Below are 56761 nucleotides of genomic sequence, written 5' to 3' on the forward strand. Positions count from 1 at the left end.
CAGATGAGAGGGGGTGGTTGTCATGGGGGACCCGCCATCCGGCGGCACTCCGGACGATCAGCCCGGTCACGATAAGCAAAACCTCGCCGACCAGGTCCTTAAGTGGATTGCTGTGGCGAGCGGGGTCACAACGCTCGTGACCGACATCCCCGGGTGGTTCAGGTAGAAGCCTGAGCCGGAGAGGCCAGACTAGTTGTGTTCGGGCAACCCTGGTGGTGTTACCAGCACTACCGGGGTTGTTTTATGTCGAGCGACGGGCGGATCACTCCGGGAGCCACTGAACAGGGACAATCGCAGCAACCGGACAGGACAGGCGCGAGGGGTCACCGCCCACTGATGGTCGGGAAAGGCCGGATGACGCCTCGTGGCCCTGTTAACCTCGGATTCACGATTCTGACTCACAAAAGGAGAACCGACTATGATCGAGCTGTACAACGCCTTCATCGATGTCGTCGTCCCGGCCCGGCTGAACCTCGTCAATGTCGAGCTCGACATCTTCGATGTCGCAGGCTCCGGTGGTGCCACCACCATGTTCCAGGACTACGTGAACAACACCGGCGGAAACACCTCGTTCTTCCACGAACGCCGCGCCGACATCGGCGTGGCGCTTGAGCAGTTCCACCTCTGAGTCACCTGACTGACCTCAGGGGAACGCTGGACTCCGGACGTACCCCTCATGCCCCACGGGAGTGCAGGGCGGCAAGGTCGGCGTCATCCAGGGCCAGGCGGTAGCCACGCTTGTAGACCGTTTGGATCAGGTCCGGGGTCTCCAGCGCACTGCGCACCCGGGCGACCGCGACCTCCACGGCGCGTTCCGTGGTCTGCCCGTCGGCCCAACCCTCCGGCCGGCCACCGACCACACCAGAGGACAGTTCCTCGGCGATCTCTGACCGGGACAGCACCCGTCCCGGCCGGGCGGCCAGGATCCGCAGGACGTCCGACCCGGTGCGTCCCAACGCATGGAAGGTGCCGTCGAGAAGCGCACCACCGGTGCGGATGTGCAGCGGGCCGAAGGACGTGGCCGTCGCCGTGTCCGGGCCGGCCAGCTGGTTCACCGTCTCACGGACCAGTGCACCCAGCCGGTAGCGCTCCGGGACAACCACGTCGAAGCCGCGGGTCCGCAGGGGAGCGGCGGCGATCGGACCCACCGCGCCGAACATGGTCCGCTCACCGGCGAGCTGACGGATCGCCGGCAGCGTCCCGATCCGCTCCGCGGTCTTCAGCCAGGCGCGGGCCCCCGGTGCAGAGGTGAACAGCACGGCGTCCACTGCGCCACCGGCGACCATGCCGGTCGTTCGTGCGACGAGATCGGGGTCCGGCGGTGGACCCCAGCGGTAGATCACCAGGCCACGGACCTCGGCACCGGCGTCCTGCAGGATCTGCTCCATCAACGGATCACCCTCGCCGTGGTGCTGGATGACGACCTTGGCGTCCCGCACGCCCTCGGCCAGCAGGAACTCCGTGATCTCGGCGGAGGTCTCGGTCTCCGCGACCCAGTCGATGTCCAGGCCGACACCCTGGACCGCGCCGCGGGCCTTCGGGCCACGCACCAGGATCTGGGCGGCTTCAAGCGCGGCGAGGAGCTCCTCCTGGGAGCCGTCCTGCTCGGTGGCGTCCATCCAGCCGCGGAACCCCACACCCGTGGTGACGATGACGATGTCCGGCGGGTCGGCGATGATCCGGTGGGTGGCGTCCAGCAGCTCGGCGTCGTCGAAATGCGAGGTGATGGTCAGCGACGGGGCGACGGTGGTCTCCGCGCCGTGACGCTCCAGGGCGGTGGAGAACTCGCCCGAGCGGCGGTCCACCGGGAGCAGGATATTGCAGCCGTCGAGGGCGTGGGAAAGCTGACGCGCGCCGGTCATACCGCCACCTCTTCGACAGTGGCGACAGTGGTGACGGTGGCGAACTGCTCGACGAGTGCGGCATCCAGCAGCCCCTCGCGAGCGTTCTCGCCGATGACGATCACCGCCGGATTCCGTACCCGCTCAGCCTCGGCGACCTCACCGATGGTGCCGAGGGTTCCGCGGACACAGCGCTGGTCAGCACGGTGGGCGCGCTCCACCACAGCCACCGGACGCTCCGGGGTGACCCCGGCGTCCAGAGCTGCAGCGGCGAAGGACGGCAGCATCGAGGTGCCCATGAGGACGACCACGGTGGTGGCGTCGTCATGGAGTGCCTCGAGCGTCGCGGGGCCGGGAAGTCGGTGACCATTCACAATATGCACAGTATCCGCTGTACCGCGGTGTGTCAGGGGTACCCCTGCCGATTGTGGCGCAGCGATCACAGAGGACACCCCGGGCACCACCTCCACCGGCACACCGGCGGCCCGGCAGGCCAGGACCTCCTCACCACCACGCCCGAAGACGAAACAGTCACCGCCCTTGAGACGGGCGACCGTCAGACCCCGCTGCGCCCGGTCGACGAGGATCCGGTTGATCTCCTCCTGCGGCACCGGATGACGCCCCGGCGCCTTGCCGACATCGATGATCTCAACCCGGTCACTGACCCAGCCCGGGAAACCCGTCGGACCGAGCCGGTCGTGCACGATCACATCAGCAGACTGCAGGACGCGCCGGGCACGCACCGTCATGAGGTCACGGGGTCCCGGGCCACCGCCGAGCAGGACCACGCGTCCTGCCGGAGGACGCACCGGGGCGGTCGGCAGTGCACTGGTGTCCAGCATCTCCTGGAGCCGGTCACGGACCTTCACCACACGACGAGGGTCCGGGGTGCCGGTGGAGACCACACCTAGCGTGACCCCGTCAACTGAATCCTCGGTGGCCTGGGCGGCCAGCCGGGCGGAACCGTCGGGGGCGTGGCCGGCGTCCACACACCAGATGCGCAGTCGGTCAGCCGCGGCGGCGACCTCGGCGTCGACCACATCGACACCGGTGGCGGTGTGGATCAGCCAGGCACCGTCGAGGTCGGACTCGCGGTAGCGACGCGGGATCCAGGTCACCGCTGGGACGCGGCCGGAACTGTCGGTCTCCTCGGCGAGGCTGTCGAGCAGTCCGACCATGGTGTCCGAGAGTCGCGGGGCCACGATGCGCAGTACCGCGCCGGCGTCCCGCAGTCTCGCCGCGCGGCGGGCGGTGACATCACCGCCGCCGACGAGAACGACAAGGCGGTCGCGGACATCGAGTCCGGTCATCAGAGCAGTCATGGTGTTCCTCCGGGGTCATCGGGTGGATCGTCATCTATGAAGGTAGAAACACCGGATTTCCGGTCACTGTCCCCTCGGCTACAGCGCGGGGTCATTTTCCACACACCCGAAACGCGGGGCGTGTGAGATTCTCGAACAGGGGCTGCGGGATTCAGCAGCGCACGAGGATCCGGCCCCCGGACGTCTCCACCGGGTAGACCGCGAGGCGGTGGTCGGCGTCCTCCAGGGAATGCCCGTCGGACAGACTGAAACGCTGCTTGAGCAGCGGGGACGCCACGGTCGGCTCGCCGTCGACCTCGCCGACGATGCCGCGGGAGATGACCGCGGCACCGGAATACGGGTCGATGTTGGAGACCGCGAAGACGGTCGAGTCGGGCATGCGTCCGGCGCGGTCCGGCTCGCCGGTGGGGACGCGGAACAGGGCGATCTGGGTGCCGTCGGGCAGCAGGACGCCGGCGCCGAGGTTCTCCTCGAGTTCCTCGGCACGACAGACGGTGAAGGTACGGGTGGCGGTGGTGACGGTCATGGGGTGCCTCCTCAGGCAGCGGTGGTCGGGGTGGGGGATGCGGTACGGATGCCGGGCAGCGGCAGCGGGACCTTACGGCCGTCCTGCTGCCCGAACCGGATGGTCGGGTCGGGGGAATCGGGGGCGTTGACGAAGGAGACGAAGCGACGCAGCTTCTCCGGGTCCTCGAGGACGGCGGCCCATTCGTCGGTGTAGTCCTCGACGTGGCGGGCCATGAACTCCTCCAGGTCCGCGGCGATGCCGAGGGAATCCTCGCAGACCACCTCGCGGATGTGGTCGAGCCCGCCCTCGGTCGCCTCCACCCACGCCGCGGTGCGCTGCAGGCGGTCGGCGGTGCGGACGTAGAAGCCGAGGAAGCGGTCGATGTAGCTGATCAGCGTCTCCTCGTCGAGGTCCGCGGCGAGCAGTTCGGCATGACGCGGCGTCGCGCCACCGTTACCGGCGACATAGAGGTTCCAGCCGTGTTCCGTGGCGATGACGCCGATGTCCTTGCCGCGGGCCTCCGCGCACTCGCGGGCGCAGCCGGAGACACCCATCTTGAGCTTGTGCGGACTGCGCAGGCCGCGGTAGCGCAGCTCCAGGTCCACGGCCAGACGGACCGAATCCTGCTGGCCGTAGCGGCACCAGTCGGTACCCACGCAGCTCTTCACCGCGCGCAGTGACTTGCCGTAGGCCTGGCCGGACTCCATGCCGGCGTCCACCAGCCTGCGCCAGATGTCCGGGAGCTGGTCGACGCGGGCGCCGAACATGTCGATGCGCTGGGCGCCGGTGACCTTGACGTAGAGGTCGAAGTCGCGGGCGATCTCACCGACGACGATGAGCTGCTCCGGGGTGACCTGGCCACCGGGCATCCGCGGGACGACCGAGTAGGAGCCGTTGCGCTGGATATTGGCGAGGAAGCGGTCGTTCGAGTCCTGCAGGGCGGCGTGGCCGTCGTCGAGGACGTGGTGGGAGGTGTCGAGGGTGGCGAAGATGGACGCCATCGTCGGCTTGCAGATCTCGCAGCCGTGGCCGGTGCCGAAGCGGCGGATGAACCGGGGGAAGTCGCGGATCCGGGTGGCGGCCGCGCACTGGAAGAGCTCCTCGCGGGACTGCCGGAAGTGGGCGCACAGAGACTTGTCCTGTTCCACGCCCTCGGCGTCCAGCAACTGACCGAGCAGACCGACACAGGACCCGCAGCTCGTGCCCGCCTTGGTGCAGGTCTTCAGGTCGGCGACCGAGCACGCGCCGTCGGTGATCGCCTCGCGGATGTCCCCCTTGGTCACGGCGTTGCAGGAGCAGATCTGGGCGGCGTCCGGCAGGGCACTGACGCCGACTGCCGGGGCGTCCCCGCCGGCAGGGGTGAGGAAGGACATCGGGTTCGGCAGCTCCTCACCGACCATCGGGCGCAGCATCGCGTACGCCTGGGCGTCACCGACGAGGACGCCACCGAGAAGTGTCGAGCCGGTCCGGTCCATCACGAGCTTGCCGTAGGTGCCGTTGACCGGGTCATTGACGGTCAGCGGACGCGCGCCCTCGGTGGTGGCGTGGGCGTCACCGAAGCTGGCGACATCGACTCCGAGCAGCTTGAGCTTCGTGGACATGTCCGGGTTCTCGAAGGCGGTGGCGGTGCGCCCCGTGATCCGGTCGGCGACGATTTCCGCGGTGGTGTAGCCGGGGGCGACGAGGCCGTAGCAGACCCCGTCGACCGCGGCGCACTCGCCGACGGCGCTGATGTGCGGGTCTGTCGTCTGGCACAGACGGTCGGTGAGGATGCCGCCGCGTGGTGCCTTGGGCAGCGGTTCCGGGGTGGCGTTGTCCGCGAGAGCGTCGATCGGGCGGACGCCGGTGGCGAAGACGACGACATCGACGGTCAGCTCGGCGATGGTCGGGTCGGTCGGGGCGGGCTGGCCGGGAGCGGGGACGGGGGAGGAGAGGGTGAGCGTGAGGTTGTCCCGCTCCGCTGATTCGGCGATGTGCTCGGTGCCGGTGTCGACGTGGATCTCCACTCCGAGTTCGTTGATCTTCTCCGCCAGCAGGACGCCACCGTCAGCGTCCACCTGGATGGGCATCAGACGAGGGGAACGTTCGATGATGTGGGGCTTCGCGCCGAGCAGCTTGAGCGCGTTGGCGGCTTCCAGGCCGAGCAGGCCACCGCCGATGACGGCACCGACAGGTTCGCGGCCGGTGGACCGGGCGTCCTCGATGATGCGTCGGATGTCGTCGAGGTCGTCGAGGGTGCGGTAGACCGTGCAGCCGGGCAGGTCGTGGCCGGGGATCGGCGGGACCCACGCGTAGGAGCCGGTGGCGAGGACGAGGTGGTCGTAGGAGACGATGTCACCGTTGTCGCATCCGACGGTGCGGGCGTCCCGGTCGATGCCGGTGGCCTGTGCGTGCACGATGTCAACGTGCTCCGGCAGATCCGACATCTCGAGCAGGGAACGGTCCCAGGAGGAGACGTAACTGGAGAGGGCGACGCGGTCGTAGGCGTGGCACTTTTCGCCGGAGATCACGGTGATGCGGGCATTCGGGTCGCGGTCGAGGAGCTCGGTGGCGGTACGGTGGCCGACCATGCCGAAGCCGACGATGACGGTGTGGGGTGCTGCAGTCGTTGTGGTCATGACATGAACGTTAAGTCTCTCTTGGCGACATCGACACTGGTGAGCGCACTGTTTTACGGTCGGTTCACGGTGGGGTCGTGGGTGGGGGAACTCGGACACCTCGCTGAAACACGGCGTCCCTGGAGGAAATATGGCGTGCTGCGGTGCACTCTGGCCTTGTCTCCGGGCCTCCGTTCCCTGCTCTGTCGTTCGCTGGGCCTCCAGTCCCGTGCAGCATGTCTGCGTCAGGCACGAATCCGGGATTCCGTGCCACGAAAGTCATGAATTGTGCCTGCCGCAGACATGAAGCCCACTGGGTGGGTGAATGATCCGGTATCACTGTGTCCCGCGTGAAGCTGCCAGTACGCAGGTGCGGCCCGTGAAGCTGCCAGTACGCAGGTGCGGAATTCAGGTACCTGATTTCCGTCTCTGCGTACTGGTAGCGACAGTGAAGCCACGTCGGTTCTGGTAGCTGCGGCAGTAGGGCGGTGGGCCCTTGCAACCCGGAGCAGCACGCGTCAGTACACGTCACGCACGTAGCGCTTCTCCGCCGAGAGCTGCGCGATGAATTCACCGGCCGCCGTCTCGTCCATGGCGCCCTGTTCGGCGACGATCTGCCGCAGCGTCCGGTCGACATCGGTGGCCATCCGGGCGGCGTCCCCGCAGACGTAGAGGTGTGCGCCGCGCCCGATCCACTCCCACAGCTCCCCGGCATGACGCCGCATCCGGTCCTGCACGTACACCCGCTCGGAGGTGTCGCGGGAGAAGGCTGTCGATAGGCGGGTCAGCGTCCCGTCGTTGCGCAGGCCGTTGAGTTCCTCGCGGTAGAGGAAGTCGGTGGCCTCGTGCCGCTCGCCGTAGAACAGCCAGTTCTCGCCGGTCGCGCCCGCGTGGCGTCGGTCCTGGAGGAATCCGCGGAACGGGGCGATGCCGGTGCCCGGGCCGATCATGATCATCGGGGCGTCGGCCTGCTCGGGCGGTCCGAAGCTCCGGTTCGGGGAGATGAACAGCCTCACCTCGTCACCGGACGCCAGATCGGCGAGCCACCCGGAGCTCACACCGCGGCGCCGGTGGCCTTCGGTGCTCGTGAAGTCGACGGTCGAGACGGTGATCTCCACCCGCCCCGGATCACTCAGCGGCGACGACGAGATCGAGTACAGCCGCGGACGCAGCGGTGACAGTACCTCCAACCATGACTCGGCCGGCACCGTCACCGGGTAGGACGCCAGGACGTCGCACAACTGCCGGCCGTGGGCGTACTCCCGCAGGGCCGCGGGATCGTCGGTGAGGGACCCGAGACCCGACCCGGGGTGCTGGGCATGGATGAGCCGCAGCACCGCCGGGGTGATCGCGGTGATGTCGAGCTCCCCTGTGAGGGTGTTGATGAGGTCGTCGGTGGCGGAGGAGTTGAGGCCGGTACGGGCGAGGAACTCCTCGACGACGGCAGACCGGTTGCGGGGCCAGATGCCCAGGGCATCGCCGGCGGAGTAGGTGAGGGTGTCGGCTGGCAGCTCGAAGGCGTAGCGGCGGACCTCCCGGCCGGTGGAGACCGGGTCGCCGCTGGTCAGACGGGTGGATTCGAGCAGGCGGGTGGGCAGCGGGTTCTTGCGGGACCAGGTGGGGGACGCGGGAGTCGGGGTGGCGGGTGCAACGTCCCCGTCAGCCAGTTCCTCAGCGACCGCGGCGAGCCAGGCGGACGCGGCGTCTTCGAAATCGGGTTCGCAGGAGCCCCGCGGGGCGAGCAGCTGTGCACCGAGGCCGGTGAGTCGCTCCTCGAGTCGCCGGGCAAAGCCGCAGAAGTCGGCGTAGGAGGAGTCGCCGAAACCGAGCACCGCGCAGCGCAGATCGTCCAGCTCAGACTGCTGCGAGAGGGAGTCCCACAGGGCAGTGGCGTTGTCCGGTGCCTCGCCGTCGCCGGTGGACGCCACGACGAAGAGCACCGTGCCGGTGAGCTCGGCCGGGGTGACGCTGTCCGCGCAGCGCTCCTGCGCCGGAATGCCGGACGCCGTGAGCGCGGCCACCAGGTCGGGGACGTACTCCTCGACGGTGCCGGTCTGGGAGGCCCAGACCACGGTCACGGGCGATTGGCCGGGGTGCTGCTCAGGGGCAGAAGCAGGCGACACCGCCAGCGGCACCCGGGCGAAGAGTCCGGAGAAGACGCCGTCGACCCATGCCCGGTGCGGCTCGGTCAGCGGCGCATGGGCAGGGACCGTGGGCACAGCATCCGTCGGCGGGGCGAGGGTGAGGGCGTGGACCATGCCGTCGAGCCAGGCGCGTTCGGCCACCGTCCAGTCAGCGGTCGGGGCGGCGGCGAGAACGGTGGGCAGGTCGGGCATGTCGGGCAGGTCCTGCCGGTCGGGCACAGCATTCTCCTCGGGGACGGCGGCGGGCACGGGCACGGCAGTCAGCGCCACCGCACAGGCCTTGAACTCGGGCTGCAGGGACTCAGGGTCCACGGCGTCACTGGTCACCTCGTTGACCGGGGTGTCCGCGAAATGCATGGGGATGAAGCAGGTGCCGGGCACGATGTCTTCACTGACCAGCGCCGGAGCGGTCACGGCACCACGCCGCGACCGAACCTCGACCGGATCACCGTCCGCCACGCCGAGGCCCGCGGCGTCCACCGGATGGATCTGCACGAAACTCGACGGATTCAGCTTCATCAGCTTGTTCACCCGCCCGGTCTTCGTCATCGTGTGCCACTGGTGCGGCAGCCGACCGGTGGTCAACACCAGCGGAAACTCGTCGTCCGGCGTCTCAGCCGGCGGCAACCACGGTCGGGCGTGGAACCGCGCGCGCCGGGTCGGGGTGGGGAAGGCGAGCCGCGGCACCTCACCCGACCCGGTGACGAACAGGTCCTGACTGACCCCGTCATTGAGGTAGCGCACCGGATTGCGCTCACCCGCGCCGGGAGCGGCCGGCCACTGCACCGGACCCTGGCGCAGCCGCTCATGGTCGACTCCCCGCAGGTCCCAGCCCGTCCTCGGATTGTGGAACCGGCGGATCTCGTCGAAGACCTCGGAAGCGGTGGCGAAGTCGAACCCGGAGAAGCCCATGGCACGGGCGACCCGGCAGATCAGTTCCCAGTCCGGCAGGGCGTCACCCGGGGAGTCCAGCAGGGGAGAGGTGAGCGTGAGGTTGCGCTCGGAGTTCACCATCACCCCGTCTGTTTCGGACCACAGTGCGGCGGGCAGCACGATGTCGGCATGCTCCGCGGTGGCGGTGCCGGCGTAGGCGTCCTGCACGACGACGCACTCCGCGGCGTCCAGCGCCTGGGCGACCGCGGTCCCGTTCGCCATGGAGGACGCCGGGTTCGAGCAGATCACCCACAGTGCCCTGACCCCGGAGACCTCGGATTCCTTGAGCGCGCGGAAGAGATCCACGGTCCCGGAGCCGCACCTTTCGTGCAACGTCCCGGCGGGCAGGTCCCAGATTTCTTCGACCTCGGCACGCTGGTCGGCGTCCAGCACGGTGCGCTGGCCGGGCAGGCCCGGGCCCATGTAACCCATCTCGCGTCCACCCATCGCATTCGGCTGGCCGGTGAGCGAGAACGGCCCCGCACCGGTGCGGCAGATCGCGCCGGTCGCCAGGTGCAGGTTGCACAGTGCGGTGGTGTGCCAGGTGCCGTGGACCGACTGGTTCAGCCCCATCGTCCACAGGCTGACGAACTTCTGCGTCCCACCGATCCACTCCGCGGCAGTCCGCAGGTCCGCCGCGCCCACCCCGGTGATCTCCGCGACGGTCTCGACCGGGTAGTCGGCCAGATGGTCGGCCATGACCTCCCACCCCTCGGTGAATTCGGTGATGAAGTCCCCGTCGGTGTCGCCGTTGTCGATGATCAGCCGCAGCAGCCCGTTGAGCAGCGCCATGTCCGTGCCCGGCCGCACCGGCAGATGCAGGTCCGCCTTCTTCGCCGTCGCCGTGCGCCGCGGGTCGACGACAATGAGCTTCGCCCCCTGCTTCACCCGGTCCATCATCCGGAGGAAGAGGATCGGGTGGCAGTCGGCCATGTTCGCCCCGGCGACGAGGAAGACATCGGCGTGGTCGAGATCGTCATAGGACCCGGGCGGGCCGTCCGCACCGAGCGACTGCTTGTAACCCGTCGCGGCGGACGCCATGCACAGTCGCGAATTCGACTCGATGAGGTTCGTGCGGAAATGACCCTTGGCCAGCTTGTTCGCCAGGTACTGCGCCTCGGTCGACATCTGCCCGGAAACGTACAGTGCCACGGCGTCGTCGCCGTGTTCCTCGCGCAGCGCGGTGAAGCGGGCGGCGACCCCGGCCACCGCGGCGTCCACCGGGGTCTCCTCGCCGTCGACGAGGGCCGCGGTCTGGCGTCCTCCCGAGGAGAGCAGGTCGGCGGTCGTCGTGCCCTTGGTGCACAGGCGGCCACGGTTGGCCGGGTGGGCGGCGGTGCCTTTCGAGGTGAGGACGCCACGGTCGTCACGTGTGAGGGTGAGCCCGCAGCCGACGCCGCAGTACCCGCAGACGGTGTCCACAGTCGTTGTCATGGTGAGGGACGCTAAGCCCGCTGTATTGCCGGTTCGTCTGGTGCGCGTTACGCGGTCGCAAACAGGAACTCACGGCGTCCTCCCTGTTCTTGTGAGGACGCCACACCCCGTCACCTGCGCTGATGTGTGCCCGCCGACACCTGGGGCCGGTCGCGTGAAGTTCCTGTTTCAGAGTTTCCCCGGGTGGTCGGGACTGCCTATATCTGGACGGGTCCCTACTTGACCGAGACCGTGAGGAGCCTCTCCGTGACCGTCACCGCCCCCGTCCACAGCCCGCCCGAACCCCGCCTCGAGATGAAGGAAGGACGCTGGATCACCAACTGGACCCCCGAGGATCCGGCGTTCTGGAACGGCCCCGGGCGTGCGACCGCCCGACAGAATCTCATCTGGTCCGTCTTCTGTGAGTTCCTCGGCTTCGCGGTGTGGCAGATGTGGTCGGTGACCGTCATCATGCTGCCGCAGGCCGGCATCGACATCACCAGCTCGCAGCAGTTCTGGCTGGTCTCCCTGCCGCCGCTCGTCGGCGCGACGATGCGCATCCCCTACAGCTTCACCGTCCCCGTCTTCGGTGGACGCAACTGGACGGTGATTTCGGCGCTGCTGCTGCTCATCCCCACCGTCGCGACGACGCTCGTACTCTTCGCCGACAACCCGCCGGTGTGGGTACTGTTCGTCATCGCGGCGACGGCCGGACTCGGCGGCGGCAACTTCGCCAGCTCCATGTCCAACATCACCTTCTTCTACCCGAAGGCCGAGAAGGGGGCTGCGTTGGGCGTGAACGCCGCCGGCGGCAACCTCGGTGTGGCCGTCGCCCAGCTGGTCATTCCGGTTGTTGTCTCGGTCTTCGCCTTCGGTGCCTTCGACCCGGCGCTGCCGATGGCCGGCCTGATCTGGATCCCGTTGATCCTGCTGGCTGCGTGGGGTGCGCGCCGTTACATGCACAACCTCACCTCGGCGCGTAACGACATCCGCGGCTCCCTCTCGGCGCTGCGCGAGAAGCACCTGTGGATCATCGCCTTCCTCTATGTCGGCGCCTTCGGGTCGTTCATGGGCTTCGGTTCGGTGTTCCCGACGCTGATCAAGACCCAGTTCCCCGACTTCTCCTCCTTCACTGTCCTGGGGGCGACGCTGACCCTGGCCTTCCTCGGCCCGCTGGTGGGTTCGCTGGCGCGTCCCTACGGAGGACGCCTCGCCGACCGTGTCGGAGGAGCGCGGGTGAGCATCGCGGTCTTCGTGTGCATGGCCGTGGTGACCGGGGTACTCGTGGTGCTGCTCGACAGCATCAGCTTCCTCGGTTACCTGCTGCTGTTCCTGCTGCTGTTCACCCTGACCGGGCTGGCGAACGGCTCTGTGTACCGGATGATCCCGACGGTGTTCGAGCTGTCCGTGGCGTCCGATGATCCGGTGGGACATGAGCGCAAGAGTGCCGCGGCCCTGGGCTACATCGGTGCGGTCGGCGGCTTCGGCGGCTTCGCGATTCCGCAGGTGCTGAACCTGTCGAAGAACACCACCGGCGCCTTCGACACGGCGTTCTGGATCTTCGCGGGGGCGTATCTGCTGATGGCCGGCGTGACCTGGGCGGTGTACCGGCGGCCCGGCACCCGCTTCGCCGCCGCGAATGTGTGAGTGAGGGTGTCCCCTCTGCTCCGCCCTGCCGTGCAGCATGTCTGCGTCAGGCACGAATCCGGGATTCTCTGCCACAAAAGTAGCGATCTGTGCCTGCCGCAGTCTTGAAGCCCCTTCCTGCAGTCACACTGAGTGGGGAGGAATGCAGAACTACCGGGTCATGAGGATCTCCGCGGCGCCGGCGAGCTCCGTGCTCACGGCAGAGAGGTCCTCGGGGGAGGCGGTGTCCAGCAGGGTGACGATGGTCTGGTGCGCCTTCTCGCGGTGCGCCCGGTCATCGTCGTCCCACTCACCCGAGAGGTGTGCGGAGATGAGGTGCGCGTCGTCGTCGAGTACCAGGGCGGCGTCCGTCGTCGTGGCGGCAGCGGTCGTCGTCGCGTCGATGTAGTCCGACACGATGCCGCGCAGCGACGGCGGGAGAGGGGCTGGCATGGAAGACGATGTCATGCGTTCCAGTGTTACCACGGCCGATGGGAACTGCAACCGGGAACGCACATACCCGACCTCTCACACCCCGAGATCCGGCCGGTAGTGACGCATCCACGCACCGACGGTCCCGGCCCGCCAGTTCTGTTCGAACTCGCCCGGGAAGATGAGCGCCCGGTCAGAGGGCACGGCGTCCCCGCGGGGAAGCCCACAGTGGTGCGGACCGGAGTGACGGGCATGGACCGCCAACTGGTGGCGGACGGCCGTCGGCTGTTTCTGGAGCGTCGCCGACCCCACGATCCCCTCCGCGATGACTTTCTGGGCGGCATTGAGTGCAGTATTGGTCCCCAGACCAGCAGCGTTACCGGTCGTCGTTCTCGAGGTCTGGATCGCCGAGTTCATCGTGACGAACCCCTGGACGCCCGACCACGGCATCCAGGTGGCGACGGTGCCGTCGGTCCTGTGCAGTCCCTGCGGACTGAGCCACAGCCGCTGCCGCGTCCCGTAGGTGACGGTGAGACGCTTCTTCATGGAGAAGGACATCGCGGTGACGACCAGGGCACCGACCACCACACCGCAGGAGTAGCTGACCACCGGGCCGGGATCGTGGAAGGCCATGGCGACGACGAACGTCCCGACCAGTCCGAAGAAGAGGAAGGACACGATGAACATGGGGATGAACCGCTTCAACGTCTCCCCGACGTCGATGATGCAGGGCAGTTCCACCGTGCCGGAGAAGTCCGGTTGTACTGGGGCGCTGCCCCAGGGCTGTGAGGTCATCCGCAGATCGTCATACACCGCAGGACGCGAAACTACCCCGCCGAAACAATACCGGGCTAGACGTCGAGGTCAGGCCGGTAATGACGCAGCCAGGAGCCGATCTCGCCCTGCCGCCAGGACTTCTCGAAGTCACCAGGGAACAGGGCGCCGTCCTTGTCGTGCACCGGCCTGCCGCTCCGGAACGTCTCCGGCGCCTCCGTCATCTCGGAGTACCGCTCCACCAGTTTCGGGTCACCCTTCGCGTTGAGCGTGAGCATGGCGTCCCCCACGATGCCCACCCGGTTCGCACCCTTCGGGGTGGTGATGACGCGCACATCGCCCCAGCGCATCAGGGTGGTCAGCGTGCCGTCGGTCGCGCGGATCCCGTCCGGGCTGAGGACCATGCGCTGGTTCCCGCGGTCCGAGGCGTTCTTCAGGTTGCCGAAGAACATGCGGCACAGGATGACGCCGAGCACCGCACCGAGGATGCAGCCCAACCACAGTGCGTTGACCAGGTAGGTCGTCACGACGGCGGTGGCGACGAACGCGGCGACGAAGGTGATGATGATGAGCGGGAGGGCGCGACGCGTCCGGTCGGCGGAGCTGACGACGCTGCGCAGTTCGACCGGGGCGGTGAAATCTGGGGTAGTCACCGCTACAGCCTACCGGGGCGGAAGTTGAACCGCGGAAACTAACCCCCGATGGCGCTCATCGTGCGCTCGGGCTGCACGTACTCCGGGTCATTGAGCGTCACCTCGTCGGAGCCGTAGGCCCTCGGCTTGAGCATCATGGCCCCGGCCCACACATCGCAGATCTCCTCGTCGGACGCGCCGGAACGCATCACCGAGAGCAGGTCCGTCTCCTCGTTGGAGAACAGGCAGCTGCGCACCTTGCCGTCGGCGGTGATGCGGGTCCGCGAACACGCCGCGCAGAAGGACTCGGTCACCGAGGCGATCACCCCGACCTTGCCGAGTGCCGGAGAGGACGCGGACGCCCCCTTCGGCCGCACCTCCCACAACTGTGCCGGGGCGGACCCGCGGGGTACCGGGTCAGGGGAGAGGTCGAAACGTTCGGAGAGCCGGGCACGGACCTCCGCGCCGGAGACCAGGTTCTCCTTGGCCCAGGTGTGGTCGGCGTCCAGCGGCATCTGTTCGATGAAGCGCAGCTGGTAGCCGCGGGTGACGCACCACTCCAGCAGGTCGGCGGCACCGGTGTCGTTGATACCGCGCATGAGCACCGCGTTGACCTTCACCGGCTCCAGACCGGCGGCCTTCGCCGCCTCCAGGCCCTTGATGACCTGGGGGAGGCGGTCGCGTCGGGTGAGCTCCTTGAACGCCTCGCGGTCGACGGTGTCCAGGGAGACATTGACGCGGGTCAGGCCGGCGTCCACCAGGTCGTCGATGCGCTTGTCCAGGCCGATGCCGTTGGTGGTGATGGAGATCGGGATCTCCGGGTGGAGGCGCCGGACGCCGGCGATGATGTCCGCCAGGTCGTGGCGGACCAGGGGCTCGCCGCCGGTGAAGCGCACATCGCGCACGCCGAAGATGCGTACCCCCAGGTCGGCGATGCGGACGGCCTCCTCGGCGGTGAGGAGCCTGTCCTTCTGCAGCCAGGCCATGCCCTCGGCGGGCATGCAGTAGGTGCAGCGCAGGTTGCACTTGTCGATCAGTGAGATGCGCAGGTCGTCGGCGACGCGTCCCCAGCGGTCGGCGAGTGCGCGGGTGGGGGCGGGCGAGCCGGGTGCCGACGAGGGATGCCCGGGTATCGCCGACGCGGACGAGGTGCGCGCGGGGCGCACCACAGGGGTCGGCAGGACGGTGGTCATGTTTTCAACCCCTTTCTCGTGGGTTGTGCCGCGGATCGGTATTCGGTATCTCCGGACCCGGTTTCGGCGTCTCCGTCCACAGGTCAACCGGGTAAACGGCTGCCGTGGCCGGGGACGGTTCACTGTAGGCCACTGTAACCCCGGGCCGCGTGAGCGACAACGGGAGCGGCCCGGTGGTGCCGTCTCGGACTCCTTGATCCATCACCTCCGCCGCTGGACCCGCCGGTCGAGTTCGCGCTCGGGTACTTCCAGCTGCTCCCAGGCGACCTCCCGCCGGGGCGCGGCTTTCGTCCGCGCGTCGCGGGACCGGTAGACGATGTACGGCCGACTGACATACCCCACCGGGGCAGAGAACGCGTGGACCAGGCGGGTGAACGGCCACAGCGCGATCAGTGAGAAGCCGCAGACCACATGGACCTTGAACTCCCACGGGACATCGGCCATCAGATCGGGGTTGGCCTGGAAGACCATGATCTGACGGAGCCACGGCGAGATCGTCTCCCGGTAGTCGTAGCCGTGCGGGCCGCCGAACACCTGGGTGGATACGGTGGCGGTGAATCCGGACAGGATCGCCACGCCGAGCAGAAGGTACATCACCTTGTCGGAGCGTGACGTGGCCAGGAACACCGTGCGGTTGACGACGCGGCGGTATATCAGTCCGACCAGCCCCACGATCACTGCGATCCCGGCGATGGTGCCCGGAATGGTGGCGATCAGGTGGTAGGCCGTCTCGGAGACACCCACCGAGGTCGTCCACGATTTCGGGATGGCCAGTCCCATCAGGTGTCCGATGATCACGAACATCATCCCCCAGTGGAACAGGGGGGAGGCGAGGCGCAGGATCCGCGACTCGTAGATCTGGGAGGAGTGGCTGGTCCAGCCGAACTGGTCGGTCCGCCAGCGCCACACCACCCCGATGATGAAGGCTGCGGCGGCGAGCCAGGGGAAGCCGGACCACAGGAAGGTCTCGAAGGGACTCACGGCTGATGCTCCATTCCGGTAGCAGGCAGCGGGGTGCCCAGCCCGACGAGTTCGGACGGGGGACCGCTGCGGACGAGGCGGCGGTAGTTTTCGGCGGTGGCGTCGGACACAGACGGCAGTGCGGAACACACGCAGGTCACCAGCTCCGCATACGGTGAGTCCAGGTCGGACAGTGCTGCGCGGAGCACCTCCAGTCCGTCCCGATGGGAGGCGAGCATCTCGGTCACCGAGTGCCAGCTGTCCCCCGTGGACTGCGCCGCAGATTCGAGCAGGACACACAGGTGGTCCGGCAGCTCCTCCCGGATCAGCGTGAAGCCGAGGTCCTCGATCTGGCGGGAGAACGCCAGAATCGCCGCGCCCCGTTGGCGGGTGTCGCCGACGGCGTAGTAGCTCAGGGACAGCGAGCACCGGCGACGTTGGTCGAAGGTGGCCACATAGTCCTGCTGGAGGGCCGACGGGCCGTCCACAGCCCGGTCGGTGGCGTACTGCAGGAACCGGGACAACCGTTCGCCTGTCTCCACCGGAAGATCACCGAGCGAGTCGCCGACCGCGGCGAGAATATCCGGCATGCGGTCATCGGGGTAGTCCAGGAGCAGCGCAGCGGACATGAACACCACGCGACGCTGGGCGTCGTCCATGGGGACACCGGCGGCGAACTCCTCGGGCAGGGTGCCCTGGAAATTGCGTCGGGTCTTGCGACGCCGGGGGATCACGGACTTCACCGTCCACCTCCCGGAGCAGTGCCGTGGGAGTCAGGGAACATCGCGTCAGGACGCTCTCCCCTCCAGCTCAGCAGCGAGACCTTGCCGTTGTCCCGGGGTGGGCCGTCATTGCTTCCGCCGCACCCGCACCCACTGCCGCAGGCATCGGGTGCGCCGGGTCCGGGTCCGACATCGCCGGCGAACTCATGTGCCACCGACCGGGGGTCGGTGGAGCCGAAGGGGTCGAGTTCGGAGATGCCGCGTGGCGACTCTGGGGAGGCGGTGGGGATCACGTAGCGGTCGTCGTACTTGGCGATCGCAAGCAGGTGGTACATCTCCACGATCTCCTCTTCGGTCATCCCGACTGCGGCGGGGATGGCGGGGTCGGTCTCCTTGCCGAGGTTGACGTCGCGCATGTAACTGCGCATGGCCGCCAGGCGTCGCAGCGACTTCTCCACCGGTCCGGTGTCTCCGGCGGTGAACAGTCCCGCCAGATACTCCAGGGGGATACGCATCCGGGAGACCGCGGTGAGCAGCACCCGGTGGTCCTCGGCATCGCTACCGGTGGCGGTGACCTTGTCGACGATCGGGGACAGTGGCGGGACGTACCAGACCGACGGGAGCGTCCGGTACTCCGGATGCAGGGGGAGGGCGAGGTCGTAGCGGAAGATGAGGTCGTGGATCGGAGACTGCTGTGCCGCGTCGATCCAGGACGCCGGGATGTTCTCCTGGCGTGCCGCCTCGACGACCTGCGGGTCGCGCGGGTCGAGCAGGAGGGAGCGCTGGGCCTCATAGAGGTCCTGCGGGTCGGGGGTGGAGGCGGCCTCGGTCACCCGGTCGGCGTCATACAGCAGCACGCCGAGGTAGCGGAGTCGTCCCACGCAGGTTTCGGAGCACACGGTCGGCTGTCCGACTTCCAGTCGGGGATAACACAGGGTGCACTTCTCGGCTTTGCCGGTGCGGTGGTTGAAATAGACCTTCTTGTAGGGGCAGCCGGACACACACATCCGCCAGCCGCGGCAGCGGTCCTGGTCGACGAGGACGATGCCGTCCTCAGTGCGCTTGTACATGGCGCCGGACGGGCAGGACGCCACGCAACTCGGATTCAGGCAGTGCTCGCAGATACGGGGGAGGTGGAACATGAAACTGTCCTCGATCTCCCGCTGCACGCTCAGCCCCATCTCTTTCAGGACCGGGTCGGAGTCGATGGTGGCGGGGCTGCCGCCGAGGTTGTCGTCCCAGTTCGACGACCATGTCGGACGGTCGATGGGCCGTCCGTCAAGCCGGGAGTAAGGGTGCGCGGTCGGCTGCGTCTTCTGGTCGGCCGGCGTCGAGAGCAGTTTCTCGTAGCCGTAGGACCAGGGTTCGTAGTAGTCCTGGATGCCGGGCATCCGTGGGTTGTGGAAGATCGTCGCCAGCTTGGCCAGGCGTCCGCCGGCCCGCGGGGTCAGCTTGCCGCGACGGTTGAGCTTCCACCCTCCCTGCCAGGTGTCCTGGTCCTCCCAGCCACGGGGGAAACCGACGCCGGGACGGGTCTCGACGTTGTTGAACCACATGTACTCGGTGCCTTCGCGGTTGGTCCACGCCTGTTTGCAGGTCACCGAGCAGGTGTGGCAGCCGATGCACTTGTCCAGGTTCATGACCATCGCGATCTGTGCCATGACACGCATCAGAACTCGACCTCCTGAGAGCGACGCCGGATCGTGGTGACCTCGTCGCGGTTGTTTCCGGTCGGCCCGATGTAGTTGAAGCCGTAGGTCAGGTGGCCGTATCCGCCGGCCACGTGCAGTGGGTTGATCATGATGCGGGTGAGGGAGTTGTGGGTGCCGCCACGACGTCCGGTGTGCTCATTGAGCGGGGTGCCTGCGGTGCGCTCCTGTGCATGGTTCATGATCACCGTGCCGGCGGGGATGCGGTGGGAGACGATCGCCCGGGCGGTGACGATGCCGTTGCGGTTGTGGGCTTCGATCCAGTCGTTGTCGGCCACGCCGATCTTCTCTGCGTCGACCTCGGACATCCAGACGACCTGTCCGCCGCGGGAGATGGAGAGCATGTGCAGGTTGTCGTAGTACTGGGAGTGGATTGACCACTTGTTGTGCGGGGTCAGGTAGCGCACCGTCACCTCAGCTTCACCGTTGGCGCCCGTGACCGTTTCGCCGGGGCCGGTCTCGCCGTGCAGGTGGAGCTGGTCCAACGGAGGCCGGTAGATCGGCAGGGACTCCCCGTAGTCGATGAACCAGTCGTGGTCCAGGTAGTAGTGCATCCGTCCCGACAGGGTGTGCCACGGTTTGTCGTAGGCCAGGTTGATGGAGAACGCGGTGTACCGCTGGTTGTCCTTCGTGATGCCGGTCCACTCCGGGGACGTGATCACCTGGGTGGGACGTTCCTTCACCGCGTCCCAGCCGGTGCGTGTGCCCTCGTGATCCTTGATCAGGTCGGTCATGTCGACGCCGACCCGCCGTCCCTGGTTGCGGAATCCTTCGAGGGCCACGGCACCGTTGGAGACACCCGAGAGATGGAGGACCATCTCCGCAGCCTTCACCGCGGTGGTCAACTGAGGTCGTTCACCGGCCGAGGTGTGGCCGGTGCCGTTGAGCAGAGCGAGCTCCTCCACCTGTGTACTGACGTCGTAGGAGGTGCCGTGGGTTCCCGTGCCGAGTTCGGCGGTCAACGGGCCGAGGTGCATCCACTTCTCGTGGATCTTCGTGTAGTCCCGTTCCACCGGTATGAGCTTGGCCATGGACTCGCCGGGCACCAGTGGAGCGTCCTGGTCCGGCACCACGCCACCGGGCATGCTCAGCTCGTCGGGTGAATCGTGGCCGAGCGGTGCGGTGACGACATCGGTCTGCGTGCCCAGCCACTTCTCCGCGAGTGTCGACAGCCGCGCCGACAGATCGCGGAAGAGCTCGAAGTCGGTACGGCTCTCCCACGGCGGATTGATCGCCGCGTTGAAGGAGTGGATGAACGGGTGCATGTCCGTCGTGGACAGGTCGTTCTTCTCGTACCAGGTCGCGGCGGGGAACACCAGGTCGGAGACCAGGGTGGTGGACGTGTTGCGGAAGTCCGCCGTCATCATCAGGTCGAGTTTGCCCTCCCCGGTACCGGGTGCCGTGTCGCGCCAGGTGATCGACTGTGGACGCTGTCCGGCGGGGAGTTCGTCGGCACTGGCGTCGGAGTCGACGCCGAGCAGGTGGCGCAGGAAGAACTCGGTGCCCTTCGCCGAGGATCCCATGAGGTTCGTCCGCCAGTTCAGCAGGATCCGGGGGAAGTTGTCGGGGTTGTCGGGGTCTTCGGCGGCGAAACGCATGCGTCCGGACTCCAGCTCCCCGGTGATGTAGTCCTTGAGGTCCTTGCCAGCCTCCGCGGCCTGGTCGGCCAGCAGCAGCGGATTGCGGTCGAACTGGGGGAAGGCGGGCATCCAGCCGCGCTTCATGGACTCCACCAGTGTGTCGGACGTCAGCTTGTCGCCGACGGTGCCGCGACTTGCCAGGGGGGACGCCAGCCGCGAGGCCCGGGTGTTGTCGTAGCGCCACTGGTCGGTGGCCAGGTAGTAGAAGCCGGTGGAGATCATCTGGCGCGGCGGGCGGGACCAGTCCAGCCCGAAGGCGTACTGGGACCAGCCGTTCATCGGCCGCAGTTTCTCCTGACCCACGTAGTGGGCCCAGCCTCCGCCGTTGACGCCCTGGGTGCCGCACATGGATGTCAGTGCGAGGAAGGTGCGGTAGATGGAGTCGGCGTGGAAGTAGTGGTTCACTCCGGCACCCATGATGATCTGACTGCGTCCCCCGGACTCGACCGCGTTGCGCGCGAACTCACGGCCGATACGTACGGCGGCGTGGACAGGAACCCCGGTGAGCTCCTCCTGCCAGGCCGGGGTGCCCACAATGCGGGCGTCATGGAAGTCCTCCGGCCAGTCACCGGGCAGGTCCAGCTCGGGACGGGGGACGGCGTAGTGGGCGAGCATGAGGTCGAAGACGGTGGTGACGGTGCGTCTGTTCACGGTGCGGACAGGCACGCCGCGGTGGACGATGCCGGCGCCGATCGGCCCCGTACCGGTGGCGTCGGAAGCCTCCGCGTCCAGATCGAAGCGGGGGAAGAGGACCTCGGCGGTGGACACCGGGGTGCCGTCGGTGATGTCGGCGATGCTCATCACGGGGTCGGCGTGGTCGAGACGGAGGTTCCAGCGTCCCTCGCCTTCGGCACCGTAGCGGTCGGCGACAGTGCCGCCGGGGTCGACGACGCTGCCGTCCGGCTGCATCACCACCAGGCGGTGGGTGGCGTTCTCCGTGGAAGCGAGAGCATCGTCACCGCTGTCGGCGGCGGTGAGGAACTTGCCGGGTGTGCAGGTGCCGTCCCCGTGGTCGTCGAGTTCGACGAGGAACGGCGAATCGGTGTATTTGCGCATGTAGTCGAGGAAGTACGGGGTGCGCTCACCGACGTGGAACTCGCTGAGGATCACGTGCCCCATGGCGAAGGCCAGTGCGCCGTCGGTGCCGGGGGAGATACGGAGCCACTCGTCGGCGAATTTGGTGTTGTCGGCGTAGTCGGGTGAGACGACCACGACCTTGGTTCCACGGTACCGGGCCTCGACCATGAAGTGACTGTCCGGGGTTCGGGTCACCGGGATGTTCGAGCCCCACATCATCAGGTAGCTGGAGTTGTACCAGTCCCCGGACTCGGGCACATCGGTCTGGTCACCGAAGGTCTGGGGGGAGGCGGGCGGCAGATCGGCGTACCAGTCGTAGAAGGACAGGGCGACGCCGCCGATGAGTTCCAGGAACCGGGTACCGGCACCGTAGGAGATCTGGGACATCGCCGGAATCACGGTGAACCCGTGGATGCGGTCGGGACCGTAGCGACGGATGGTGTAGACGTGTGCGGCAGCGGCGATCTCCACGGCCTCCTCGTACGGTACCCGGATCAGACCGCCTTTGCCGCGTTGGCTGACGTAGGCCCTGCGCTTCACCGGGTCTTCCACGATCTCGCGCCAGGCGAGCACCGGATCGTCGTGGCGTGCACGGGCCTCCCGGTACATCTCGACCAGGACGGCACGGGCGTAGGGGAAGCGGATTCTGGTCGGCGAGTACGTGTACCAGGAGAAGGAGGCACCGCGCGGACAGCCACGGGGCTCGTATTCGGGCATGTCGGGGCCGGTGGTGGGGTAGTCCACGGCCTGGGATTCCCAGGTGATCACCCCGTCCTTGACGTAGACTTTCCAGGAACACGATCCGGTGCAGTTGACTCCGTGGGTGGATCGGACGACTTTGTCGAAGGACCATCGGTCGCGGTAGAAACTGTCGGCTTCACGGCCTCCCTGGAGGAACAGCTGCCGTCCGGAGTGGTCGGTTGTTCCGTGACGCACGTAGGAGCCCATGGAAAACAGTGGGCCGGGGGTGTCGGAAACAGTCATGATATGCACCTCGTCGTATATGTTTCCTCGCGGTGGTCATCCGCAAGGAGAGTGTGATTCGCATACACTGCAGGTGGAATGCGAGTATTTATTCTGTTTTTATCCGGGGTAGGGGGCGTGTGGCCTAGCGTAGAACATCCACACGAGAACAGTGACCACAACGAAATAGACCACCATTCCCTGGAATACCAGAGTCGAGGAGACTCCGGACAGGAGCATGCCGACCACGAACGGTCCGAAAGCGCCGACTGCACCGGTCCAGCCGATGACTCCTCCGGCCTGGCGGGCGGGCAGGATCATGGGCATCTGTTTGAAGGTTCCGGCGTTGGCGGGGCCGGTGAAGAAGAACAGCGACAGCATCGCCGCCAGGAACCAGGGGAACTGATCGGGATCTGAGGGCTCGAGCAGGAAGGACGCCGCCAACGTGGACGCGGTCATGCCCACACATCCGACGAACGTCCAGATCGCACCGCCGAACTTGTCACACAGTGGACCCCACATAGCCCGGACCAGGGACCCGATCAGCGGTCCGAGGAAGGCGTAGGTTGCTCCGCCCGGGAGGTCGTCGACGGGAAAGGAGTCGGCGAGAGAGGAATCGCGCCCGTAGATCTCGTTGATGAGCAGGCCGAACTGTGCCGCGAAGCCGGAGAATGCTCCGAAGGTCATGAGGTAGACCAGGGTGAGGATCCAGGTGTTGCGGTTGCCGAAGATGTCGATCTGCTGGCGGAAACTTGCCTTGACCGGGACGTCCTTGAGGAAGTGCCAGGCCAGTGCGGCGGCCAGCACAGCCCAGGGGATCATCACGGCAGCAGCGTTGTGGACGAAGAGGAAATCGCCGTCGTTGGTGCGTTCTGGTGTGACGAATGTGATGCCGAGAAGGCCGAAGCCCATGATCCAGGGGCCGAGGAACTGGATCAGCGACATGCCGAAGTTGCCGATGCCCGCCTGCAGTCCCAGGGCCGTTCCTGACCTGCTCTTCGGGAAGAAGTACCCGGTCGAGGGCATGTACCCGGAGAATACTCCGCCGCCGATGCCGCAGAGGAAGGCCAGGGTGAGCAGCCACCCGTAAGGGGTGGAGCTGTCCTGGACGGCGAAGAACCAGCCGAGCATCGGGATGATGAACAGCAGGGAGGACATCGTCACGAGTCTGCGGGTTCCGATGATCGGCGGCAGGAACATGAACACCAGCCGGAACAGACCGCAGGACAGTCCGGGGATGGCGGTGAGCCAGTAGAGCTGGCCGGTGGTCAGGTCGAATCCGATCCGCGTCAGCAGGGGCGCGATGGCGGATACGAGATACCAGGTGGAGAACCCCATAATGAGCGAGAATGTCGAAATTGACAGGGTCCGCCATGCGATACGGGAATCCCAATGATCCTTATCTTCGGGATTCCATCCGTTGATGGTTCTTCCGGACGTGTCGAGTTCGTCCGGTGTGGTCGATCGTCCGTGCAATGTGGCCTGATGGTGCATAGTCCTCACCTGTGTGGATTGTTTGTTATATACTCTCCAACTACGTCGACACGAAGTCTACCAATAGAAACGAATGGAACGGATATGAGATGGATCATACGCGAACTACTCATATAAATCAAGGTCCGAAAGGAAAAGAAAAGTTCAGGAACTCCGATCGATCAGGGCAAGGGGGTACTGCGGCGGTGATCGTCGTCGACGACCGGGTCGCTTCCGGTGCCCGCGCGAACCGTTCCGGTGACCGCGCAGTGGCTGACCTCGGCGAATTCGTCCGGGTGCTCGGGTGCACGGTCGTCGAGGAGACGACGCAACAGGTATCCCAGGCGCTGGACACCGCTCTCGAATCAGGGGTCGACCTGGTTCTCACTGTCGGTGGCACCGGATTGAGGACCCGCAGCGTGACGCCGGAGTGCACGGCGGCCCGCATCGGGATGAGAGTCAGCGGTCTGGAGACCCAGATTCTCCTGCGGGGTCTGGAATCGACTCCGTCGGCAGGGCTGAGCCGGGGGATCGTCGGCATCGTCGACCGCGGAGACCGACGCACACTGATTGTCAACGCCGCCGGCTCCCGTGGTGCGGTGGCGGACGCCGTGGCGGTGGTCGGTCCGCTGATCGGCAGCATCACCGAACAGCTGTGAGTGACCGGCCCGGTGCAGCGGCCGGATCAGCGGGTCAGCGTCCGTTCCGGTCCCCGAATCCGTGGGCGAGCGCGTCCTGCCAGGTATCCACGTCCGCGGCGGTCGACGCGGGAAGTTCGACGGTGTCGAGGTTCCCGCGGCCCGTCCGACGCAGCAGCCGCATGACCGAAGTGTTGCGGAGGTCTGTGTCTGCCGCCCGTCGAAGTGGGCCGAACCGGATCAAGCAGAACAGGGGCTGCAACCTGGACCCGGCTGTGCCGACAATACCGATGGTGCCGTGGTGACCGGCGGCGTGCTCCAGCAGCACGGCAACCCCCTGGTGCGGTGCTGTCAGATCAGCGGCGAGCAGCAGCACCAGATCATCCTCGCCGGCGCCGGCGTCGGTCAGGGCCTCCACCCCAGCGCCGATCGCCGCCGCGGGCCCTGACAGGGGAGGATTCTCACGGACGCGCACAACTCCGGTCGGCAGTTCCATCTCCGGGCCGACGACGATAAGCGTCTGACAGCCGGCGCAGGCGTCAAGAACCCCGTCGATCAGGCGATGTCCCGCATCGTCCGTGAGCAGGGGCTTAGGCGGGGTTCCTTCCGGCGCGGACGCCGCCAACCGGGACCCTGCACCGCCGGCGACGATGATCGCGTGGACCGGCGGGCGTCCGGCGTCGGTGGTCTCCAGAGGGTGGGCGGATTCGGTCATGCCTTCAGCGTAGACGGCCGTGGTGCTCCCCCCGGTTCCGGCGTCTCCGTCCGCAGGTCATCGGAGCTATCGGGTGCCGCGTCCGGGGGCGGGTTACAGTAGGCCACTGTAACCCCCGGGCCGTGTGAGCGACAACGGGAGCGTTCCAGATGACACCTTTCGAGAGGACCGACCATGACCCGAACCCTGCACCTGTCACGCGCCACGGCACTGGCCGTTTTCGCCGCGCTGGCGGCACTGGTGCTGATGCTGGCGTCCTGCTCGAACTCGCAGAAGGACAGTGAGAGCGAGGGGACGGCCACCGCAGTGGACACCGGCAGCTCCGCCGGCGACATCACCGTCTTCGCCGCCGCCTCCCTGAAGAACGCCGGCGACGACCTGGCCGCGGCCTTCGCCGCCGACGGTCACGAGGGCGCGACGGTCACCTGGAACTACGCCGGATCCTCCAAGCTGGTCCAGCAGATCGACCAGGGTGCGGACGCCGACCTGTTCATCAGCGCCGATGAGGCGAACATGGAGGCCGCGCAGGACCTCGACGAGTTCGAGGACGCCGACCCGCAGGTCATCGCCACCAACCGGCTCGTGCTCGCCACGGCACCGGGGAACCTGGGGTCGATCACCGACCTCAACGACCTGAAGACCAACGAGAAGCTGCGCATCGCCCTGTGCGCCGACGGCGTGCCCTGCGGCACCCTCGCCCACGAGTACCTCGAGGACCAGGGCATCACCCTGAAGGCTCCGACCGAGGAGGCGAATGTCTCCGACGTATCCACCAAGGTCTCCACCGGTGACGTGGACGCCGGCTTCATCTACTCCACCGACGCCCAGGCGATGCAGAAGAACCTCAAGGAGTCCCAGGGCCGCGTCATCGTGCTGGACATCCCCGGCATCGAGGACAACAGCTACCCTGCCGCGCTGACCTCCGACGGTGAGGAGAACGAGACGGCCACCGAGTTCCTGGAGTGGCTGCAGACCGACAAGGCCCGCGAGATCCTCGCGGAGTACGGGTTCGGTGCGCCGGCGTAGCGTCCCGGTCGCCCTCGTCGCGGTCGCCCTCGTCGCTGTCCTGCTGCTGCTGGGACCACTGGTCGCGCTGCTGCTCAATATCCCGTGGGACCGCGCGGTCGAGCTGATCACCGCCGACGAGGCGACCGAGGCCTTCGGCCTGTCCCTGACCACGGCACTGGTGTCGACGGTGCTGTGCATCGTCCTCGGCCTGCCGTTGAGTCTGTGGATGGTCGACATGATGCGGAGTCATCCGAGGATCGGTGACGCCCTCCAGCTCATCATCTACGCCCCGTTGGTGCTCTCACCTGTGGTCTCCGGCCTGGCCCTGGTCTTTCTCTGGGGACGCCACGGGCTGGTCGGGGAGTGGCTGGACGACGCCTTCGGCCTCCGCGTGGCCTTCACCTCCCTGGCCGTGATCGTGGTGCAGGTGTTCGTCTCGATGCCCTTCTTCGTCTCCACGACGGTGACGTCGCTGCGCGGCGTACCGCCGGTGGTGCAGGAGGCTGCCCGGGTCGACGGGGCGTCCCGGTGGCAGGTCCTGCGACACATCACGGTGCCGCTGGCGCTGCCCGGGATCGTCGTCGGCACGGTCCTCGGTTTCGCCCGTGCGCTGTCCGAGTACGGCGCAACCCTCACCTTCGCGGGTAACGTCGCCGGGGAAACCCGGACGATCCCGCTGCTCATCGAGCTCGGCCTGAGTTCCAATGACATGGACCAGGCGCTCGGTGCCTGCATCCTGCTGCTCGGCATCTACGTGCTGGTGGTGGGCGGGGTCGCCACGACCACCCTGCTGAGACGGAAGCGGTAACCATGCACCCCGGCCTGCACCCGGCCCCCCGGACCCCCGAAGATCATCAGGACGCCGTGCGCACGCTCGTCGGTGAGCGTCCGGTCGTGGACCTGCCGGTCGTCGACGCCGTGGGACGGCCGCTGGCACGGGCGGTGGCGGCCGTCGAGGATTCGCCCCGCTTCGACAATTCCCAGATGGACGGGTACGCCCTGTTTCCGCAGCACCTCGCGGGTGGAACGTTCACTGTCGGGGAGACCGTCGCCGCCGGTGCGGACCCGGCGTCGGTCGTCGAGGACGCCGGTGATGCCGCAGACGCCGTGCTCCCGGTCATGACGGGGGCGAAGATCCCTGCAGGCACCGTGGCCGTGGTGCCGGTCGAACGCTGTGATCCCCCGGAGTTCCCGTCGACCGGTGCCTGCGTGACGGTCCCGGCGACGCCGGCCGGGCAGTTCGTCCGGCCCCGTGGGTCGGACATCGCCACCGGCGACGAACTGTTGGCGTCCTCCCATGTCGTCAATGAACGGACCGTCGGTGTGGCGGCCGCCCAGGGCATCACGACGCTGCCGGTGCGCGAGCCGGCGCGGGTGCTGATCTGCACCGGCGGTGACGAGATCGGTGACGGTGACGGTGCCGGGACCGGCGCGGCGATGATCAGGGACGCCAACGGGCCGATGCTCGCCGCACTGTGTACGCACCACGGGATGAAGGTCGCGGGCCGGGTCCGCACCACCGACGACCCGGTCGCGTTCGGTGCGCTGCTGCGCTCGGCGATCCGTCAGAGTAACCCGACGGTGGTCGTGACCAGCGGCGGAATCAGTCACGGCAAGTTCGAGGTGGTGCGACAGCTGCTCTCGCCGTTGGACGGGTCGTGGTTCGGGCATGTAGCCCAGCAGCCGGGCGGTCCGCAGGGCACGGCCGTCTTCGAGGGGACGCCGGTGGTCTGTCTGCCCGGCAACCCGGTCTCCACGGCGGTGAGTTTCCGGCTGTTCGTCGCGCCGGTGCTCGGTGTGGCTGAGGCGGAGTCGACCGCCGTCCTGGACGCACCGGTGACCGGTCAGGAGCACAAGGACTGCTTCCACCGGGCGGTGCGGTCCGTGGTCGACGGGCGGGTGCTGGTCCGGCCGGTCGGCGGTGCGGGGTCGCACCTGCTCGCCCAGTCGGTGGAGGCGGACTGTCTGCTGCGCGTGCCGGCCGGTGCCCGGCCGACGCCTGGGGACGTGGTGGCGGTGTATCCGCTGTAGCGTGGTTTCCATGCTCCTCAGTCAACTGACCTACTTCGAGGCACTCGCCCGGGAACGACACTTCGGCCGGGCGGCGGCGTCCTGCTTCGTGACAACCTCGACCCTGTCCGAGGCGATCCGGAAACTGGAGAAGGAGGTCGGATCACCACTGGTCAACCGCAGTCATTCGGCATTCCAGGGGCTGACGCACGAAGGCGAGCTGGTACTGACCTATGCGCAGCGGATCACTGCGGACCAGCGTCATCTGGAAGAGGACCTCGCCGCCGTCCGCGGTGAACTGTCCGCGACGGTACGGGTGGGCGTGATCCCGGCAGGGACGGGCTGGGCGGCGCGGCTGCTCGACCGGATCGCCGAGGCGCACCCGCGGGTGCGCTTCGACCTGCGCGCGGGGCTGCGCAGTGAGGAGATCGTCGAGGGGCTGCGGGCCCATGAGCTGGACGCCGGGATCATCCACACCACCCCTGAGGGGGTGCGGGGCCAGCGGGTGACGACCGTGGGGTCGGTGCGCTTCACGGTGGTGGGTGTACCTGCGCTGTTCCGTGAGCGGTTCGGTTCGGTACCTGCGTCCCTGTCCGGAGCTGAGCTTTCCACGTCTGCTGTGGCTCTGCTCTCGCCGGGGATGCTGGCTCGCGAGGAGTTCAACCGGGCGATGTCCGAGTTCGACGTGCAGGTCACACCAGTGCTGGACTCCGATGCCGTCGCCGCGCTGCTGTCCAGCGCCGAAGAGGGACGCTGGTTCGCAGTCGTGCCTGAATGGGCGCCGCTGTCGGACCGGCTGTGCGCCGTGCCGCTGGAGGATCCGGAGGTGCGGCTGTCGATCGCGGTCTCCCGGCTGGACACCCGGCCGGTGACGTCCGTGGCCCGGGCGGTGGACGCCGCGGCTGCCGAGGTCGCGGCCGAGGTCGCTGCAGAGGTGGCTGCTGAGATGGCGGCCGGTGGTGCGTCCTCCTGAGCTCCCCTGTGCAGCTCGCTGCGTAGCTCCCTGTGCCGCCCACATTGGGGGTGAACAAGGGGGTGTCTTCTGTCGGGTTGTGCCGCAATCGGTTTCGGCGGGACCGACCGGTGGTGTGCTGCGGCGTTCCGCGCATGTCATGATGTGGCGCAGGTCGCCTTTGGTTTCGGGGTGGCGTCCTCTGCCGGAGTCGGGCGACCGGTTGGCACGGTGGGACATGACGGTCATTCGGTCCACCGTGACACTGGTAGTAGCGTCATCCCGGTGAGTGAGAATGCATCAACCGTAGAAACCGAGGCCCGGGCCACTCCGGCCCCGTTGGACGGCGCCGTGAATGCCGCCGCCGACAAGGCCATCCTCAAGAAGGCGGGACTGTTCGCCGATGATCCGCTGCGCTATTCAGTGCGCGCGATCCTCGCCGGCGTGTACCTGACCCTCGGCACGGCCTTCGCCGTCGTCGCCGGCAATGCGGTCGAAGGCGTCGCTCCCGGTCTCGGTGCGGTCGTCTTCGGCATGTGCTTCTTCGTCGGCCTGGCCATGATTTTGCAGGTCGGTGCCGAACTGGCGACCGGCACCATGATGTTCATGGTCTTCGGTGCCGTGCGGGGGCATGTCTCCTGGCTGCGGGCCGCGGGGATCATCCTGTGGACGGTGGTGCTCAACCTCGTCGGCGCGATCATCGTCGCGGTGATGCTCGGCCAGTCCGGCAAGCTCGGCGGACTCGGAGCCGACCACCTGCTCGCCACCCTGTCCGACGGCAAGCTGAACAAGGGCCCGTGGGGCATCTTCCTCGAGGCTATCCTCGCGAACTTCCTGGTCAACGTGACCATTGTCGGCGGCCTGATCATGAAGGACTACGCGGGCAAGTTCCTGTTCACCCAGTTCGTCATCGGCGCGTTCGTGGTGCTGGGCCTGGAGCACCTCATCGCCAACTTCTCCCTGTTCATGCTGTCCCTGTTCTGCCTCGGTGACGGGTTCATGGACGGCGGCGCCGTGCTGGACTCGCTGACCTGGTCGAATGTGCTGGACAACTGGGGGATGGCTCTGCTCGGCAATATCGTCGGCGGTGGGCTGCTCGTCGGCGGGGTGTACGCCTGGCTGAATCAGGGTAAGTCGAAGGGCGCACAGCTCTACCGGGACTGATGTCATGTCCCGCATCCCCTACTGATGCAGCTGGTAGTACGCAGAGGCGGAAGTCAGGTACCTGACTTCCGCCTCTGTGTACTGGTAGCGACAGTGAAGCACGCTCGGTACTGGTAGCTGCACAGGGAGGACGGAACAGTGGGGAAAGGGAAAACCCCACCTACAGCATCAGGTAGTCCACCGGTCCGCCCGCCGCAAGGCCCCCTGACGGGACGACGAGCAGCACATCGCCGGTCGCGTACCCGGTGAGCATGTGAGAGTGTGCACCGTCGACCGGGGTGCAGACCCGGTCGGCGCCCAGAGACGCGGGAATCAGGCGCACCCGGTCCCTGTCGAGCGGATCAAGCGAGACGGCACAGGCCCCCGAGTGCAGCTCAGAGGACGCACCCACGAACGCGGCAATGGCCGGCATCACGAACGAGTGCAGCGCGACATGCGCGGCGAACGGGTTCCCCGGAGCGCCGATGATGAGCTGTGCTCCGCGCCGCGCGATCAGGGTCGGGTGGCCCGGCCGGCACGCTACGCCGGACGCCAGGACCTCGCCGTCATCCCCGGCTACGGCACGGGTGATGAAGCGCCGCGCGAAGTCCTGTCCGGAATGACCGGAACCACCGGTGACCAGCACAATGTCGGCGTCTACCGTCGAGGGCCGACGCAGCCAGTACTCCACCGCCACCGGGTCGTCGGCGATGGCTTCGGTCGAGGTCACGACGCCACCCCAGGACTCGACTAGTGCCGGGAAGGACGTGGAGAAGGCGTCGCGTACCTCACCAGGACCGGGGACACCGCTGCGCACGATCTCATTGCCCGTGAAGGCGCACACCACGGTCGGACGCACGGTCACAGTCACCTCGTCGACGCCCCCGGCCGTCAGCATCGCGATATGACGAGGCGTGAGCCGGACCCCGGGCGCCAGCAGTTCGGACCCGGCGGCGCGTTCCTGCCCGGCGGGGCGGATGTCCTTGTCCACGTCCGGCTGCCCGGCGTGCAGTCGGGAACCGTCACAGGTGATCTCGGCGTCCTCGGACCGGACGACGGCCTCCGCACCCTCAGGCAGCAGCGACCCGGTCAGGACCGGCAGTGCCTCCCCGTCGGAGAGGACGCCGCCCGTGCGGTGCACATTGCGTCCCGCCGCGCCCTCGACCGGTGTGGCGAGCAGCAGCCACGGGCCGGAGCCGCGCACCGCGAACCCGTCCATCGCCGAGGACGTGTAGTGCGGCACGTCCATGGGGGAGACCACGGCGGACGCCAGGATCCGACCCGCCGCGTCCGCCACCGGAACCAGTTCGGTGCCGCGGCGGGCATGGTCATGGACCGCGGATTCGACGGCGGCGCGGGCTTCGGACCAGCTGAGAGTGTTCATCAGTCCTGACCGTACCCGTTGCTGTATCCATGTGCTGCGGCATCCGCCCAGGTGTCGATGTCGGCGACGGTGGCGGCGGGCAGTTCGATCTCGGGCAGGTGCAGTTTCTTCACGATGCGCATGACGGGGGCGTCGGTGAAATCGCCGACGCAGGCGTCCTTCAGGGTGGGGAAGGACGCCCGGAAGAGAAGGGGCTGGAGGCGTCCTGCGGCGGTGATGACTCCCGGTCGGTCCAGTGCAGTGACGACGGACGCCGGGTCGGCGAGATCCGCGGGCAGGACGAGGACATCGCCGGTGTAGTCAGCCGGGATCGCGGCGACACCGGCGGCGATACCTGCGGCCGGGCCGGCCAGCGGCGGATCCTCGCGGACACGGGTGGTCTCAGCGGGAAGCGGCATCTCACCGGCGACGACGATCTGCCGGCAATCGGGAAGCACAGCGCAGGCGTCGAGGACGCGGTCGATGAGACGGCGGCCTGTGGCGTCCCGGAGAAGAGGTTTGACCGGTACCGGAGACGGGGCGGAGGCGGCGAGACGTTCGCCGCGTCCACCCGCGATGATCAGCGCGTACATCTACCCTCCGGCGAACGGCGGGAGGACGTCGATGCGCCGGACGGTGCTGAGGTCGACGGTGGGGGCGTCCTGCGGCGTGACCGTGCGGCCGTCGATGAGGAAGCTGCAGCGGTCGAAGATCTGGGCGAGTGTCATGCCGCCGGCGGTGGTCTCGGTGTGGGTTGTGCCGAGGGTATCGAGCAGGTCGGCGAGTGTGCCGGTGGCTTCGGTGCTCTCTTGCGGGACGCCGCGTGCGGCACGGGCGGCGGCGAAATAGTGGATCTCAACCATGCGCACCAGTTTAGGTGCACATCGCGCGTCGCTCTGAACCCGGCTCGGGCGAACTCTGACCGGCCCCACCGCGTAACCTGGACACCTATGAGCAGCACGGACAATACCGAGAACACCCACCTCACCCACGTCCGCGAGGACGGCTCGGCGCACATGGTCGACGTCACCGCGAAGAGCGAGACCAGCCGCACCGCCGTGGCCACCGGTCGCGTCCGGACCAGGGAAGATGTGCTCGACATGATCTTCGATCCGGCCAACGAGGGCCTGCCCAAGGGGGACGCCCTGCCCGTCGCCCGCGTCGCCGGGATCATGGGTGCGAAGAAGACCCCCGAGATCATCCCGCTGTGTCACCCACTGCCGCTGGGCAAGATCACCGTCGACTTCACCCGCGAGGCGGACGCCGTGCGTATCGAGGCTTCCGTGAAGACCCGTGGTGTCACCGGTGTGGAGATGGAGGCGCTCACCGCCGTGACCTCGGCTGCGCTCACGGTCTACGACATGATCAAGGCGGTCGACAAGCACGCCGTGATCGACGACATCCGCGTCCTCGCGAAGTCCGGCGGCAAGTCCGGCGACTGGGATGTGCGATGAGTACCGCACTCGTCATCGTCGCGTCCACCCGCGCCGCCGCCGGTGAGTACGCCGACCGCACCGGCCCCGTCCTGGTCAGTTGGCTGCGTGGGAGGGGGCTGACAGTGCCGGACGCCGCGGTCGTCGCTGACGCCGACATCCCCGCCTACCTCGACGAGCTGTTCGGCGAGCAGGCGGACCCTGACGAGACAACCGCCACCCCGACGATCGTGCTCACCACCGGAGGCACCGGCATCAGCCCGACCGACGGTACCGTCGCCGCGGTAAGACCACTGCTCACCCATGAACTACCCGGCCTGATGACCGCGGTGCACCTCAAGGGCCTGGAGAACGGCGTTCCGACTGCGCTGCTGTCCGGGGGCGTGGCGGGTACTGTCGGACGTACTTTCGTCATGACGCTCCCCGGGTCGACCGGCGGAGTCAAGGACGGCATCGCCGTGCTCGACCCCGTGCTCGACCACCTCATCGACCAGCTGGAAGGAGCCGGAGACCATGAGTGAAGCCATGGAGGACCCCGTAAAGGGCCCTGTGAAAGACCCTGCCTACGTCGCTGCGCAGACCGGCACTGTCATCCACACCGCCGTCTCCACGGGGCGCCTCGAGGACCACCTCGCCGCTGCGAAGGACGCCACGGCGACCGACGCGATGGGCGCTGTCGTCACCTTCGAAGGCACCGTGCGCGATCACGACAACGGGGAAGGGGTGACACAGCTGATCTACACCCACCACCCGACGGCAGATGCCGTGCTGGCGCGGATCGCCGAGGAGACCGTCGCCGAGTACCCCGAGATTAGGCTCTGGGCCGAGCACCGCAGCGGCGAATTAGGCATCGGTGAACTGGCCTTCCTCGTGGTTGTGGCGTCCTCCCACCGGGGGCCCGCCTTCGAGGCGGTGGCCGAGTTCGCGTCCCGCGTGAAATCGGAGGTGCCGATCTGGAAGGAACAGGAACACACTGACGGATCGACGGACTGGGTGGGGCTGTCATGAGTGGGAAGACAGTGCCGACCGTCGACCACGCCCGTTTCCGACGCCAGATCACGCTCGCCGGATTCGGTCTCGCGGGACAGGAGAAGCTGGCGTCCTCCCATGTCGCCGTGCTCGGGGCCGGTGGACTCGGATCGCCCGCGCTGCTCTACCTCGCCGCGATGGGGGTGGGTGAGGTGACCGTCATCGACGATGACGTGGTCGCGACCTCCAACCTGCACCGGCAGATCATCCATACCGACAGTGCGGTGGGGGAGCCGAAAGCGGAGTCCGCGCGCCGGGAGATGCTGGCGCGGAATCCTGACCTGGTGGTGCATGTCGTGAGCACCCGGCTGGCGGCGTCGAACGCCGTGGAGCTGCTGCGGGGCGCCGACGTGGTCCTCGACGGCACCGACAACTTCGCCGCCCGCTACGCCTGCTCCCACGCCTGTGCGGTACTGGGGATCCGGCACGTGTGGGCGTCCATCCTCGGCTTCGACGCGCAACTGTCGGTCTTCGGTGGACACCTGGCAGACGGGACGGCCGGGCCGGTCTACGAGGACGTCTTCCCGACCCCGCCCGCTCCCGGCAGCGTGCCGTCCTGTTCGGCTGCGGGCGTACTCGGCCCGGTCGTGGGGATTGTGGGCACCGCGATGGCGCTGGAAGCGGTCAAGGTGCTGACGGGTGTCGGCACACCCCTGGCCGGCACGATCGGCTACTTCGACGGACTGTCCGGTCGGTGGGAGTACATCCCGGTGCACGCCGATCCGGCGGTCGCCGAGCGGGTGAGGTCCGTGTCCACGCCCGTGGACGAGGAGCTGGCGGTCGAGCGGTCGGATGATGATGTCCCGGACCTCACCGATGCCGTGCTCATGGATGTCCGTGAGCCCGACGAGTTCGAGACCTTGCATATCCCCGGTGCGGTGAACATCCCGCTGTCCGCGCTCAAGGGTGGCGTCGACGGCGAGTTCCCTGAGGAGGTCGAGTACGTGGCTGACCGGGCGACCGAGGAGGGGCGTCCTCTGGTGGTCTACTGCGGATCGGGTGTGCGCTCGCTGCGGGCGGTCGATCTGCTGGCGGGGGTCGGTATCGCCGCGATCAACTATCCCGGCGGCATCGAAGCGTGGCTGGAGCGGCAGTAACCCCCCGCTACGCGAGCTCCCCGCTGTAGAGGTTGAACCTGTCGTCGCGGGTGAAGCCCGTGAGCAGCAGCCCGGACTCCTTCGCCATGTCGACCGCCAGGGACGTGGCCGCGGAGACGGCGACCAGTCCGGAGAACCCGGCCAGCACCGCCTTCTGCACCAGCTCGAAGGACGCACGCGAACTCATGACGAGGTAGGTGGCCTTGTCCGGGTCGTCGTCGGGGACATCTCCGGGGAGACGGTCGTCGAGCAGGAGCGCACCGATGACCTTGTCAGCGGCATTGTGGCGTCCGACATCCTCACGGATGACCAGGGGACGCCCGTCAGCGGTGAACGCGCCGGCAGCGTGGATACCACCGGTCTTCCTGAAAGACTTCTGACCGGAGGACAGCTGCTGCGGAAGGGAGACCACCAGTTCAGGGGACGGATGCACCGGAGTCAGCGTGTAGCGCTTCTCCTTCATGAGGTCCTCGATGGAGGTCGTGCCACAGACGCCGCAGGCTGAGTTGGTCACCAGGTTGCGGATCGGGAGCTCACGGCCCCGCAATGTACCTGCACCGACCGGCAGTGACGGGCAGGAATCACCGACCGGCGGCTGCGGGGAATCCGGGGACGCGGTGACACCTACCTCGGCGATGCTGAACCCTGCCGCATCCCGCAGGGACACATCCAGCGTGTTGTACGTGTTCTCACCCTTCGGCCCCACCGCACCGGCACAGTAACGTGCCTCGGCGATGTCGACGCGACCGGTGATCACCCCTTCGGCGTGGAGCAGCCCGTGGACCAGTTCGATGTCGTGGCCCGGCGTCCTCATGGTGGTACTGAAGTCCGTACCGTCCACCCGGATCTGCAGGGGCTCCTCGACGGCGAGGGTGTCCGCCCGGGTGTCCACCTCGACGGGCGGGTGCCCCGCGGAACCGTCCCCGAGGCGAACCTTCGTGACCCGTGCCTTTTCCGTCAACCTACCCATGTGTGTGCAGCGTACTCCGGGGTTCTCCGTCTCGTTTACTTGTCGCCCGCGGGCATCGGCGGCATGTCCTCGGCGCGCTTCCCGGTCGGCTCCAGGTGGATCGGGGTGGACTTGAACACCGGGGTGTTCGACTTCGTCACGGCGTTGTCCAGCGGGATCACCACGTTCGCCTCAGGGAAGTAGGTGGTGCAGCCGCCGCGGGAGTGGTCGTACTCCACGACCCGGAAGTCGGGGGCGCGGCGCTCGCCGTCGGGGAAGCTGGAGACGATGTCCACCATGTCGCCGTCGCGCAGGCCGCGCTCGGCGCAGTCCGCCTTGTTCATCAGGACGACGCGGCGTCCACCCTTGATCCCGCGGTAGCGGTCGTCCATGCCGTAGACGGTGGAGTTGTACTGGTCGTGGGTGCGCACCGTGTTCATCATCAGCTCACCGGGCTTCAGCTCGACCGGGTCGATCTCGTTGACCGTCAGGTGCGCCTTGCCGTCGGCGGTGGTGAACTTCCGCTCACGGGGGCCGTTGGGCAGGTAGAACCCGCCCGGGTGGTTCAGACGCTCGTTGAAGTTCTCGAAGCCGGGGATGGTGGCCGCGATGTGGTCACGCAGCACGTCGTAGTTGTCGATCATCGGCTGCCAGAAGTCGTCGCCGAAGGTCTCGCGTCCGATGGAGCAGAGGATGTCGACCTCACTCTTCAGGTCGGAGCTCCGGTGGAAGCGGCGCTTACCGGTGGAGGCGTGGACCTTGCCGGCGGAGTCTTCGACAGTCACGGACTGGCGTCCGGACTTCTGCATGTCCAGGTCGGTGCGGGCGCGCACCGGCAGGATCAGGGACTTCCGGCCGGGCCAGGCGTGGGAACCGTTCGGCTTCGTCGACAGGTGCACGGTGAGCTCGTTGGCCGCCATGCCGCGTTCCAGGACGGCGGTGTCGGAGGCGACCCGGACCAGGTTGCCGCCGAGGGACAGGAAGAACTTCACTTTGCCGTCGCGCATCGCCTGCAGGGAGGAGACGGTGTCGTAGCCGTGCTCGCGGGGGACGGGGAAGCCGAACTCTTCCTCGATCGCGGCGAGGAAGCTCTCCGGGGACTTCTCCCAGACACCCATGGTGCGGTCACCCTGGACGTTGGAGTGGCCGCGCAGCGGGGCGGTGCCGCAGCCGGGCTTGCCGATCCGGCCGGTGATCAGCAGGGTGTTCACCATCTCCTGGATGGTGGCGACGGCGTTCTTGTGCTGGGTCGCGCCGAGGGTCCAGGTGATGATGGTGGTGGACGCGGCCTCGATCGAATCGACCATGCCGAGGACCTGGGACCGGGGGATGCCGTGGGCGGCGGCGAGCTCGTCGTCGTCGAGGGTCTCCAGGTGCGCCTTGAAGGCGTCGAAACCGGAGGTGTAGGTGTCCAGGAACCAGTGGTCGATGACGTTGTCCCGGGCGACGAGCTCCTTGTTCACGGCGAGGAACAGGGCGCGGTCGCCGTCGAGCCTGACCTGGAGGTAGTCGTCGGCGAGCTTCTCCTTGAAGCCCAGGTAGGTCTTCACGGCCTGGGGCTCGCGGAAGGCCATGAGCCCGGCCTCCGGCATCGGGTTGAGGGCAAGGATCTTCCCGCCGTTCTCCTTGCAGCGGGAGTAGGCGGTCAGCGCACGCGGGTGGTTGGTGCCCGGGTTCTGGCCGACGGAGATCAGCAGGTCGGTGGTGTGGAAGTCGTTGATCGTCACCGAGCCCTTGCCGAGGCCGAGCGTCGCCGACAGTGCCGAGCCGGTGGACTCGTGGCACATGTTCGAGCAGTCCGGCAGGTTGTTGGTGCCCATCCGGCGGGCCAGCAGCTGCACGGCGTACGCGGACTCGTTGACGGCCTTGCCGGAGGTGTAGAAGACGGCTTCGTCCGGGGTGATGGACTGCAGCTCCCCGGCGATCATCGCGATCGCGTCGTCCCAGCTGATCGGCCGGTAGTGGCCGTCGCCGGAGTCCCGGTCGTAGACCAGCGGGTGGGTGATGCGCCCCTGCTTGCCGAGCCAGTGGTCGGTCTTCTCGCGGAGTTCCTCGACGGTGTACCGCGCCCAGAAGTCCGGACCGGCCTTGGTGGGGGTGGTCTCCTCGGCGACGGCCTTCGCGCCGTTCTCGCAGAACTCGACGATATTGAGGTCGTGCTGGTCCGGTTCGGGCCAGGCGCAGCCGGGGCAGTCGAAGCCCTTGTGCTTGTTGATCGTCAGCAGGGACGGGCCGCCGTTGTTCGGCAGCGCGTACTGCATGGCGTGGAGCACGGCCGGAATACCGGTCGCGACCTTCTCGTTCTCGCTCACCCGCGGGTGGTCGAAGCGGTTGGCCACCGGGTTGACCTGGTCGGTGACCGGCGGAAGTCCCTGAACATTAGTCATTCTCCCGATGGTAGACCCGGACGTGATCTGCGTCATACCGGCGGTGTCGGGTTCCGCCGAACGGGGGTCTCAGTCCTCGGGCTTCCCGCCGGACGCCGCACGCTCACGGACCGCGGCGATGAGCTCGGTGGGGTCGGTGCCGGCACGTCCGGCGGCCAGGCCGATGAGGAAGGCGGTGACAGGAGCGGCAGGACGCGACCGGTCGTGCGCGACCGTACTGGTCAGCTGGAGGATCTCGCCGACGAGGGCGCGCTCCTCGTCACGGTCGATGCCGAGCTGGTCGGCGACATCATCGAGCCAGGCGAGCATGGCCGCCTTCTCTTCAGGGGAACCTTTGGCGGGGGTGGAGTTCATGGCGTCCACCATAGGCCCGCGGTCAGGACGCCGTAGCCTCGCGGTGGGCGTCCGGGTTGTAGAGGGCGCTTGCGGCGGAGAGCAGCATCTCACCGGTCTGCGGGCCGAAGCTCAGGGCCTGGGAGTCCGGGATCGCGAGGATGCGGCGGTTCTGCCCGGCCTTCGTCTGCTCGATGCCGGGCTTGGTGAGCAGGCCGTCGATGTTGCCGGTGGACTGCAGGCCGGCGGACATCATGACCAGCACGTCCGGGTCGAGCTTCGCCAGTGCCTCGGCATTGGCCGGGGCCATGTCGGTGATCCCGTTCTCCGCTGCGACGTCGACCGCACCGATGCCCTCGATGAGCTTGCTGGTGCCCGAGTCCGGACCGAGGATGTAGAAGACGCCGCCGTCACCGCGGGCGTAGAGGAAGGCGGCGCGCAGCGGGGTGCCGTCGGTGGCGGCGTCCGCCAGATCCCTGATGGTGGAGCGGGCCTCGTCAGCCTCGTCGGCGGCACGCTCGGCGAGCTTCCTGCCCTCCTCCGGCAGACCGACGATGTCGGCGACGGTGGTGATGGACTCGCTCACGGCCTCCGCGCCGTACTCCGGGTCCTCCATCATGACGACGGGGATGCCGGCGTCCCGGATCTGCTGGACGGCGTCCTCCGGTCCGATGGAGGGGTTGAGGATGATGAGTGAGGGGTCGAGGTTCAGCACCGCTTCGGCGCTGATGGAGTGGCCGCCGTGGGTGACGACGGGCAGGTCGGCGAGGCTGGGCTCCATCGAGGAGACGGAGCGTCCGACGATGTTGTCGCGCAGGCCCAGGCCGGCCAGGGTGCGGGAGATCGTGCCCGAGATGTCGAGCGGGACGATGCGGGAGACGTCGTCGACGCTGACGTCGTTGCCGCCGGCGTCGGTGAGACTGACCGGGAGGGCGGGGTCGGCGTCCTCGGTGACGGGGGTGACGTCGCCGACGTAGGGCGCGTAAGAGACATCACGGGACCCGGACGCGGTGGGGACGTCATCGGCGGTGGGGAAGTCCCCGACCGCGGCGTCGAAGCTGGTCTCCTCGGCGTCACCGACACTGCCGCCGTTGTCCGATCCGACACCACAGGCGGTGAGCCCGACGGTGAGGAGCAGTGCGGTGACGGCGGCGAGTGGACGCCGACGGCGTCCGGACAGGATGGCACTCATGGAAATGAATGTAGCAATGATGGTGAGGCAGGCCTTAATCGACGGGGTATGCCCCGGGTCGACTACTCCGCGGTGAGTTCGGGCCGGTGGGGCGTGGTGAGTTGGCCACGCGTGTGGGCGGCGATCTCGCGGGCCATCCGCGGCAGTTCCTCGCGCCACGAGGTGCCGGCGGAATCTCCGGCGTCGTCGCTGATGACCTTGATCAGCTGCACCGGGACGCCGAACCACCGGGCGACCGACGCGACGGCGTATCCCTCCATGTCGACGATGTCGGCGTCCTCCGCGAGACGGTCGCGGGTGGCGTCCGACTCCACGAAGACGTCGCCGGTCGCCAGGGTGACGGAGGACGCCGCGTCCCGCTCGAGCCCGTCAAGGGTGTCCGGCGTGGCACCGGGGACTGCGGTCTCCGCGGCGAGGTCGAGCGGCGGGTACTCGTCGGCACCGGTGAAGGCGGCGACGGAGGAGTGCGAGAAATCGTGCAGCACTACCCGGTCGACCCGGTGCACGCCGGTCAGTCCCGGGCGCAGTGCCCCGGCGGTGCCGATATTGATGATGCCGCTGGGCAGTCCGCCGGCGCGGAGGTAGCGGTGCAGACAGTCCGTCAATGACAGGGTGGTGTGGATCCGGCCGATGCCGGTGAGCAGCACCGGCAGATCGTCGAGACCTTCGGTGAGGTGCGTGGCCTCGCCGGCCATCGCGACGACGAGCAGGGGACGCCCCGGGGTGATCTCCCCGTGGTGCAGGACGGTCTCTTTCCCGGTCATCTCTAACTTTCCTGGGCGGCGGCGACCCAGTCGAGGTACTCCTGGGTGACGGTACCGGTGACGTACTCACCGGTGAAGCAGCTCAGGTCCAGGCCGTCGAGTCGCTGGTCGGTCTGGCCGTCCATGATCGCCGCCTCCAGGTCCTCGACCTCCTGGTAGATGAGGTGGTCGGCGCCGAGCAGTTCACAGATTTCCGGGATGGTCCGGCCGTGGGCGATGAGCTCGGACTCGGTCGGGATGTTGATCCCGTAGACGTGCGGGTGGCGGATGGGCGGGGCGGCGGAGGCGAAGGTGACCTTGCGGGCGCCGGCGGCACGCGCCATCTCGATGATCTGGGAGCTCGTGGTGCCGCGGACGATCGAGTCGTCGACCAGCAGGACATGCTTTCCCTTGAACTCGGTGGACATCGCGTTGAGCTTCTGGCGGACACTCTTCTTGCGGACCGCCTGGCCCGGCATGATGAAGGTGCGTCCGACGTAGCGGTTCTTGAAGAAGCCCTCGCGGTAGTCGATGTCGAGGACCTTGGCGACCTCCATGGCGGACGGGCGCGCCGAGTCCGGGATCGGCATGACCACGTCGACATCCTGGACGGGCATGTGCTCGGCGATGGTCTTCGCCAGCCGGGCGCCCATGCGCAGACGGGAGTCGTAGACGGAGATACCGTTCATCACCGAGTCCGGACGGGCGAGGTAGACGTACTCGAAGGAGCACGGCATGAGCTTCGGGGACTCGGCGCAGCGGCTGGAGTGCAGCTTGCCTTCGGGGGTGATGAACACGGCCTCGCCGGGGGCGAGCTCACGGACCAGTTCGTAGTTGCCGTTCTCCAGGACAAGGGACTCGGAGGCGACGACCCACTCGTCGTGGGCGTCCGGGCGTACCTCGAGCTGTGCCGGGGTGGGGTGGCGGCGTCCCAGCACCATCGGGCGGATACCGAAGGGGTCGCGGAAGGCGAGCAGACCGTGGTGGGCGATCAGTGCGACGACGGCGTAGGCGCCCTCGATGCGACGGCTGGTCGCGGAGACGGCACTGAAGACGCTCTCGGGCGTGAGATCGGTCGGGCCGGTCGTGGCCTGCAGCTCGGAGGCGAGGACATTGAGCAGCAGTTCGGTGTCGCTGGAGGAGTTGACATGCCGACGGTCGCGGTCGCGCAGTTCCTCGGTGAGCTCACGGGTGTTCGTCAGGTTGCCGTTGTGCACCAGGGTAATGCCGTACGGGGAGTTGACGTAGAAGGGCTGCTGCTCCTCTTCGGAGGACGCCGCGCCACGGGTGGCGTAGCGGACGTGGCCGAGGCCGACATTGCCGAGCAGGGAACGCATGTCCCGGGTGCGCACGACTTCACGGACCTGGCCACGGGCCCGGAACGTGTGCAGGTGGCCGCCGGCTTCGGCCGTGGCCATACCGGTGGAGTCCTGTCCTCGGTGCTGCAGGAGAAGGAGAGCGTCGTAGATGTCCTGGTTGACCGGGCTGTTGCCGATCATTCCGACGATGCCGCACATGGTTCTGGGGTATTCCTCACTGACGGGGTACTGCTCGGGCCGGTGGTGACCCTGAGCAGATTACGCTGTGACATGTCCGGACACCGATTCGGGACGGGGTGTCGACGACCCTCCGGAGGCCGTTTGACCTTGTCGTGCCTGATTGCTAGCGTAAACAGGTCCTGCGTGTCAGGACCAAGCATTCAACCACTTTGTCACAGGCCCTCCGCCCTCATGCGGCCGCGTCGTCACCAAGGTAGCGAGCAACCCCGGTTACTGAATCAGGGAAGCGTCAGTTGCCGACAAGGACGCGGTGACGCCCGGGTGGAAACGGGAACCGTGGCGAGAAAGGCACAAGGTCATTTCGTCATGACGATGACTGATCCCATCGCGGACATGCTGTCCCGCGTGCGGAACGCGTCCAACGCGTACCACGACAGCGTGTCCATGCCGTCCTCCAAGATCAAGGCCAACATCGCCGAGATCCTGAAGAAGGAAGGCTACATCGCCGACTTCACCGTCGAAGAGGCTGCCAAGGTCGGCAAGCAGCTCATCCTGGAGCTCAAGTACTCCAACAGTCGTGAGCGCTCCATCGCCGGTGTCCGCCGCGTCTCCAAGCCGGGTCTGCGCGTGTACGCCAAGTCCACCAACCTCCCGAGGGTCCTCGGTGGCCTGGGTGTGGCGATCATCTCCACTTCCCAGGGTCTGCTGACCGACCGTGAGGCGACCGAGAAGGGCGTGGGTGGGGAAGTCCTCGCCTACGTCTGGTAGAAGGAGGACGCAGCACAATGTCACGTATCGGTAAGGCCCCTGTGGCCGTCCCCGCCAACGTCACCGTCACCATCGACGGTCAGACCGTCGAGGTCAAGGGTCCGAAGGGCACTCTGTCCCAGGAACTCCCGGCCCCGATCACCGCCGTCCAGGAGGGCAACGAGATTCTCGTTCAGCGCCCGGACGACCACCGCAAGAACCGTTCCCTGCACGGTCTCTCCCGCTCGCTCGTCAACAACATGGTTGTCGGCGTCACCGAGGGTTACACCCAGAAGATGGAAATCTTCGGTGTCGGTTACCGCGTCCAGGCCAAGGGCAAGAACCTCGAGTTCGCTCTCGGTTACTCCCACCCGGTCCTCATCGAGGCTCCGGAGGGTATCACCTTCGCGGTCGACGGAAACACCAAGTTCTCCGTCGCAGGTATCGATAAGCAGCAGGTCGGACAGATCTCCGCCAACATCCGTCGTCTGCGGAAGGACGATCCCTACAAGGGTAAGGGCATCCGCTACGAGGGTGAGCAGATCCGTCGCAAGGTCGGAAAGACGGGTAAGTAATGTCTCAGAGCAACGACAAGAAGCGTCTCCCGGTGGGCAAGGACATCTCCACCCGCCGTCGCATCGCACGTCAGCGCCGTCACTACCGTCTGCGCAAGAACATCTCCGGTACCGCCGAGACCCCGCGTCTCGTCGTCCACCGCACTTCCCGTCACATGCACGTCCAGCTGATCGACGATGTCGCCGGTCACACCCTGGCCGCTGCGTCCACCACCGAGGCCGATATCCGTGCCATGGAGGGTGACAAGAAGGCCCGTGGTGCCCGTATCGGTGAGCTCATCGCTGAGCGCGCCAAGGCTGCCGGTGTCGAGACGGTCGTCTTCGACCGTGGCGGCTACCAGTACCACGGTCGCGTCGCCGCTCTGGCCGACGCCGCCCGCGAAGGTGGTCTGAAGTTCTAATGCGCAACGACAAGATTTTCACCGACGGAAGGACTGCGTGATGTCGGAACGTGATCGTAACGGCGGCGCCCGTACCGCCGACAACAACAGCAACAACCGCGGTGACAACCGCGGTCGTGGCCGTGACGACCGCCGTGGTGGCAACCGTCGTGGTCAGGATGACGAGCGCTCGCAGTACATCGAGCGCGTCGTCACCATCAACCGTGTCTCCAAGGTCGTCAAGGGTGGTCGTCGCTTCAGCTTCACCGCTCTCGTGATCGTCGGCGACGGCCAGGGCATGGTCGGCGTCGGCTACGGCAAGGCGAAGGAAGTTCCTGCCGCGATCCAGAAGGGTGCTGAGGAAGCTCGTAAGAACTTCTTCCGCGTCCCGATGATCGGCGGAACCATCACCCACCCGGTCCAGGGTGAGGCTGCCGCCGGTGTCGTGTGGATGGCTCCGGCCGCCCCCGGTACCGGTGTCATCGCCGGTGGTGCCGCCCGTCCGGTGCTCGAGTGCGCCGGCGTCCAGGACGTCCTGTCGAAGTCCCTCGGCTCCGACAACGCCATCAACGTCGTCCACGCCACCGTGGACGCCCTCAAGCAGCTGGTCCGGCCCGAAGAGGTCGCCGCCCGCCGTGGCAAGACCCTCGAAGAGGTCGCCCCGGCCGCGATGCTCCGCGCCCGCGCCGCAGGACAGGGAGCGTAACCATGGCACTGAAGATCACCCAGCGTAAGGGTAAAGTCGCCACCAAGCCGAAGCAGCGTGAGTCGCTGCGCTCGCTCGGCCTGAAGCGTATCGGCCAGTCGGTCGTCCGCGAGGACACTCCGGTGGTCCGCGGTCAGATCAACGCCGTGCGCCACATGGTCGAGGTCGAGGAAGTTGCAGGGGAGTAAGAACATGAGCGAACCCATCAAGCTCCACGACCTGCGTCCGACCAAGGGTGCCAACACCGCCAAGACCCGTGTCGGTCGTGGTGAGGCGTCCAAGGGTAAGACCGCCGGTCGCGGTACCAAGGGCACCAAGGCCCGCAAGCAGGTCTCTGCCGCCTTCGAGGGTGGCCAGATGCCGCTGCACATGCGCCTGCCGAAGCTCAAGGGCTTCAAGAACCCGGCCAAGGTCGTGTTCCAGGTCGTCAACGTCTCCGATCTGGAGACCGCCTTCCCGAAGGGCGGCGACGTCACCGTCGCCGACATCGTTTCCGCCGGTCTCGTCCGGCCGAAGCAGCCGGTGAAGGTCCTCGGCAACGGTGAGATCTCCGTCGCGGTCAATGTCACCGCCGACAAGTTCTCCAAGTCCGCTGTCGAGAAGATCCAGGCCGCCGGCGGTTCCACCACCGAGGCTTAGGTCTTCACTGTCTGCACTGTTCTCACCAACAGTCGCTGACCGGCGCTGAACCCCGTTCCCCCTCCGTGGGGGAGCGGGGTTCCGCCATGTCCGGGTCGTCCGCATTTTCCGTAGACGACTCGATCTCACCTACCCGGGGGGCTTCATGTCTGCGGGAGGCACAGAATTGGGATTCACTGCCACAGAATGCCCGATTCGTGCCTGCCGCAGACATGAAGCCCTGCCGGGTAACGTTGTGGTCCGGGGTAGGACGCCGCACCGGTGCACCGCGAAACCGCGTCGCATTCACCGTCACGCATCTCCCCGAAGCAGGAGAGATGCGGCCGACCTGAGGGCTGCGTCCTCAGTGGTGGTGACCTGCACGAACAGGGGCACAGGGGGGCAAACTCACCTGCCGACGGGGCACAGATGAGGTCACCCCTGCTATCCTGTTGCAGTTGTCCAATATCCGCCGCCGGTCAGTCATGCCCGGAGACGGAAACACCATGTAGACCCATCGGCACTGTCGACGCCCCGCCTCTCTCCCGCGCAGGACGCCAGCGACAGTGACCGAGCCAGGAGGCAAATGTGACCGCCATACTCTCGGCGTTCCGGGATGCCGATCTGCGCAGGAAGATCCTCTTCACCCTGGGGATGGTCATCCTGTATCGGATCGGCTCTCAGATCCCGACGCCCGGTGTTGACTACGCGACAGTCACAGAGCAGGTGCGTAACCTGACCTCGGACGGCCAGACCAGCATGTACAGCCTGATTAACCTGTTCTCAGGTGGCGCGCTGCTGCAGTTGTCGATCTTCGCGATCGGCATCATGCCCTACATCACGGCGTCCATCATCGTGCAGTTGCTGACCGTGGTCATCCCGCGGTTCGAGCAGCTGAAGAAGGAGGGGCAGTCCGGTCAGGCGAAGATGACCGAGTACACCCGCTACCTCACTGTCGCTCTCGCGCTGCTGCAGTCCTCGGGCATCGTGGCACTGGCGAACAACAAGCAGCTGCTCGGCTCCGGCCAGCAGGTGCTGAGGGACGATGTCGGGCTCTTCGGCATTATCACCATGGTCGTCATCATGACCGCCGGTGCCGTGCTCGTGATGTGGATCGGTGAGCTGATCACCGACCGCGGCATCGGCAACGGTATGTCGTTGCTGATCGTCGCCGGTATGGCTACCCACCTGCCCGCCCAGGGCATGAGTATCCTGCAGGACTCCGGCGGATTCGTCTTCGCGGGCGTGGTCGTCGCGATGCTCGTGCTCGTCGTGCTCGTCGTCTTCGTCGAGCAGGGGCAGCGCCGCATCCCGGTCCAGTACGCCAAGCGCATGGTCGGTCGTCGCCAGTACGGCGAGACCTCCACCTACCTGCCTCTGAAGGTCAACCAGGCCGGTGTTATCCCGGTGATCTTCGCGTCCTCCCTGCTGACGGTCCCGATCCTCATCACCCAGATCATCCAGTCCGGCGGCGGCGAGCAGGCGGACAACTGGTGGAACCGCGACGTGATCAACATCCTGACCGACCCGTCGGACTGGCGCTACATCGTGTTCATGGCCGTCATGATCATCTTCTTCGCGTTCTTCTACGTGTCGATCCAGTACGACCCCAACGATCAGGCCGACAACATGAAGAAGTACGGTGGATTCATCCCGGGCATCCGTCCGGGCCGACCCACCGCCGAGTACCTCGGCCGGGTGATGAACCGTCTGCTCGCTGTCGGTTCCGTGTACCTCGCCATCATCGCGATTATCCCGAACCTCGCCCTGTCCGCCGGAATCACCTCCGACGGAGGGGGTAACGGCCTCGGTGCGTTCGGTGGTACCGCTATCCTGATCATGGTCTCGGTCGCTCTGACCACCGTCAAGCAGATCGAGTCCCAGCTCATGCAAGCCAACTACGAAGGATTCCTCAAATGAGACTCGTTCTCCTCGGCCCGCCCGGTGCGGGCAAGGGTACCCAGGCGGCCATCCTCGCGGACGCACTGCAGGTCCCCCACATCTCCACCGGCGACCTGTTCCGCGAGAACATCGGCAAGGAGACCGAGCTCGGCAAGCTGGCGCAGTCCTACATCGACGCCGGCAAGCTGGTCCCGACCTCTGTCACCGCCGACATGGTCCGGTCCCGCCTCGCCCAGGATGACGCCACCGACGGCTTCCTCCTGGACGGTTTCCCGCGCACCGTCGAGCAGGCCGAGATCCTCGGTGAGATGCTCGGCGAGACCGGAGAGAAGCTCAACGCGGTCATCAACTACCAGGTCTCCGAGGACGTCGTGGTCGAACGCATGCTCTCCCGTGGCCGCAAGGACGACAACGAGGACACGATCCGCACCCGTCTGCAGGTCTACCGCGACGAGACCGCGCCGCTGATCGACTTCTACAGCGACATCATCGTCAACATCGACGCCGAGGGCACCGTCGAGGACATCTCCTCGACCACCCTCGATGCGCTGGACCGCTAGAAAGAAGCAGTTACCGTGGGATTCCGCCGTTCACACAAGGTCATCCGGGGCAAGTCGCCGGCCGAGCTCGACGCCATGCAGGCGGCGGGTGAGATCGTGGGCAAGGCCCTGCAGGCCGTCAAGGCCGCAGCGAAGCCCGGAGTGAGCACCCTCGACCTGGATGCCGTCGCCGAGGCGACGATCCGGGACGCCGGGGCCTTCCCGACGTTCAAGGGCTACGGCGGATTCCCGGGGAGCATCTGCTCCTCGGTCAACGACATGATCGTCCACGGCATCCCGGACGAGAAGACCGTCCTCAAGGACGGGGACCTCGTCTCCATCGACTGCGGTGCCACCCTCGACGGCTGGGTCGGTGACTCTGCCTGGACCTTCGGTATCGGCGAGATCGCCGAGGACGTCCGCAAGCTCAACGAGGCCACCGAGTTCGTCCTCTACGAGGGACTCAAGGCGATGGTCCCGGGTAATCGGCTGACCGACGTCTCCTGGGCTCTGGAGGATGCGACGAGGGCCGCGTCCGCGAAGTTCGGCGTCCCGTTGTTCATCGTGGACGGCTACGGCGGTCACGGCATCGGACACGAGATGCACGAGGACCCGTACCTGGCCAATGAAGGACGCCCCGGCAAGGGCCCGTCCATCGAGGTCGGATCCACCCTCGCCATCGAACCGATGCTGGCCCTCGGGACTGTCGACTCCTATGTCCTCGAGGACGACTGGGGCGTCAAGACCCTGGACGGTTCCTTCGCCTCCCACTGGGAGCACACCGTCGCGGCGACGGCTGACGGCCCGCGCATCCTCACCCCGCGCTACTGAGGTGGCCGCGGCAGGCTCCGGCGCAGACTCCCCGGGGGAGGGGCGGGGTCGGTGGGGTATATGCCGGTATTGGCGCGGGGGCGCGTCATGCCGTAGACTCTTCCTCTGGTGTACCCGTGGGTCGTCGTGACGATCCCTGGGTACACCGTCCGAACAAGACTGTGTGGTCAGACTACGGCTCCGGCTCCCGCCGGCAGCTGCCCTGACCTGGAAAAGTGGAGGATATGGCTAAGAAGGAAGGCGCCATCGAGGTCGAGGGCAAGATTGTCGAGCCCCTGCCGAACGCGATGTTCCGTGTCGAGCTGGACAACGGGCACAAGGTGCTCGCCCACATCTCCGGCAAGATGCGTCAGCACTACATCCGTATCCTTCCCGAGGACCGCGTGGTCGTTGAGCTCTCGCCCTACGACCTGACCCGCGGGCGCATCGTCTACCGCTACAAGTAGACCTGCCCTACCTGTCGTTCCGGCACATCTGTCCGGCACAAAGACATTCGCCTCCGTACACCATCCGAGGACGCCGCCCCGCGCGGTGTCCACGGGCTCACCTCCGGCCGCGGCGGCCGGAGCCCGGCGTCCTTCCCCGTGGAGGACGCCGGGATGTGTGGGGAGCAAACCGCCGTTAACAAACCGGAAGGAACTGCCACATGGCACGCCTTGCTGGTGTTGATCTCCCGCGCGACAAGCGCATGGAGGTTGCACTCACCTACATCTACGGCATCGGCCCCGCCCGTGCCGCCGAGCTGCTGGAGAAGACCGGCATCTCTCCCGACCTGCGGTCCAAGGACCTCACTGACGAGCAGGTCTCCGCTCTCAAGGACGTCATCGAAGGCACCTGGAAGGTCGAGGGTGACCTCCGCCGCGAGGTCGCCGCCGACATCCGTCGCAAGATCGAGATCGGCTGCTACCAGGGCCTGCGCCACCGTCGTGGCCTCCCGGTGCGCGGTCAGCGGACCAAGACCAACGCTCGTACCCGTAAGGGCCCGAAGAAGACGATCGCAGGAAAGAAGAAGTAACAGATGCCTCCGAAAGCACGCGCTGGCGCGCGCCGTACCGGCCGTCGGGTCGTCAAGAAGAACGTCGCCCACGGTGCCGCGTACATCAAGTCCACGTTCAACAACACCATCGTCTCCATCACAGACGAGAAGGGTGCTGTGATCTCCTGGGCGTCCTCAGGCCACGTCGGCTTCAAGGGCTCCCGTAAGTCCACCCCCTTCGCCGCTCAGATGGCTGCCGAGTCCGCCGCCCGCAAGGCGATGGAGCACGGCATGAAGAAGGTTGACGTGTTCGTCAAGGGCCCGGGCTCCGGTCGTGAGACCGCTATCCGTTCCCTGTCCACCGCCGGCCTCGAGGTCGGCACGATCTCCGACGTGACCCCCCAGCCGCACAACGGCTGCCGTCCGCCGAAGCGTCGCCGCGTTTAATCAGGAAAGGACAGGAAACAGATAATGGCCCGTTACACCGGTTCAGCCACCCGTAAGTCCCGTCGTCTCCGCGTCGACCTCGTCGGCGGAGACCGCTCCTTCGAGCGTCGCCCGTATCCGCCCGGACAGGCCGGTCGTGGACGCATCAAGGAGTCCGAGTACCTCACCCAGCTGCAGGAGAAGCAGAAGGCCCGCTTCACCTACGGCGTCATGGAGAAGCAGTTCCGCCGCTACTACGCCGAGGCGAACCGTCGCCCCGGTAAGACCGGCGCGAACCTGGTCATCCTGCTGGAAACCCGTCTCGACAACGTCGTCTACCGTGCCGGCCTCGCCCGCACGCGTCGTCAGGCACGTCAGCTCGTCTCCCACGGTCACTTCACCGTAAACGGCAAGAAGATCAACGTACCGTCCTTCCAGGTCTCCCAGTACGACATCATCGACGTCCGGGACCGTTCCCGCTCGATGCTGTGGTTCGAAGAGGCCCAGGAGAACCTGCTCGACTCTGTCGTCCCGGCCTGGCTGCAGGTCGTGCCGTCCACCCTGCGCATCCTCGTGCACCAGCTGCCCGAGCGCGCCCAGATCGACGTTCCGCTGCAGGAGCAGCTCATCGTCGAGTTCTACTCCAAGTAAGGAACCACCCGGTTCCCCTCTGTTCACCTCATGTGGCGTCAAATAGCGGACGCCGAGAAGGAGAAATACCCCGATGCTGATTTCCCAGCGCCCCCAACTGACCGAGGAGTACATCAGCCCGGCCCGGTCGCGGTTCGTCATCGAACCGCTCGAGCCCGGCTTCGGTTACACCCTCGGTAACTCCCTGCGTCGTACCCTGCTGTCGTCCATCCCGGGCGCTGCGGTGACCTCCATCCGGATCGAGGGTGTGCTCCACGAGTTCACCACCATTCCGGGTGTCAAGGAGGATGTCTCCGACATTATCCTGAACATCAAGGCCCTGGTCCTTTCCTCGGACTCTGATGAGCCGGTCACCATGTACATCCGTAAGGAAGGCCTGGGCGAGGTCACCGGCGCGGACGTCGTCGTCCCCGCCGGCGTGGAGGTCCACAACCCGGACCTGCACATCGCCACGCTCAATGAGCAGGGCAAGCTGGACATCGAGCTCGTGGTCGAGCGCGGTCGCGGGTACGTCCCGGCCGCCGCCACCACCGGAGAGATCGGCCGCATCCCGGTCGACCAGATCTACTCCCCGGTGCTGAAGGTCAGCTACAAGGTCGAGGCGACGCGTGTTGAACAGCGCACCGACTTCGACAAGCTGGTCCTCGACGTGGAGACCAAGAACTCCATCACCGCCCGCGACGCCATCGCGTCCGCCGGTGGAACCCTGGTGGAGCTCTTCGGCCTGGCCCGCGAGCTGAACACCGAGGCTGAAGGTATCGAGATCGGCCCGTCCCCGCAGGAGACGGAGCACATCGCGGCCTACAGCCTGCCCATCGAGGATCTCGACTTCTCCGTCCGCTCCTACAACTGCCTCAAGCGTGAGGACATCCACACGGTCGGCGAGCTCGCCGCCCGTACCGAGTCCGATCTGCTGGACATCCGGAACTTCGGTCAGAAGTCCATCAACGAGGTCAAGGTCAAGCTCGCTGAGCTGGGCCTGGGCCTCAAGGATGCGCCGGAGGGCTTCGACATCAACAGCATCGAAGGCTACGACGCCGAGACCGGCGAGTTCCTGGACACCGAGGGCGAGGACATCGCCGAATAGAGGCATGACCGGTACCGGTCACCTGCCTGGAGCAAGCGCTCACCAGAACACATTCACGAGGAGAAGTTATGCCTACCCCGAAGAAGGGTGCCCGCCTCGGCGGATCTGCTTCCCACCAGAAGAAGATCCTCGCCAACCTGGCTGCTCAGCTCATTGAGCACGGCGCCATCAAGACCACGGACGCCAAGGCCAAGCTGCTGCGCCCGTACGTCGAGAAGATCATCACCAAGGCCAAGAAGGGCACCGTGGCGGACCGCCGCAACGTCCTGAAGCTCATCACGGACAAGGAAGTTGTCGCTTACCTGTTCAACGAGCTCGCGCCGAAGTTCGAAGGTCGCAACGGCGGTTACACCCGCATCGTCAAGCTGGAGAACCGTAAGGGCGACAACGCCCCCGTCTCCCAGATCTCGCTGGTTCTCGAGGAGCTCGCCTCCACCGAGGCCGAGCGCGCCACCAAGGCCGCCGCCAAGGCCCCGGTCGAGGAGGCCCCCGAGGTCGAGGCTGAGGAGTCCACCGACGCCGAGGCCGCCGCCGAGGCCGCCGAGGCTGAGGCTGAGGACGCCGAGGAGACCGCCGAGGAGAAGTAGTTCTCCTCCGGCAGTCTTCCCGGACGCCTGACTGACGACGCCCGTCCCTGCATAACGCAGGGGCGGGCGTCGTCGTGTCTGTGGCGTTGTGTCTGTGCCGTCGTGTCTGTGAGTTCCTGGTGGTGAACAGGCAGGAGTCTCACAGGGGAGGGGGTCCCTGCGCTGCTAGAATCAGTGCAATGTCTCCGCGGTCCACCCTGCACAACCCCGTCTCGTACCGCACCGCCGGCGTTCTCCTGGTCGTCAGCGGTGCGTTGCTGATCGTCGGGCAGGTCGTGGGCATTCTCCGGTGGAAGGGCATGTACTCGCTGACCGAGAACAGGTCCTCCGACCTCATGGCGTCCCGGTGCGGCATCCTGCGGGATGATTCCGGGGTCCGGTTCGCGTGCAATCCGGCGAGCTCCTTCACGACCACGATGGTGATCTGTTCCGGTATCGCGGTGATCCTCGCGAGCCTGCTGATGGTCCTGGCGGCCCGCCGGGAGGGTGACCGCGGCGTCTACGGAACTTCGCTGCTGCTGGGCCTGGCCGGGCTTCTGACGCTGGTGACCACCATGTTCACCGTGGACGACCATCCGAGGATCCACGACGTCTCCCTGCTGGTGTATCTGCTGGTGATGTGGGCGACAATGGAGGTCCTCGTCGATTCAGCGACGCGGCACGCTGAAACCACCGGTGACGCACACCCGCTGATCTACGGTGCCTATGTGCCGATCACCCGGGTCATGGAGTTCTTCTCGATCGTCGGTGCGCTGACGCTCGTCTTCTCGGGTCGCGATGTGATGCCCGGGGCTTTTGAGCGGGTGGCGCTGGACACCTTGACGGTCTGGGTCGTGGTCTTCGGCCTGGGGCTGTTCAGTCTCGGCGGTGCGGCGGACCGCGAGCGTCTGCGTGTGGTGGAGATGGAGAAGCTGCAGCGCGGAGCGAGATCGACAGCACCGAGCGCCGCCGCGCTGGCAGGGTTCGGACGGAAGGCGAACGATGAGTGAGATGGTGCGGGTACGCCTGGATGTCGCCTACGACGGCACGGACTTCCACGGCTGGGCCAGACAGAAAGGCCCGCAGGAGGCGCTCCGGACCGTGCAGGGGGTACTCGAGGAAAAGCTGTCACTGGTGTTTCGTACGCCGGTCGAGCTGACCGTGGCAGGACGCACCGACGCCGGCGTCCACGCGACCGGACAGGTCGCGCATGTCGACGTGCCTGCGTCTGCCTTCGGGCAGCGGTCTCTGGAGCAGCCGTCGGATCTGGTGCGGCGGTTGTCCCGGATGCTCCCCGCCGATGTGCGGCTGCACGGGGCGTCCGCGGCCGCACCCGGGTTCGACGCGCGGTTCTCCGCACTGCGCCGTCACTACGTCTACCGGGTGACGACGTCGATGGCCGGCCCGTCGCCGCTGCGCGTCCGGGACACGGCGCAGTGGCGACATTCCGTGGACCTGTCCGCGGTGCAGCTGGCGTCCGATGTGCTGGTCGGCCTGCACGACTTCGCGGCCTTCTGTAAGTACCGTGAGGGGTCCACGACGGTGCGTGAACTGCAGTCCTTCGAGTGGCGTGACATCTCGACCCCCACAGAACCGGAGACCTACGAGGCCTCGGTTGTGGCGGACGCTTTCTGCTGGTCCATGGTCCGCTCGCTGGTCGGCGCGGTCCTGACGGTGGGGGAGGGACGCCGCGACGAGGGGTTCGCGTCCTCCCTGCTTCAGGAGCGTTCGCGGTCATCGAAGGTACCGGTGGCACCGGCCTGCGGGCTGAACCTGGTGGCTGTCGATTACCCGGCGGACGCGGACCTCGCGGCGCGTGCCGAGGAGACGCGGGTGAAGCGGGAGCCGGTGTAGGGGTCTCCGGCACGCTGTGCCCGTGCAGCGGCGTGACCTGTTCAGTCGGGCTGGTGTGTCGGACGACGGGAGGAGTCATCAGGGGCCCGGCGAGCGGATCTCCTCACCGCACCAGCTTCGGCACCAGCCGCACCATCGTCACCATGACGAGCAGCTCGACCAGGGTCTGCGTCACCACCACCAGTGGCGACAGGTCGTAGGCCGCCGGCAGGGCGAGGACCAGCGGCAGCACCACCAGTGAATTCCGCGTCACCGCGGTGAAGACCACCGCTCGGTGGGACGCCACCTCCAGTCGCGCGAACCGGGCAGCCGCACCACCGATCAGCGGCATGACCAGAGAGAACACCACATACACCGGAACCACGGTCACCAGCTCCCGCCAGCGGCCGGAGACGCCGTCGATCTGTGAGGCCACGACCACCGCCAGGACCACCATCATCAACGGCACCGTCAGGTCGGCGAAGAGTCCGGACAGGAACCTCCAGTCTGATCTCTGTGCCCACTGGGTGATCCCCGCCGCCAGCAACGGCACCACGATCAGCCAGATGAACGCCGAGATGAACGGACCCATCTCCACCGACTCGACCACCCCGGCCCCGGCGAACAGTCGTAGCCACACCGGCAGCAGCACCATCTGCGCCAGCATGAGCAGGGGAGTCGCGGCCAGCAGCCGGTCCGCCGCACCACCGGCCAGCCCGGTGAACACGATCACGTAGTCCACGCACGGTGCCAGCAGCACGAACAGCAGCCCGACCAGCAGTGCACGGTCGGCGTCTCCGGTGAAGGGCCTGGTCAGTACCCACACCACCAGCGGAGCACAGAGGAAGTTCACGACGAAGACGGTCACCAGGAACCGCCAGTCACGTAGGGCGTGCCCGATCCGGCCGAAGGGTACGGCGAGGAAGGTGGCGTAGAGCAGCAGCCCCAGCGCCGGGTTGATCGCATGCTCCGCGGGGGTCGCCACCGACGGGACCGATAGCCCGACCACCCCGCCCACCAGCAGTGCGCCGAGGTACAGCGCGACCTGGCGGTCGTCCATCCAGGTGGCGAGGCGGGTGCGCATGGGGATCAGCGTAGCGGCAGTCGACGGAAGGGAAGCATCGTCTCTCCGCAGCGCAGGTGCCCGGCGTCCAGGTCCACGGTGAGGTCGACGGCGATGCTGTCGGATTCGGCGGCAGCAGTGTTCTCGGTTACCAGCACCCGGCAGGTCTGCGGATGCCACGCCTCCCGCCACTGCCCGGGCGAGGCCACCACCGCTACATCTGCGCCCGCCACCGACCCCACCGTCCGCCCGGTCACCGCCACCGTCGACACGACCTCTGCAGCTCCCGCCCCGCACACCAGCACCGTCGCTCCGGGGGGCAGGTTCACCGTCACCGGCTCACCAGACGCATCAGTCCCGACCATCCACCCGGGCAATGCCTCCACCGCCACCTCTCCATGCACCTCACGTGCACCGGTAGGCAGTCCCGGCACGGCACGGGACAGCAGGCCGCAGCCGGCGGCCGCGAACGGGACCCGCGCGGCGTCCGCAGGGTGGACCCCGACCAGAATCCGACCGGACGGGCGGGACAGGGCGGCGAGCCCGGCATAGGAGCGTTGTGTCGGACCGTCCGGCTTGGGCGGCGCCGCCGAGACCACCACCGGCAGCTCGGCCCGGAGACCTGCGGCGAAGCAGTCCAGCAGCTGTGCGTCACACACCACCGGCTCCCGGGCGCCCCACAGGTCGTGGTGCGGCGGATGCACGTGGAACCACGCGCGCTCCGGCGTCTGCTCCGCCACGAGCCGACCCAGCCGGTGGCGTCCCCACCCGGCCGCGGTCCCTGTCCCGATCACGGCCACGGCGGCCGTCACTGTTCCCCACACAAGAGTTCCCCTGTCATGTATCTTTCACAGCAGAATGTACATCACGGCGCGCCGCGGGGTCGGCGCATCGGGGGATTTCCGGGGGGCACCCCGGGGGAATGTCAGGGGAGAACACGATGAGAACGACAGGCCTGCAGGTCTCCGGCTACTCCTTCCTGCTTCGGAGGATGGAGCTCGCGCTGGTCACCGGCGACCCGCGGATGGCACACGATCCGCTGCGCACCCAACGACGCGCCGTGGGGGTCGGCGTGCTGCTCGCCCTGCTCGTCGCCGGCGGGATGCTGCTGGTCGCGATGCTGCGTCCGGCGCCCTCGGTAGGGGACGCCGCCCTGGTCACCGATGAATCCGGGGCACTGCACGTGCGGCTCGGGGAGTCCTTCCACCCGGTGACGAATGTGGCCTCGGCACGACTGCTGCTGGGGTCGGCGGAATCGCCGTCGAAGACCACCGCATCGAACCTGGCCGAGTTCGAGACCGGCCCGCCCGTCGGCATTCCGGACGCACCGGGACTTGTCCCGGTCACCGGCGGCGACGCCGATGAGTGGGCGTTGTGCGGTCCGACGGTTGTGGCGGCGTCCTCGCTGGAG

56 protein-coding genes (1 of these 56 cut by a window edge) are annotated in these 56761 nt (G+C 67.2%); 30 read left to right on the forward strand and 26 right to left on the reverse strand.

Translation table 11 applies throughout. The features are described from left to right. Positions 1-418 precede the first annotated feature (418 nt). Positions 419-628, forward strand: a complete 210-nt coding sequence (locus CVA01_RS10090; protein ID WP_141330488.1) for a hypothetical protein — start codon at positions 419-421, stop codon at positions 626-628. 46 nt (positions 629-674) lie between these two features. Here CVA01_RS10090 and CVA01_RS10095 read toward each other — a convergent pair whose 3' ends face one another. The 5 genes from CVA01_RS10095 to CVA01_RS10115 form a co-directional block, all read right to left on the reverse strand. Further along, on the reverse strand, positions 675-1862 hold the full coding sequence (locus tag CVA01_RS10095; protein ID WP_141330490.1) for a uroporphyrinogen-III synthase: 1188 nt from the start codon (positions 1860-1862) through the stop codon (positions 675-677). Continuing rightward, positions 1859-3163 (reverse strand): uroporphyrinogen-III C-methyltransferase, encoded by a 1305-nt coding sequence (gene cobA / locus CVA01_RS10100; RefSeq protein ID WP_141330492.1) that lies wholly within the window; start codon positions 3161-3163, stop codon positions 1859-1861. The genes CVA01_RS10095 and cobA overlap by 4 nt, the downstream gene beginning before the upstream one ends. Positions 3164-3314: 151 nt before the next feature. After that, positions 3315-3689, reverse strand: coding sequence for a nitrite reductase small subunit NirD (nirD, locus tag CVA01_RS10105; protein WP_014010865.1), 375 nt, complete (start codon positions 3687-3689; stop codon positions 3315-3317). Positions 3690-3700: 11 nt separating this feature from the next. Beyond that, the gene (gene nirB, locus CVA01_RS10110) at positions 3701-6289 is read right to left on the reverse strand and encodes a nitrite reductase large subunit NirB (RefSeq protein WP_141330494.1); all 2589 of its coding nucleotides are present in this window, start codon (positions 6287-6289) and stop codon (positions 3701-3703) included. Positions 6290-6786: 497 nt separating this feature from the next. After that, positions 6787-10779, reverse strand: coding sequence for a bifunctional nitrate reductase/sulfite reductase flavoprotein subunit alpha (locus CVA01_RS10115; protein WP_141330496.1), 3993 nt, complete (start codon positions 10777-10779; stop codon positions 6787-6789). 246 nt (positions 10780-11025) lie between these two features. On the opposite strand from CVA01_RS10115, the gene CVA01_RS10120 reads away from it, so the two are divergent. Further along, complete coding sequence (locus CVA01_RS10120; protein WP_244938251.1) at positions 11026-12405, forward strand: MFS transporter; 1380 nt, start codon at positions 11026-11028, stop codon at positions 12403-12405. Positions 12406-12555: 150 nt separating this feature from the next. Here CVA01_RS10120 and CVA01_RS10125 read toward each other — a convergent pair whose 3' ends face one another. From CVA01_RS10125 to CVA01_RS10165, 9 genes are all read right to left on the reverse strand, one after another. Then, positions 12556-12837: a hypothetical protein gene (locus tag CVA01_RS10125; RefSeq protein ID WP_041630165.1), complete on the reverse strand. Its 282-nt coding sequence runs from the start codon at positions 12835-12837 to the stop codon at positions 12556-12558. Between the two features lie 75 nt (positions 12838-12912). Further along, positions 12913-13611: a hypothetical protein gene (locus CVA01_RS10130; protein ID WP_141330499.1), complete on the reverse strand. Its 699-nt coding sequence runs from the start codon at positions 13609-13611 to the stop codon at positions 12913-12915. A 56-nt stretch (positions 13612-13667) separates the two neighbouring features. Beyond that, positions 13668-14243: a hypothetical protein gene (locus CVA01_RS10135; RefSeq protein ID WP_014010859.1), complete on the reverse strand. Its 576-nt coding sequence runs from the start codon at positions 14241-14243 to the stop codon at positions 13668-13670. 38 nt (positions 14244-14281) lie between these two features. Then, positions 14282-15415 carry a GTP 3',8-cyclase MoaA gene (gene moaA / locus CVA01_RS10140; RefSeq protein WP_141330501.1) on the reverse strand — a complete coding sequence of 378 codons (1134 nt, stop codon included), beginning with the start codon at positions 15413-15415 and terminating at the stop codon, positions 14282-14284. 201 nt (positions 15416-15616) lie between these two features. After that, positions 15617-16396: a respiratory nitrate reductase subunit gamma gene (gene narI / locus CVA01_RS10145; RefSeq protein ID WP_141330503.1), complete on the reverse strand. Its 780-nt coding sequence runs from the start codon at positions 16394-16396 to the stop codon at positions 15617-15619. Further along, on the reverse strand, positions 16393-17034 hold the full coding sequence (narJ, locus tag CVA01_RS10150) for a nitrate reductase molybdenum cofactor assembly chaperone (protein WP_141330600.1): 642 nt from the start codon (positions 17032-17034) through the stop codon (positions 16393-16395). The genes narI and narJ overlap by 4 nt, the downstream gene beginning before the upstream one ends. Before the next feature lie 80 nt (positions 17035-17114). Beyond that, entirely contained in the window at positions 17115-18767 is a 1653-nt protein-coding gene (gene narH / locus CVA01_RS10155; RefSeq protein ID WP_141330505.1) for a nitrate reductase subunit beta, read from the reverse strand. Then, positions 18767-22507: a nitrate reductase subunit alpha gene (locus tag CVA01_RS10160; RefSeq protein ID WP_141330507.1), complete on the reverse strand. Its 3741-nt coding sequence runs from the start codon at positions 22505-22507 to the stop codon at positions 18767-18769. The genes narH and CVA01_RS10160 overlap by 1 nt, the downstream gene beginning before the upstream one ends. Before the next feature lie 99 nt (positions 22508-22606). After that, a complete protein-coding gene (locus CVA01_RS10165) occupies positions 22607-23980 on the reverse strand; it encodes a nitrate/nitrite transporter (protein WP_141330509.1) in 1374 nt (457 codons plus the stop codon). Between the two features lie 185 nt (positions 23981-24165). Here CVA01_RS10165 and CVA01_RS10170 point away from each other — a divergent pair, with 185 nt between their 5' ends. Next, positions 24166-24618 carry a molybdopterin-binding protein gene (locus CVA01_RS10170; protein WP_170209753.1) on the forward strand — a complete coding sequence of 151 codons (453 nt, stop codon included), beginning with the start codon at positions 24166-24168 and terminating at the stop codon, positions 24616-24618. A 34-nt stretch (positions 24619-24652) separates the two neighbouring features. Here CVA01_RS10170 and mobA read toward each other — a convergent pair whose 3' ends face one another. Then, positions 24653-25312 carry a molybdenum cofactor guanylyltransferase gene (gene mobA, locus CVA01_RS10175; RefSeq protein WP_141330513.1) on the reverse strand — a complete coding sequence of 220 codons (660 nt, stop codon included), beginning with the start codon at positions 25310-25312 and terminating at the stop codon, positions 24653-24655. 174 nt (positions 25313-25486) lie between these two features. Between mobA and modA the strand changes: the two genes are divergently transcribed. From modA to CVA01_RS10200, 5 genes are all read left to right on the forward strand, one after another. Then, positions 25487-26338, forward strand: a complete 852-nt coding sequence (gene modA, locus CVA01_RS10180; protein ID WP_141330515.1) for a molybdate ABC transporter substrate-binding protein — start codon at positions 25487-25489, stop codon at positions 26336-26338. Then, the gene (locus tag CVA01_RS10185; RefSeq protein WP_141330517.1) at positions 26325-27128 is read left to right on the forward strand and encodes a molybdate ABC transporter permease subunit; all 804 of its coding nucleotides are present in this window, start codon (positions 26325-26327) and stop codon (positions 27126-27128) included. Before modA ends, CVA01_RS10185 begins: the two co-directional genes overlap by 14 nt. A gap of 2 nt (positions 27129-27130) precedes the next feature. Then, entirely contained in the window at positions 27131-28351 is a 1221-nt protein-coding gene (locus CVA01_RS10190; RefSeq protein WP_073883362.1) for a molybdopterin molybdotransferase MoeA, read from the forward strand. A gap of 10 nt (positions 28352-28361) precedes the next feature. Beyond that, complete coding sequence (locus tag CVA01_RS10195) at positions 28362-29303, forward strand: LysR family transcriptional regulator (protein ID WP_014010854.1); 942 nt, start codon at positions 28362-28364, stop codon at positions 29301-29303. A gap of 318 nt (positions 29304-29621) precedes the next feature. Next, positions 29622-30446: a formate/nitrite transporter family protein gene (locus CVA01_RS10200; protein WP_141330602.1), complete on the forward strand. Its 825-nt coding sequence runs from the start codon at positions 29622-29624 to the stop codon at positions 30444-30446. A gap of 160 nt (positions 30447-30606) precedes the next feature. Here CVA01_RS10200 and CVA01_RS10205 read toward each other — a convergent pair whose 3' ends face one another. The 3 genes from CVA01_RS10205 to CVA01_RS10215 are packed head-to-tail and all read right to left on the reverse strand — an operon-like array spanning position 30607 to position 32651. After that, positions 30607-31809: a molybdopterin molybdotransferase MoeA gene (locus tag CVA01_RS10205; RefSeq protein ID WP_141330519.1), complete on the reverse strand. Its 1203-nt coding sequence runs from the start codon at positions 31807-31809 to the stop codon at positions 30607-30609. Beyond that, positions 31809-32381: an NTP transferase domain-containing protein gene (locus CVA01_RS10210; protein WP_141330521.1), complete on the reverse strand. Its 573-nt coding sequence runs from the start codon at positions 32379-32381 to the stop codon at positions 31809-31811. Before CVA01_RS10210 ends, CVA01_RS10205 begins: the two co-directional genes overlap by 1 nt. After that, the gene (locus CVA01_RS10215; protein WP_041630162.1) at positions 32382-32651 is read right to left on the reverse strand and encodes a MoaD/ThiS family protein; all 270 of its coding nucleotides are present in this window, start codon (positions 32649-32651) and stop codon (positions 32382-32384) included. Between the two features lie 87 nt (positions 32652-32738). On the opposite strand from CVA01_RS10215, the gene moaC reads away from it, so the two are divergent. The 4 genes from moaC to CVA01_RS10235 are packed head-to-tail and all read left to right on the forward strand — an operon-like array spanning position 32739 to position 35347. Beyond that, complete coding sequence (gene moaC / locus CVA01_RS10220) at positions 32739-33242, forward strand: cyclic pyranopterin monophosphate synthase MoaC (protein WP_014010850.1); 504 nt, start codon at positions 32739-32741, stop codon at positions 33240-33242. After that, positions 33239-33742, forward strand: coding sequence for a MogA/MoaB family molybdenum cofactor biosynthesis protein (locus CVA01_RS10225; protein WP_014010849.1), 504 nt, complete (start codon positions 33239-33241; stop codon positions 33740-33742). The genes moaC and CVA01_RS10225 overlap by 4 nt, the downstream gene beginning before the upstream one ends. After that, positions 33735-34229: a molybdopterin synthase catalytic subunit gene (locus tag CVA01_RS10230; protein ID WP_244938254.1), complete on the forward strand. Its 495-nt coding sequence runs from the start codon at positions 33735-33737 to the stop codon at positions 34227-34229. The genes CVA01_RS10225 and CVA01_RS10230 overlap by 8 nt, the downstream gene beginning before the upstream one ends. Further along, on the forward strand, positions 34226-35347 hold the full coding sequence (locus CVA01_RS10235; protein ID WP_141330523.1) for a ThiF family adenylyltransferase: 1122 nt from the start codon (positions 34226-34228) through the stop codon (positions 35345-35347). Before CVA01_RS10230 ends, CVA01_RS10235 begins: the two co-directional genes overlap by 4 nt. A 7-nt stretch (positions 35348-35354) precedes the next feature. On the opposite strand, the gene fdhD is transcribed toward CVA01_RS10235, so the two are convergent. The 6 genes from fdhD to purF form a co-directional block, all read right to left on the reverse strand. Further along, on the reverse strand, positions 35355-36317 hold the full coding sequence (fdhD, locus tag CVA01_RS10240; protein WP_014010846.1) for a formate dehydrogenase accessory sulfurtransferase FdhD: 963 nt from the start codon (positions 36315-36317) through the stop codon (positions 35355-35357). A gap of 35 nt (positions 36318-36352) precedes the next feature. Continuing rightward, a complete protein-coding gene (locus CVA01_RS10245) occupies positions 36353-38683 on the reverse strand; it encodes an FdhF/YdeP family oxidoreductase (RefSeq protein WP_170209754.1) in 2331 nt (776 codons plus the stop codon). Positions 38684-38752: 69 nt separating this feature from the next. Beyond that, a complete protein-coding gene (locus tag CVA01_RS10250) occupies positions 38753-39037 on the reverse strand; it encodes a DUF6457 domain-containing protein (RefSeq protein ID WP_244938255.1) in 285 nt (94 codons plus the stop codon). Between the two features lie 22 nt (positions 39038-39059). Continuing rightward, on the reverse strand, positions 39060-40208 hold the full coding sequence (locus tag CVA01_RS10255; protein WP_141330529.1) for a heme/hemin ABC transporter substrate-binding protein: 1149 nt from the start codon (positions 40206-40208) through the stop codon (positions 39060-39062). 62 nt (positions 40209-40270) lie between these two features. Continuing rightward, positions 40271-40972 carry a nucleosidase gene (locus tag CVA01_RS10260; RefSeq protein WP_014010842.1) on the reverse strand — a complete coding sequence of 234 codons (702 nt, stop codon included), beginning with the start codon at positions 40970-40972 and terminating at the stop codon, positions 40271-40273. Positions 40973-40974: 2 nt separating this feature from the next. Beyond that, the gene (purF, locus tag CVA01_RS10265) at positions 40975-42468 is read right to left on the reverse strand and encodes an amidophosphoribosyltransferase (RefSeq protein WP_014010841.1); all 1494 of its coding nucleotides are present in this window, start codon (positions 42466-42468) and stop codon (positions 40975-40977) included. Between the two features lie 348 nt (positions 42469-42816). Here purF and rpsH point away from each other — a divergent pair, with 348 nt between their 5' ends. The 17 genes from rpsH (at position 42817) to truA (ending at position 54308) form a co-directional block, all read left to right on the forward strand. Beyond that, complete coding sequence (gene rpsH / locus CVA01_RS10270; RefSeq protein ID WP_041630160.1) at positions 42817-43218, forward strand: 30S ribosomal protein S8; 402 nt, start codon at positions 42817-42819, stop codon at positions 43216-43218. Positions 43219-43235: 17 nt separating this feature from the next. Beyond that, a complete protein-coding gene (gene rplF, locus CVA01_RS10275; protein ID WP_014010839.1) occupies positions 43236-43772 on the forward strand; it encodes a 50S ribosomal protein L6 in 537 nt (178 codons plus the stop codon). Beyond that, positions 43772-44173, forward strand: coding sequence for a 50S ribosomal protein L18 (gene rplR / locus CVA01_RS10280; RefSeq protein WP_014010838.1), 402 nt, complete (start codon positions 43772-43774; stop codon positions 44171-44173). Before rplF ends, rplR begins: the two co-directional genes overlap by 1 nt. A gap of 40 nt (positions 44174-44213) precedes the next feature. Further along, positions 44214-44858, forward strand: a complete 645-nt coding sequence (rpsE, locus tag CVA01_RS10285) for a 30S ribosomal protein S5 (protein ID WP_014010837.1) — start codon at positions 44214-44216, stop codon at positions 44856-44858. A 2-nt stretch (positions 44859-44860) separates the two neighbouring features. Continuing rightward, positions 44861-45046 carry a 50S ribosomal protein L30 gene (gene rpmD, locus CVA01_RS10290; protein WP_141330531.1) on the forward strand — a complete coding sequence of 62 codons (186 nt, stop codon included), beginning with the start codon at positions 44861-44863 and terminating at the stop codon, positions 45044-45046. 4 nt (positions 45047-45050) lie between these two features. Next, positions 45051-45497 (forward strand): 50S ribosomal protein L15, encoded by a 447-nt coding sequence (gene rplO, locus CVA01_RS10295; RefSeq protein ID WP_014010835.1) that lies wholly within the window; start codon positions 45051-45053, stop codon positions 45495-45497. Between the two features lie 567 nt (positions 45498-46064). Further along, complete coding sequence (gene secY / locus CVA01_RS10300) at positions 46065-47396, forward strand: preprotein translocase subunit SecY (protein WP_141330533.1); 1332 nt, start codon at positions 46065-46067, stop codon at positions 47394-47396. Next, entirely contained in the window at positions 47393-47938 is a 546-nt protein-coding gene (locus CVA01_RS10305) for an adenylate kinase (protein ID WP_014010833.1), read from the forward strand. The genes secY and CVA01_RS10305 overlap by 4 nt, the downstream gene beginning before the upstream one ends. A 15-nt stretch (positions 47939-47953) precedes the next feature. Continuing rightward, on the forward strand, positions 47954-48748 hold the full coding sequence (map, locus tag CVA01_RS10310) for a type I methionyl aminopeptidase (protein ID WP_141330535.1): 795 nt from the start codon (positions 47954-47956) through the stop codon (positions 48746-48748). Between the two features lie 224 nt (positions 48749-48972). Then, positions 48973-49194 (forward strand): translation initiation factor IF-1, encoded by a 222-nt coding sequence (gene infA / locus CVA01_RS10315; protein ID WP_014010831.1) that lies wholly within the window; start codon positions 48973-48975, stop codon positions 49192-49194. Between the two features lie 200 nt (positions 49195-49394). After that, a complete protein-coding gene (rpsM, locus tag CVA01_RS10320) occupies positions 49395-49763 on the forward strand; it encodes a 30S ribosomal protein S13 (protein WP_014010830.1) in 369 nt (122 codons plus the stop codon). A 3-nt stretch (positions 49764-49766) separates the two neighbouring features. Continuing rightward, positions 49767-50171: a 30S ribosomal protein S11 gene (gene rpsK, locus CVA01_RS10325; protein ID WP_014010829.1), complete on the forward strand. Its 405-nt coding sequence runs from the start codon at positions 49767-49769 to the stop codon at positions 50169-50171. 24 nt (positions 50172-50195) lie between these two features. After that, positions 50196-50801 carry a 30S ribosomal protein S4 gene (gene rpsD, locus CVA01_RS10330; protein ID WP_014010828.1) on the forward strand — a complete coding sequence of 202 codons (606 nt, stop codon included), beginning with the start codon at positions 50196-50198 and terminating at the stop codon, positions 50799-50801. A 73-nt stretch (positions 50802-50874) separates the two neighbouring features. Beyond that, complete coding sequence (locus CVA01_RS10335) at positions 50875-51888, forward strand: DNA-directed RNA polymerase subunit alpha (protein WP_141330537.1); 1014 nt, start codon at positions 50875-50877, stop codon at positions 51886-51888. A gap of 68 nt (positions 51889-51956) precedes the next feature. Beyond that, positions 51957-52475 (forward strand): 50S ribosomal protein L17, encoded by a 519-nt coding sequence (rplQ, locus tag CVA01_RS10340; RefSeq protein ID WP_141330539.1) that lies wholly within the window; start codon positions 51957-51959, stop codon positions 52473-52475. A 179-nt stretch (positions 52476-52654) separates the two neighbouring features. Continuing rightward, a complete protein-coding gene (locus CVA01_RS10345; RefSeq protein ID WP_244938256.1) occupies positions 52655-53464 on the forward strand; it encodes a hypothetical protein in 810 nt (269 codons plus the stop codon). Next, complete coding sequence (gene truA / locus CVA01_RS10350; RefSeq protein WP_141330543.1) at positions 53457-54308, forward strand: tRNA pseudouridine(38-40) synthase TruA; 852 nt, start codon at positions 53457-53459, stop codon at positions 54306-54308. Before CVA01_RS10345 ends, truA begins: the two co-directional genes overlap by 8 nt. Positions 54309-54411: 103 nt before the next feature. Here truA and CVA01_RS10355 read toward each other — a convergent pair whose 3' ends face one another. Both CVA01_RS10355 and CVA01_RS10360 read right to left on the reverse strand, forming a co-directional pair. After that, positions 54412-55371 carry an arsenic resistance protein gene (locus CVA01_RS10355; RefSeq protein ID WP_141330545.1) on the reverse strand — a complete coding sequence of 320 codons (960 nt, stop codon included), beginning with the start codon at positions 55369-55371 and terminating at the stop codon, positions 54412-54414. A gap of 5 nt (positions 55372-55376) precedes the next feature. Beyond that, positions 55377-56162 (reverse strand): hypothetical protein, encoded by a 786-nt coding sequence (locus CVA01_RS10360; RefSeq protein ID WP_244938257.1) that lies wholly within the window; start codon positions 56160-56162, stop codon positions 55377-55379. Between the two features lie 128 nt (positions 56163-56290). Here CVA01_RS10360 and eccB point away from each other — a divergent pair, with 128 nt between their 5' ends. Then, positions 56291-56761: the beginning of a type VII secretion protein EccB gene (eccB, locus tag CVA01_RS15480; RefSeq protein ID WP_141330549.1), read on the forward strand. Its footprint extends 711 nt past the window's final position; 471 of the gene's 1182 nt are visible here — the first part of the coding sequence; it begins with the start codon at positions 56291-56293; its stop codon lies off the right edge, out of view.

Origin of the sequence: Corynebacterium variabile (assembly GCF_006539825.1) — a bacterium.
GTDB classification, from domain to species: domain Bacteria; phylum Actinomycetota; class Actinomycetes; order Mycobacteriales; family Mycobacteriaceae; genus Corynebacterium; species Corynebacterium variabile.

Excerpts from the sequence above, each read along its gene's own strand:
- purF (WP_014010841.1), bottom strand. The coding sequence starts at position 42,468 with ATGTGCGGCATCGTCGGAATGATCGGCAACAGCCCGGTCAACCAGGAC.
- CVA01_RS10115 (WP_141330496.1), bottom strand. The coding sequence starts at position 10,779 with ATGACAACGACTGTGGACACCGTCTGCGGGTACTGCGGCGTCGGCTGC.
- CVA01_RS10160 (WP_141330507.1), bottom strand. The coding sequence starts at position 22,507 with ATGACTGTTTCCGACACCCCCGGCCCACTGTTTTCCATGGGCTCCTAC.
- CVA01_RS10355 (WP_141330545.1), bottom strand. The coding sequence starts at position 55,371 with ATGCGCACCCGCCTCGCCACCTGGATGGACGACCGCCAGGTCGCGCTG.
- infA (WP_014010831.1), top strand. The coding sequence starts at position 48,973 with ATGGCTAAGAAGGAAGGCGCCATCGAGGTCGAGGGCAAGATTGTCGAG.
- nirB (WP_141330494.1), bottom strand. The coding sequence starts at position 6,289 with ATGACCACAACGACTGCAGCACCCCACACCGTCATCGTCGGCTTCGGC.
- CVA01_RS10190 (WP_073883362.1), top strand. The coding sequence starts at position 27,131 with ATGCACCCCGGCCTGCACCCGGCCCCCCGGACCCCCGAAGATCATCAG.
- CVA01_RS10210 (WP_141330521.1), bottom strand. The coding sequence starts at position 32,381 with ATGTACGCGCTGATCATCGCGGGTGGACGCGGCGAACGTCTCGCCGCC.
- CVA01_RS10165 (WP_141330509.1), bottom strand. The coding sequence starts at position 23,980 with ATGCACCATCAGGCCACATTGCACGGACGATCGACCACACCGGACGAA.
- rpsM (WP_014010830.1), top strand. The coding sequence starts at position 49,395 with ATGGCACGCCTTGCTGGTGTTGATCTCCCGCGCGACAAGCGCATGGAG.
- CVA01_RS10245 (WP_170209754.1), bottom strand. The coding sequence starts at position 38,683 with ATGACTAATGTTCAGGGACTTCCGCCGGTCACCGACCAGGTCAACCCG.
- CVA01_RS10195 (WP_014010854.1), top strand. The coding sequence starts at position 28,362 with ATGCTCCTCAGTCAACTGACCTACTTCGAGGCACTCGCCCGGGAACGA.
- CVA01_RS10345 (WP_244938256.1), top strand. The coding sequence starts at position 52,655 with ATGTCTCCGCGGTCCACCCTGCACAACCCCGTCTCGTACCGCACCGCC.
- CVA01_RS10125 (WP_041630165.1), bottom strand. The coding sequence starts at position 12,837 with ATGCCAGCCCCTCTCCCGCCGTCGCTGCGCGGCATCGTGTCGGACTAC.
- fdhD (WP_014010846.1), bottom strand. The coding sequence starts at position 36,317 with ATGGGTAGGTTGACGGAAAAGGCACGGGTCACGAAGGTTCGCCTCGGG.
- truA (WP_141330543.1), top strand. The coding sequence starts at position 53,457 with ATGAGTGAGATGGTGCGGGTACGCCTGGATGTCGCCTACGACGGCACG.
- CVA01_RS10205 (WP_141330519.1), bottom strand. The coding sequence starts at position 31,809 with ATGAACACTCTCAGCTGGTCCGAAGCCCGCGCCGCCGTCGAATCCGCG.
- rplR (WP_014010838.1), top strand. The coding sequence starts at position 43,772 with ATGTCTCAGAGCAACGACAAGAAGCGTCTCCCGGTGGGCAAGGACATC.
- narJ (WP_141330600.1), bottom strand. The coding sequence starts at position 17,034 with ATGGACGACGCCCAGCGTCGCGTGGTGTTCATGTCCGCTGCGCTGCTC.
- modA (WP_141330515.1), top strand. The coding sequence starts at position 25,487 with ATGACCCGAACCCTGCACCTGTCACGCGCCACGGCACTGGCCGTTTTC.
- rpsE (WP_014010837.1), top strand. The coding sequence starts at position 44,214 with ATGTCGGAACGTGATCGTAACGGCGGCGCCCGTACCGCCGACAACAAC.
- rplO (WP_014010835.1), top strand. The coding sequence starts at position 45,051 with ATGAGCGAACCCATCAAGCTCCACGACCTGCGTCCGACCAAGGGTGCC.
- CVA01_RS10335 (WP_141330537.1), top strand. The coding sequence starts at position 50,875 with ATGCTGATTTCCCAGCGCCCCCAACTGACCGAGGAGTACATCAGCCCG.
- CVA01_RS10130 (WP_141330499.1), bottom strand. The coding sequence starts at position 13,611 with ATGACCTCACAGCCCTGGGGCAGCGCCCCAGTACAACCGGACTTCTCC.
- rplQ (WP_141330539.1), top strand. The coding sequence starts at position 51,957 with ATGCCTACCCCGAAGAAGGGTGCCCGCCTCGGCGGATCTGCTTCCCAC.
- CVA01_RS10260 (WP_014010842.1), bottom strand. The coding sequence starts at position 40,972 with ATGACCGGGAAAGAGACCGTCCTGCACCACGGGGAGATCACCCCGGGG.
- CVA01_RS10235 (WP_141330523.1), top strand. The coding sequence starts at position 34,226 with ATGAGTGGGAAGACAGTGCCGACCGTCGACCACGCCCGTTTCCGACGC.
- CVA01_RS10255 (WP_141330529.1), bottom strand. The coding sequence starts at position 40,208 with ATGAGTGCCATCCTGTCCGGACGCCGTCGGCGTCCACTCGCCGCCGTC.
- rpsH (WP_041630160.1), top strand. The coding sequence starts at position 42,817 with ATGACGATGACTGATCCCATCGCGGACATGCTGTCCCGCGTGCGGAAC.
- narH (WP_141330505.1), bottom strand. The coding sequence starts at position 18,767 with ATGCGTGTCATGGCACAGATCGCGATGGTCATGAACCTGGACAAGTGC.
- CVA01_RS10250 (WP_244938255.1), bottom strand. The coding sequence starts at position 39,037 with ATGAACTCCACCCCCGCCAAAGGTTCCCCTGAAGAGAAGGCGGCCATG.
- mobA (WP_141330513.1), bottom strand. The coding sequence starts at position 25,312 with ATGACCGAATCCGCCCACCCTCTGGAGACCACCGACGCCGGACGCCCG.
- CVA01_RS10305 (WP_014010833.1), top strand. The coding sequence starts at position 47,393 with ATGAGACTCGTTCTCCTCGGCCCGCCCGGTGCGGGCAAGGGTACCCAG.
- cobA (WP_141330492.1), bottom strand. The coding sequence starts at position 3,163 with ATGACTGCTCTGATGACCGGACTCGATGTCCGCGACCGCCTTGTCGTT.
- CVA01_RS10090 (WP_141330488.1), top strand. The coding sequence starts at position 419 with ATGATCGAGCTGTACAACGCCTTCATCGATGTCGTCGTCCCGGCCCGG.
- rplF (WP_014010839.1), top strand. The coding sequence starts at position 43,236 with ATGTCACGTATCGGTAAGGCCCCTGTGGCCGTCCCCGCCAACGTCACC.
- CVA01_RS10215 (WP_041630162.1), bottom strand. The coding sequence starts at position 32,651 with ATGGTTGAGATCCACTATTTCGCCGCCGCCCGTGCCGCACGCGGCGTC.
- rpsK (WP_014010829.1), top strand. The coding sequence starts at position 49,767 with ATGCCTCCGAAAGCACGCGCTGGCGCGCGCCGTACCGGCCGTCGGGTC.
- rpmD (WP_141330531.1), top strand. The coding sequence starts at position 44,861 with ATGGCACTGAAGATCACCCAGCGTAAGGGTAAAGTCGCCACCAAGCCG.
- nirD (WP_014010865.1), bottom strand. The coding sequence starts at position 3,689 with ATGACCGTCACCACCGCCACCCGTACCTTCACCGTCTGTCGTGCCGAG.
- CVA01_RS10230 (WP_244938254.1), top strand. The coding sequence starts at position 33,735 with ATGAGTGAAGCCATGGAGGACCCCGTAAAGGGCCCTGTGAAAGACCCT.
- moaC (WP_014010850.1), top strand. The coding sequence starts at position 32,739 with ATGAGCAGCACGGACAATACCGAGAACACCCACCTCACCCACGTCCGC.
- CVA01_RS10225 (WP_014010849.1), top strand. The coding sequence starts at position 33,239 with ATGAGTACCGCACTCGTCATCGTCGCGTCCACCCGCGCCGCCGCCGGT.
- CVA01_RS10095 (WP_141330490.1), bottom strand. The coding sequence starts at position 1,862 with ATGACCGGCGCGCGTCAGCTTTCCCACGCCCTCGACGGCTGCAATATC.
- rpsD (WP_014010828.1), top strand. The coding sequence starts at position 50,196 with ATGGCCCGTTACACCGGTTCAGCCACCCGTAAGTCCCGTCGTCTCCGC.
- moaA (WP_141330501.1), bottom strand. The coding sequence starts at position 15,415 with ATGACCACCGTCCTGCCGACCCCTGTGGTGCGCCCCGCGCGCACCTCG.